Below are 54,695 nucleotides of genomic sequence, written 5' to 3'. Positions count from 1 at the left end.
ATACATTGTCAACATCCCGGGCCGAGGCTATAGTTTCGTAGCCCCCGTCCTGCCCGCCTTCGGCACGACCCGCTGGTCGGACGACGCGCAGGGTCATCCCACCCCGCGGGCTGCCATGGGCGCCCTCCTCAAGCCATCCGCGGGGCCGGCCATTGAATGGCTCCGTCACCATCCCGCCGGTCTCGACCCAATGGGCCCGGACATCGCTGAGCATCTCTTAGCAACTCTCAACACCCTCGCCCCTCCGGTCTACGGCACAGTTGCGACGCGTCGGGACCTCGAGGACGAGCCCGGTGAGAAGCGCGTCAACGGGACAGCCACCATCAACGGGTCGCCTTTCCCTTTTGACGCGCGCGGCACGACACAGGCGGAGGATCCGCAATTGGTTCGCAGGAAGCTCGCGATCGCTGCCGCCGTCACGCTACTGACCTGTGTCGCCGGGCTCGGCAGCGCGCCGGCGCGCGCCGAGACGGCGCCGCAGGCGACCGCGCAGGTGACCTATTACAGGACGGCGACCATCGACGGCGTGCAACTGTTCTACCGCGAAGCTGGCCCATCCGAAGGTCCGGTCGTGCTTCTGCTGCACGGCTTCCCGACCTCGTCGCACATGTTCCGCAACCTGATACCCGTCCTGTCGGGCCGCTACCGCGTCATCGCGCCGGACTATCCGGGCTTCGGTCAGAGCGCGGCGCCGGACCACAAGCAATTCACCTATACCTTTGCGCGCTATGCGTCCTTGATGGACGGCCTGCTCCGGCATCTCGGGGCCTCGCGCTACGCCATGTACGTCATGGATTACGGGGCGCCGGTTGGCTATCGGTTGGCGCTGCTGCACCCCGACCGGGTCACAGCCCTGATCATCCAGAACGGCAATGCCTATACGGAGGGGCTTGGGGCTTTCTGGGATCCGATCAAGGCGTATTGGGCCGACGGTTCGCATGCGCACCGGCGCGCGCTCGAATTTCTCGTGGCGCCGGAGACCACGAAGTTTCAGTACACCGACGGCGTCGCGGATGTCGCGCGTATCAGCCCCGACAATTGGGTGCACGATCAGGCGCTGCTCGACCGCGCCGGCAACCGCGACATTCAGCTCGACCTGTTCCGCGATTACGGCAGCAACCTGCCGCTCTATCCGCAATTCCAGGCGTTCTTCCGTCAATATCAGCCGCCCACGTTGATCGTCTGGGGCAAGAACGACAAGATCTTCCCGGCGACCGGTGCCAGCCCCTACTTGCGCGACCTGCCCAAGGCAGAGCTGCATCTGCTCGATACTGGGCATTTTGCGCTTGAGGACAAGCTCGACGTCATGGCGCCGATGATCCGCCAGTTCCTAGACCGCTCGATCGCGCCGCGTTGAGGCGTTCGCCGGTGATCTGGAAACCTGCCCTCGGTGCCGACCGCAACGCGAGTTCGGGCGCCACCACAAGGGCGCGTCGCTCGCGGCCACGGACACCGCATCGCTCGGGGTGAGCGCGCCATTGGACGCACCAAGGATTTCTCTCTGCACGAAGGACGGCGCAGGCATGAACACCATCACCACTGCCGACGGCACATCGATCTACTTCAAGGATTGGGGGTCCGGCCAGCCCATTGTCTTCAGTCACGGCTGGCCGCTCAGCGCCGACGCCTTCGAGGACCAGATGTTCTTCCTCGCGTCCAGGGGCTACCGTTGCATCGCCCATGACCGACGCGGACATGGCCGGTCGAGCCAGCCGTGGCAGGGCAACGATCTCGATACCTATGCCGATGACCTCGCCGCCCTGGTGCAGGCGCTCGACCTACGTGACGCGGTGCACGTCGGCCATTCGACCGGCGGCGGCGAGGTGGCCCGCTACATCGGTCGCCACGGCACGGGCCGCGTCGCCAAGGCCGTACTGATCGGCGCCATCCCGCCGCTGATGCTGAAGACCGCAGCAAACCCCATCGGCACGCCGATTGAGGTCTTCGACCAGCTGCGTGCCGCCGTTCAAGCGGATCGTTCGAAGTTCTGGAAGGAGCTCAGCCTTCCCTTCTATGGCTACAACCGCCCGGATGCTCAGATCTCGGAAGGCGTGCGGGAGGATTTCTGGCGCCAGAGCATGATGGCCGGCTTTCCGGCCTCCTACTTCTGCATCAAGGCATTCTCCGAGACCGACCTCACCGATGATCTCGGCCGGTTCGATGTTCCGACCCTTGTCCTGCATGGCAGTGACGATCAGATCGTCCCGATCGGTCCATCGGCGATGCTGTCGTCGAAGCTCATCAGGAGTGCCACGCTCAAGGTGTATGACGGCGCGCCGCACGGCATGTGCACGACATTGAAGGACCGCGTCAACGCCGAGCTGCTCGCCTTCCTGGCCTAGCTATCCGCTGCCATTCGCCGCCACGCGGGGCCGCCTCAAGACGTACTTGTTCGGGAGCAGAAGCGATGCCTGGCATGCTTGAAGGGAAGATCGCTGTCGTCACGGGCGGGTCGACCGGCATCGGTCTGGCCACCGTACGGTGCTTCGCCGCCGAAGGCGCCAGGGTCTTCGTCACCGGGCGCCGCGCGGCCGAACTCGCCAAAGCCGCTGCCGAGATCGGGCCGAAGGCCACCGGGATCCAGGCCAACTCATCCAACCTGACCGATCTCGATCACTTCTACGATCGGGTCAGGACTGAAGCCGGACACATCGACGTGCTGTTCGCCAATGCCGGTGGCGGTTCGATGCTTCCCCTCGGCGCGATCACCGAGGAACAGTACGAGGACACCTTCAATCGCAACGTGAAGGGCACGCTCTTCACGGTGCAGAAGGCGCTGCCGCTGCTCGCCGATGGCGCGTCGGTCATCCTCACCGGCTCGACCGCCGCATCTAGTGGCACGCCCGCCTTCAGCGTCTACGCCGCATCGAAGGCCGCGATACGCGCCTTCGCCCGCAACTGGATCCTCGACCTGCAAGGCCGCGGCATCCGCATCAACGTGCTCAGCCCCGGCCCCACGCGAACACCTGGCTTGGTCGGCCTGGCGGGACCCGAGGCCGCGCGGCAGCAGGGCCTGCTGGACCACATGGCCACACAGGTGCCGCTGGGCCGGGTCGGAGAGCCTGACGAAGTCGCCAAGGCCGCGCTGTTTCTTGCTTCCGACCAGGCCAGCTTCGTCACCGGCTCAGAGCTCTTCGTCGACGGCGGCGCGGCCCAGGTATGAGTGCGAAGTTGCAGCATGGGTCGGATAGCGACGCATGACGCGAAGACCCAAGAGATGCGTCGCGGCAGCGGCGCTCGCCTTTATCCTCACCGTCGCGCCATCCAGGTTGGGGCGCACGGAAGGACAGGGTTCGCCGCTATTCGGCGTCACCATTCCCACCGGCTACCGCCAATGGGAGCTGATCGCCCCGTCCCATGAAGCCGGATTCGACGAGCTGCGGGTCATCCTTGGAAACGACGTAGCGATGAGGGCCTATCGCGACGCGACCCTGCCCTTCCCGGATGGCACCATCCTGGTGAAGTTGGCGTGGAAGCACGTGCCGTTAGCCGAAATTGCCGGCGCCTTCGTTCCCGGGCGCGCCACCACGGTTCAGATCATGGTCAAGGACTCGAGGCGGTACGTCGCGACAGGTGGCTGGGGCTTCGGCCGGTTCATCAATGGCGAGCCGGCGGACGAGGCGCAGCATCAGACATGCTTCGCCTGCCATGAAGCCAATGCCCGCGCGCATGACTACGTCTTCACCCGATTCGCGCCCTGAAACCCACCGAGGCGGAGCGCGAATCCGATTGCGGTCGCAACCACGCCCGCCGTTCTGATCATTCCGTGCCTGCCTAAGTTGGTCCGACAGACCGAGACGACAGATCCCGATCCACCGGCAGGAGATGTCAATGAGCACCAAGCCTCGTCACCACCCCTCGCGCCGCGGCTTCTGCCTCTGCTGTCTTGCGGCACCTGCCTTGGCGGCGACCGGTGTCTGGCTTACACCCCGACAGGCCTATGCCGAAGCGCTGGGCATCGTCGAGCTGATCAGGTCGGAAGCGGCGAAGGCGCCGATCGCCACCCATCGGCTGCGCGGCGGCGTCACAGTGCTAGAAGGGTCGGGCGGCAACATCGCGGTCCTCACCAGCGCGGATGGGAAGCTGTTGGTGGATGCCGGGATCAGCGTCTCGCAGCGGCAGGTCAGTGCCGCGCTGGCCGAGCTTGGCCCACAACCCGTGACGCATGTCATCAATACCCATTGGCATTTCGACCACGCCAATGGCAACGAATGGCTGAGCTCTTTGTCACCTCAGATCATCGCGCATGAAAACACGCGCAAGCACCTGTCGACGATGCAGCGTGTGGAGGACTGGAACTACGACTTTTCGCCGCTATCTGCCGCAGCCCTGCCGACCGAGTTGTTTTCGAAGGAACGCACCGTGGCGATGAGGGGCAGCACGATCGCGCTGAGCTATTATGGCGCTGCCCACACCGATAGCGACATTGCGGCACGTTTCGTCGAGGCCGACATCCTGCACACCGGGGACACCTATTGGAACGGCGTCTATCCCTTCATCGACTATTCGACCGGTGGCAGTATTGACGGATCGATCCGCGCGGCCGAGGCGAACCTGGCGGTGACGACTGACAGGACGATTATCGTTCCGGGACACGGCCAGCCCGTCAGCAATCGCGCCGAGCTGCAGGCCTTCCGCGACATGCTGGTCGGCATCCGTGGCAATGTCGCCGCGCTGAAGCGGCAAGGCCTGTCGGTCGCGGAGATCGTCGCGGCCAGGCCGACCGCGGACTGGGACGCCAAGTGGGGCGGCTTCGTCATCGACCCTGCCTTCTTCACCCGACTGGTGGCGCAGGGCGTCTGACATGCCTCGATCACCATCCATACGAGGCGGGGCGTTGCTCGCAGCGGTCTGCGGCGCCGTGCTCGCCGCGGCATCGACGATGACAGCGCTGGCGAAGGAGGCTGGGATGACGGACATCAAGCGGCTGGAGAGCGCCTACCCCTTTGCGGAAACCGTCCAGACGCTGCGTGCGGCCCTGGAGGGCAAGGGTTTCTCCATCTTCGCGGCGATCGACCAGCGCGAGGCCGCCAGGTCGGTTGGCCTCGACATGCCGCCGACCACGCTCCTCGTCTACGGCAATCCGAAGGGAGGCACGCCGCTGATGCTCGCCGCGCCGGATTTCAGCATTGAGTTGCCGCTGAAGCTGCTGGTGCGGGAGGAGGCGGGCGGCAAGGTCTTCGTTGTCTATATGCCCGCGGCGGCGCTTGAGGGTCGGCACGGTCTGCCGGTCGGCCTTGCTGCGAGGCTCGGGGCTGCCGAGCCGCTCATCGCCGCTGCGGTCGGCGCGGCCTCGAACTGAACGGCGCGCCCGGTCCCTTCGGCGTTGAATCGAGGAACCAGCCTCATGACAGCAAGCTCGATGGATTTAGGGCACGCGCAGGACCGCCACGGTCTGCCGCGCCGCCGCATCCTGGGGGGGGTGGCGGGCGCCGCGGTCGCTGCGCCGGCGGCCGCGGATACCCTGGCCGACGTGCCGCCGCGCGGGCCCGGCGCGCCGCTTTCGGCGACCAGCGAGCGTTCCGCATACGTGCACCTCGCGCGGATCCCGGAATCCACGCCCGGCCGCCGGTCGGTCGACCCGAGCGAGGCGATCAACGCGAAGACGCCGCTCGACAAGCTCGTCGGCACCATCACCCCGGCCGACCTGCATTACGAACGCAGCCATGCCGGCGTGCCCGACATCGATCCCGCCCGGCATCGGCTGCTGGTCCATGGCATGGTGAAGCGCGGCCTTGTCCTCACCATGGACGACATCCTCGCCATGCCCTCGACCTCGCGCGTTGCCTTCCTGGAATGCACCGGCAATGGCTGGGAGAACTGGAAGACTGCGCCCCCGGACGTGACGGTGCAGAACACCCATGGGCTGGTCAGCACCAGCGAGTGGACCGGCGTGCCGCTCGCCTTCCTCATCGACCTTGTCGGCGTCGATCCGGCCTCGACCTGGATGCTTGCGGAAGGTGGCGACGGCTCGGCGGTCGCCCGCAGCATCCCGCTGACCGACGAGATCATCGCCGAGGGCATGCTGGCCCACGGCCAGAACGGCGAGCCGCTGCGGCCCGCGCATGGCTTTCCGCTGCGGCTCTTGCTGCCGGGCTTCGAGGGCAACCTGAACATCAAATGGCTGCGGCGGCTGAAGTTCGGCGACCGGCCCTTCATGACGCGATGGGAGACCGCCCGCTACACCCAGCTCCAGGCCGATGGCTCGGCGCGGCAATTCCAGCTGCGGCAGGAGGTGAACTCGGTGATCACCTCCCCCTCCGGCATGATGCAGATCCGTCCCGGCCATACCCGCATCACCGGCCTCGCCTGGAGCGGTTACGGCCGCATCACCCGGATCGAGATCAGCACCGATGGCGCCCGGAGCTGGCGCGATGCCGCGATCGCTGGGCCGGCCTTGCCCAAGGCGCAGACCCGCTTCCAGGCGGACTGGGTTTGGGATGGCCGCCCGACGAAGATCGTCAGTCGCGCCACCGACGAGCGTGGCAACCTGCAGCCCGACCGGGCGAGCTTCATCGCCAGGACCGGAACGAATGCCCTGTTCCACTACAATGCCCAGCAGACCTGGGCGATCGATGCCGAGGGAAAGCTGCGCAATGTCCTGGCCTAGCTCCGCCGCGCTCGGCCTCGCCGCCGCGCTTGCCTGCACGCTCGCCGCCACCGCGGCGGAGTTCGGCCGCCCTGCCAGCCCCGAGGAGATCAGGCTCTGGGACATCGATGTCCGGCCGGACGGCAGGGGCTTGCCGGAGGGCCGCGGCAGCGTGGCGCGTGGCAGTCAGGTCTTCGAGGAGAACTGCGCCGCCTGCCATGGCGAGAGCGGCCAGGGCGGCATCGCCGATCGTCTTGCCGGCGGCAATGGCAGCCTGGCCTCGGACCATCCTGTCAAGACGGTCGGAAGCTTCTGGCCCTATGCCACGACGCTGTTCGATTACGTGCGCCGCGCCATGCCCTATCCGGCGCCGCAAACGCTCAGCGACGACGACACCTATGCCGTGGTCGCCTATCTCCTGAACCTCAACGGCATCGTGCCGGCCGACGCAACCCTTGACCGCGCCAGCCTGCCCGCGATCCGCATGCCAAACCGCGACGGCTTCGTCCCGGACCGGGAGTTCATCACCATCCACAACTCTCGGCAGTCGTCCGCAAGCAAGCCGTGACGAATGGTCTTCCTACCCGATGCCGTACCGCAGGGCCATATCTCGTCCCGATCTGCTCACGCCGGAACCTGCCGAAACCGCAGCACGACCATTGATTTTCAGACAATGCAGCATCCACAGGTGAGATTAGGAATGCACATGGTCAGCATCAGCAGGCGCGCCGTCGTACAGGGAGCGATGGCCTCCGGCTTTGCCGCACCGGCATTGCCCGTGCCCAATCGGTGACGCTGCCTTTCGGCAACGGCAAACGGCCGCTGGTCGACTACCAGCAGAAGCGACCGCTGATCCGCCTGACCTCCCGTCCGCCGCAACTCGAAACACCCTTCGCGGTCTTCGGCGAAGGTCTGATCACGCCGAACGAGGCGTTCTTCGTGCGCTACCATCTCTCGGGCAATACCCCGCCGCAGGATCTCGACCCCGAGACTTATCGGCTGGCCGTGAAGGGCGCGGTTCGGACGCCATTATCACTGTCGCTGGCGGAGTTGAAGGCAATGCCGGCGACCGAGATCGTCGCGGTGAATCAGTGTTCCGGCAACAGCCGCGGCTTCTCCGAGCCGCGCGTCGCCGGCGGCCAGGCGGCGCATGGGTTGATGGGCAATGCCCGCTAGCAGGGCGTTGCCTTGAAGGCCGTGTGACAGCGGCGTGAGGACGATCGACATGCGCGCTCTCATGATGGCCACGATCCTGGTCGCCGGACTGGCCATGCCCGCCTCTGCGAAGCCAATTCAGTATGAGCTGCCAGAGGAAACGGCGGAATTCGCGCCAAGCCCGGGACTCGATGTCATTCGGGCCAACTGCGTGGCCTGTCATTCGGCAGACTACATCTCGACCCAGCCGCGCAATCTCTGTGATCCCGGCGCCTTCTGGACAACCGAAGTGAACAAGATGCGCCACAGTTATGGCGCGCCTGTGGAAGAGGAGGACGTGCAGGCGGTCGTCGCCTATCTCGTTGCCACCTACGGACGGTAAAGGTCCCTGCTGGATAGACGAAGGCACCGTAGCGCTACAGCAGCAACAGGACCACCGGGCATGGATGGACTGGCATTAATAGGGATGCTGCCACGATGACAGCTTCCACGCTTGAGGGCACCGCGACACCCAGCGACGCACAAATTGCCAAACGGTCGGCGCCGAACCTTTGGCTCGGGCTGCGTCGCGGCGCCTATCGGGCATGCCCGGCTTGCGGCGAAGGCAAGCTGTTCTGCGGCTATCTGACGATGATCCCGACCTGCTCGGTATGTGCCAACGATAACAAGCAATATCCCCCGACGATTTCGCACCGTACGTTACCATGTTCTTGGTATTGCATCTGATGGTGCCGATCTTGCTCGCTGCCGATCGAGTCTGGGATCTGGCATTGGGGCTCGAACCAGCGATTGCACTTCCCATTTTTGCGATCGCAACGCTTGTACTATTGCCCTTTGCCAAGGGTACCGTGATCGGCTTTGCATGGTCGCGCGGGGTCACCCGTAAGCCCGTGAGTTTCTCGTAGTCTGTTTGACCGGCCTTCGATTGGGCGGGCCTGCGCCAAGTCGCCCAGCGTGGACGGCGGCCTTGCGGACCAGCGGAGTTACCTGTGCAGACGCGGATCGCTGGTCGGACGCGCCGTGAGGCGACCGCGCTCGCCAAATTCCTGCTGAAGCGGCAGGTGTTTAGTCGACGCAGTGCTGTTCTGCGCGCTTCACTTTGGCCTGTGACAGAGCGAATAGTCTCAAACGCCGCGTGGTAGACGTCTGCGCGTTGCCCTGACGGGTTCCACGGCGGGACTCGGGCTCGTAGCACCCGGCTTCTCGGGTGCTGCACCAGGAGCCCCGACATAGCACTCTCAGACACCGCTCGCCGCGTCCTCGCCGAGGCCACCCGGCACTCACTGCGGTTGGCCGCGCCGCCCGACAAACTGCCGACCGCCGCTGCCGACGCAGCGCAGGAGCCCGGTAGCGCGTCGCTGGCGCCGCCTACGCCCCCGGACGCGCGGTAACACCCACCGGCCGTCGAGGCCGCCGAGCGGGTTCGCTAGGTCGGCCCCGGTAAGGTGGGCGCGAAAGGCCGCTACACCATCTACCGCCTGACCGAGGCGGGATGGTGCGGCCGGCGCTGCACCACAGCGCCGCTAAGCTGGCGGTGGGGCTCTACCGGGCCTCCACTACCGAGCAGGGGCATAGCGGCCTTGGGCTGGAGGCGCAGCAGGCCAGCGTCCGGGCCTTCGTCGCGGCGCAGGGTTGGGCGCTGGTGGCCGAGCACTCGGATATCGCCAGCGGCAAAGACGACCGCCGGCCTGGCTTCCTGGCAGCGCTGGCCCGCTGCCTGCAGCTCGGGGCGGTGCTGGCGGCGGCGCGGCTCGACCAGATCACCCGTCGTGCCCACACCCTCTTCGTGGTGCTGTAGGAGGGCTATGCGATCCGGGCGGTCGACATGCTCGGCGCCGACGATCTGATGATACGCATCTATGCCACGATAGCGCAGAAGGAGCGGGAGCTGATCAGCGAGCGGACCAGGGCCGCGCTGCGGGCCGCCAGGGCCCGTGGGGCGGTACAGGGCGGCGACAGGGGCTACGGTCCACCGGAGGGTCCCAGCGCCGCGGCAGCGGCTCAGGCGCGGCGTGTGGCGGCGGAACGGGCCGCCCATCGATTGGCCCTGGAAGTGGAGCGGCTGCGGGCCGAGGGTGTCACCGGCTAGGCGGCGATTGCCCGGGCGTTGACTGAGCGCGAGGTGCCGACGCCGAGAGACTCGGGTACCTGGACGCATACAACCGTCGCCCGGGCGCTGGCACGGGCCGCAGTCTGAAGGCTTGGAGTTGGGCCGCCGAGAGGGGCTGGAAGCGGACGGTCCCGATCCCACCCCTTTTCCGCACGCCCACAGTGCGGGTAGCCGGCCGAGGTCCATCGTGCGAAAGGACTGGCGCTTGGGTGCGCCTGTTCCCATCCATGAAACCCGACGCCCAGAGCCGACTGGTCATGATCGGCGCTTCCGCGATGTGCAGGCCCGGGGTCGTGGGAGCGACCTCGCGCGAGATCAGCCTTCGCGCCGGTAGTGCATGGCGACCGCGCCATTGCGTAGCGGCTTCACCGAAACCAGCTCGAGCCGTCGCGTACCGGGCAGCCCGCCCTGGTACAGGGTCGGGCCGTGGCTAGCGATTCTTGGATGCACCAGGACCTTGCACTCATCGATCAGATCCAGCCGGTCCAGCTCGACCGCGCGTTTGCCGCTACCAAGGAACACGCCCGCCGGTGTCGTTTCCTTGAGCCTCTGCACGTCCATGCGCAGGCCGCCAGCGATGTGATGGCTGTTTGTCCATGGGAAGTCCGTCCGTGTCGACGACACCACGTATTTCGGCTTTGCGTCCAGCTTGACCGCCCACTCGCGTATCGCCGGCGGCGCCGCCACGTCGCCACGAGCGACCGCTGGCCAGTAGCTCTCCATCATCTCGTAGGTGATGCGGCCCCAATAGCGTCGCTCCGCCCTCGTCCATGAAGCGAGTGAAGAACGCGTGCGTCTCGTCATCGGCGATTCCTTCCCGGTGGTCGACGCAGCCGTCCAGGGTGGCGTTGATGCTGAAGGTTATTAGTCCCATGCGGCGAGCCTGTGCCATTCGCTGGAAAAGACGCAGGGGCGTTGCTCGCGGTTGATGTTTAACTTCCGCTATGGGTCGAACTTTGCTGTCCAGAGCTCCCCTTGACCACAGACCTGATCAGGTCAGGTCGTGCAGTGCCTTCCCTGTCGGCGAGGTTAGCGCAAAGTCACTGAACAAGACCTTCAGGCCCGCTCGCTCCGGCGTGCAGCACGTCGGCCCCACGATATACCGTTCAGCGGCTGGGAAGGGGCAGAGCCGCACCAGCGGCCAGCGCAAGCCGTCACTGGAAGCCTGCAGGCGTAGCACACCGCGCTCGACGGTGACCCTGATCCAGACATCTGACGGATCACCGCGGAAGGGTCCCGTGGCCCAGTCGGAACGCCCAAGGGTCAGCACGCTACCCAGCAGCGCCTCGCCGTCCGACAACTCGATCCCGGCCTTGACCCAAGTCTCGGCGTCGACCCGCACCATGAGGCCGGCCTGGTCGTAGAGGCTTTCATAACGCGCCCGAACCCGAAGCGTCGCGGTGAACCCGCCCTCCACTTGGTGGCCGAAGAAATGTCCGGTGTCTCGAGTGAAGCCGTAATGCGTCTCTCGCCAGAAATCCGTCGCACGGTCCGTCACGACGGTAACGTGGTCCGCCCCCATCCTCCACTCGGCAGGCTCGTTCAGCCAGCGGCATTGCTCGAACATCATCGTTCCACCCCTGCTCCAGGTCACGTCAGAATGTTCCAAAGGTCAACCATGAAGAGGTTACTCGGCTCACCCCTGCGATCCCGAGCCGCCGCCAGGTGTCGACCTCAGGCTCATTCGGTCTTCGCCAGCACCACCCACCCAACGAAGGGCGGCTCGCTGCAATCGGCGCACCACAGCTCGCGGCACACCCCGATCAGGTGCAGTCGGGCATCGCGCCCAACCAGCGAAATCAGCGTCCGGCGTTGGAAGGTCCGGACCCTGCAGTGCAGGGCAGCCGCAGTGCCTGATCCCTGGCCAGGTGATCGACGGTGAAGGTAAAGGCCGGGTCCATGCCCGCCATGAGGGCCGCCATGCCGCTAAACCACCGCTAACGGCCTGCCGGGGCTGAGCGACGACGCATGAAGACGAGCCCATTCGCCGTCAGCTGCCGCACGAACTGGTCGGCAGCCAATTGGGAAGCATACTCGATACCGGTCCGCCGGGCCTTGTCGCGCTCGTCGAAGCGCATCGCATAGGCCAGCGCGTCTGCCACCTCAGTGGGGTCCACCGTCCCTTAGAACACATAACAAAATGCGCCTTTCTGCGTTGCTGCGGGATGGCGAAGCCCCTCGTCTCTGATGATCTCTGGGCGGCGATCGCGCCGTTGCTGCCGTCGGAGCGGCCCCAGCCGAAAGGCGGGCGGAAGCCGGTTCCGGACCGACTGGCGCTGACCGGGATCCTGTTCGTGCTGATGAGTGGGATCCCCTGGGAAATGCTGCCGGCGGAGATGGGCTGCGGGTCTGGCATGACCTGCTGGCGGCGGCTGCGGGACTGGCAGGCGGCGGGCGTCTGGTCCCGCCTGCATCTTGTACTGCTCGAGCACCTGCACGGCGCCGACAAGCTGGACTGGACGAGGGCCTCGCTGGACAGCGCGTCTGTCCCGGCAAAAAGGGGGGCGCAGCGACCGGCCCGAACCCGACGGACCGCGGCAAGCCTGGTACAAAGCGGCATATTGTGGTCGACGGCCACGGCACACCGCTCAGCCCGGCCAACCGCAACGACAGCAAGATGCTGGCCACCACCCTGGACGCCATCCCACCGGTCCGGCGTCACCGCAAACCGGGCGGCAGGCCGCGTCGACGCCCCAGCAAGCTGCACGCCGACAAGAGCTACGACCATCGCTTCTGCCGCGACGAGTGCCGGCGCCGCGGCATTGCCCCACGCATCGCCCGCCGCGGCGTCGAGGACAGCAGCAGACTTGGGCGGCACCGCTGGAAGGTCGAGCGGACGCTCGTCTGGTTGGCCCGCTTCCGGCGCCTCACCATCCGCTGCGAACGACGCGAGGACATCCACCTCGCCTTCAACACCCTCGCCGCCAGCATCATCTGCCTGAAGCAGATCAGACGGTTGTGTTGGACACTCTTAGGCGTGAAACCAACCGGCGTGGGCTGTTCCGCTGGCCCCTTCTCAATTTACCCCGCGTCGCGCAGCAGCGGCTCCAACGCCGGGCCGCCGCCGTCGAGCACCGCGGCGGGCACACTAAAATGCTGCAGGATGAACCAGGCGCGCGCCGCCTCGGTGATGCGGCCATCATCAAGCACCACCACGGGTGATGCCCCGTCCACGCCCATCGCACCGATCGCCGCCGCCCAATGGGCCTGGTTGGTCAAATGCCCTTCCGCGGTCTTCGCTGCCTGTTCCCAAGCCTCGATCGGCAGACGCGGGCGCCGGTGGCGTGCGACTCGACAAATGCGTCAAGCGGACGCGCGTCGAACAGTATCAACGCGGCACGGTTGGCGAGCAGGGTCTCGACGAAAAGGACGTGATCGCCAGGATCGGACAGCATCGGAAACCACATCTCAAAGCGTGTGAGGCAGCACGCCAGCCGACGCAGTGGTGGTAACTACTGCCCAAGCCGGCGCCTTCCACAGGACCAGCGCGGCAAAGGCAGCCAGCGCGATGGCAAAATCCACCGGTGCCTTCACGCTGGAGGTGAAGATGGGATCGAAAAGCGCCGCGAGCAGGATCCCGACCACTGCCGCATTCACGCCGCGCAGCATCGCCTGTGCCAGCGGCCGCTTCCGGAAGCCGTCCCAGAAGGGCAGCATGCCGTACATCAGAAGCAGCCCGGGCAAGAAGATCGCGACCAGCGCGATCATCGAGCCCAGCACACCATTTGGGAACGGCAAGGCAGCGGCGCCGAGGAAGGCCGCGAAGGTAAAGAGCGGCCCGGGCACGGCCTGCGCCACACCGTAACCGGCGAGGAAGGTATCGGCACTCATCCAGGCCGGGACAAAGCTCTCTTCCAGCAGCGGCAGCACGACGTGGCCGCCGCCGAACACCAATGCGCCGGCGCGGTAGGAGGCCTCGAACAGGGCAAGCGCGTGCGGCCCGCCGACGGCGACCAACGGCAAGCCGATCAACAGCAGCACCGCGACCACCAGGGCGGTCACGCCGGCCCAGGCCGGTACCGTGAAGCCGAGCGTCGAGTCATTGGCTGCGCCGCCGTTGCGTAGCAGCGCCAAACCGACCGCGGCACCCACCAGGATCACGCCGATCTGGGTCCAGGCGCTTGGCAGCAGCATCAGCGCGATCGTACCTGCCACCGCGAGCGTCGCGCGCGTGCGATCCGGGCAGAGGCTGCCCGCCATCCCCCAGACAGCCTGCGCGACGACCGCCACGGCCACCAGCTTCAGCCCGTGCACCACGCCAGCGCCGGTGCCACCCGCCGCGAGGTCCACCCCATAGGCCGCGAGCAGCATTACCAGCGCGGACGGCATGGTAAAGCCGAGCCATGCCGCGAGGCCGCCCGGCAGGCCACCCCGCATCACGCCGATGGCGAAGCCGGTCTGGCTGCTGGCCGGGCCAGGCATAAACTGCGCCAGCGCCACCAGGTCGGCATAGGATTGCTCCGTCATCCACTTGCGACGGGTGACGAATTCCTCTCGCAGGTACCCGATATGCGCGATCGGCCCACCGAAGGAGGTCAGGCCGAGCCGCAGGAAGATCAGCAGGATCGAAACAAGGCCATCGCGAGGCGGAGCCGCTAGGTCAGCGGACGGCGCGCCAGGGTGCGGCACAGGCATGTCGGTCACTGGCGGGTCTCCGGCTTGGTGCATGGGTCGATGGTCGCGCCACACAGGCCCGTAGTGGCGGCCCAAGCGACCTGATCTCGAATACTGTTGTGCGGAGCCTTGCGGGCGCCACGCAGGGCGCCGTCGGCAGAGCCTAATCCGTGCTTGTCTGCTGCGGCGCGACCTCGACACGCAGCTCGCGCAGGCGCTCCATGGCCACGGCAAGGCCTTCCCGGCCACGGTCCGTGATGCGGTAGAGGCGGCGAATGGTCCGGCCGTGTTGCTCCCGGCGCGAGACCAGGTAGCCACGCTGCTGCATCGCCTCGAGCATGGGGTAGAGAGTGCCTGCGCTCAGGCGGTAGCTGTGCCGTGCGAGTTCTTCGATCATCCAGAGGCCATAGACCTCGTGCTCGGCGGCATGATGCAACACGTGCAAGCGTACGAAGCCGGCCAGCAGGTCCCTGTGTTCCAGGGTCGATTCGTAGCACGTGGCTGCGGGCTTCCGATCCTGGGAGGAGCGAACTCCCTTAACAGAATCGGATACTGATATCGAAATCCGATTGCGTCTAGTGCCCGGGTTTCCGCGCGACATTGGTGCACCTCACCGCAGGAGAAAGGGCATACGATCCACTATAGGAGCCAGTGGTCCAGCTATAGTTGAGACGCCCTGCACGGCCGCCACGTCGAGCCAGGCGGTCCACCGCAAGACGGGTGGTCGTCGAGATACTGCCCGATAGCGCAAAGAACTCACACATGGCGATCCTACGACATCAAGTCTCGGTTGGGCCGTGGTAGGTCAGGAGCCGCAGTGCGTTCGCCACGACCAATAGGGTGGATCCTTCGTGGAACAGCAATACCGCGCCAAGCTGCAGACCGAACAACGTCGCTGGCATCAGCACCGCCACCATGCCCAGGCTGATCCACAGGTTCTGCCAGATGATCCGGTTCGTGCTGCGGCTCAGCCCGATCACGAAGGGCAGCCGTGTCAGGTCATTGCCCATCAGGGCAACGTCTGCGGTCTCCAGCGCCACGTCGGATCCTGTGGCGCCCATGGCGATGCCCACCGTCGCATGTGCAATGGCCGGCGCATCGTTCACGCCGTCCCCTACCATTGCCACTTCCTGTTCCACTCGGAAGCGCTGGATGGCGGCGACCTTGTCCTCAGGCATCAGGTCACCTCAGGCCTCGTCCAGCCCTACCTGCTGCGCCACCGCTTCGGCAACGCGGCAGTCGTCGTCCGACATCATCACCATGCGGGAAATGCCGACAGCATGTTGGTGACGGTGCGGGCGCGACGTTCATCCTGCAGGCCTTCCATTTTCCACAGGACATGGCCGAAGCGGTGTGTCAGCTCTGCGCCGGCGCTCTGGGGGATTTCCCGAGCGCGCGCCAGGCTCGCCACGCCGGGATCGTAGTGGATGTACAGCTGGGCGGGATGCTCGGCTGAGGCGGAAACGACATGGGCCTCGCCAGTCCCATCACGGTCGTTCAGGTCGTTGATCAGGCGCCAGACGCAGGCATCGGCTTCGCCGGGCGCGTCAGGCAGGAGGATGCCGAGGTCGAGCCTGAGACGCTTCGCTTGGCTGATGGTCATCGGCGAGCGGCCGTCGAGTGCCGCGCCGCCGCCCTTGCCACGCTGTGATCCAGCGCACGACATCCTCGGCCTTCGGCAGGCCGCCGGCGTGGCCACCTTGCCATCCACCACCAGCCCGAGTGTCGAGGCGATGCCGTAGCAGGCGATCTGGACGTAGTCGGTTACCTTCTCGACGGTGACCTCGACGCCAGCCTTCGTGGCAGCATCCTTCACCATCTGCACCGACGCATCGCAGCGCTTGCAGCCCGGGCCGAGTACCTTGACGTTTTTCATGGTCGTATTGCTTCAGGCGAAAAGCAGGTTAAACAGGAAGCCCACGGCAAGGATGCCGCTCGCCACCACGCCGACGAAAGCGGCGATCAGCTTTACCGAAAATACCTTGCGCAGGATGATCATTTCCGACAGCGACAGCGCGATCACCGACATCATGAAGGCCAGCACGGTACCGAGGGCTGCACCCCTGCCCAGCAGGCCCTCGACCATGGGGATGATGCCCGCGGCATTTGAATACATCGGCACGCCGACCAGCACGGCGGCCGGCACTGACCACCAGGCGTCCTTGCCCATGATTGAGGCCAGCATTTCCTCCGGCGCATAGCCATGGATGAGCGCGCCCACGGCAATGCCGGCGATGATTCAGTACAATAGGCGGCCTACAATCTCCTTCACCGAGTCCAGGCCAGCGCAGATGCGGTCGGGCCAGGTGACGGTGGCCTCCGGTAAATCCACGTCGCCCGCGTGGATCTTTAACACCCAGGGCTCCAGCCAGCCTTCCAGCTTGAGCTTGCTAATGACCCAGCTAGCGGTGATGGCGATGCTGAGGCCGAAGACGAGGTAGGTCAGCGCAACCTTCCAACCGAACAGCACGAAGAGCAGGCCAAGCGCCACTTCATTCACCATCGGCGCGGCGATCGGGAAGGAGAAGGCGACACCCAGCGGCACACCGGCGGACATGAAGCTGATGAACAGCGGCACCGCGGAGCAGGAGCAGAAGGGCGCGACGATGCCCAGCGAGGCCGCCATGGCATTGCCTAACTCCTCACGCCGCCCGGCCAGCAGGGCGCGCGTGCGCTCGAGCGAGAAAGAGGAGCGAACCACGTCTATGGCGAATATTAAGAGCGTCAGCAGCAGCAGCACCTTCGGCGTGTGATACGGAAAGAAGGTGATCGACTGGCCGAGATGGCTCGCCGGATCGACCGGCAGCAGTGACACCGCCCACTCGGAAAACGGGATCGACTGGCTGTCCTGCCGCTTGGGCGGCGGAGAACCGCGTCTGCGATCGCAGCGCCCAGGCATTCTGATCGGCGCTGGACATCTGCGGCCTGGCGACCAAGTCCTCGGTGTGCCAGCCGGAGTGCTCACCGGAAAAGGCATCGTTGAGCCCGTCCAGCAGCATGCTGTCCAGCACGTGCTCGTCACCCATGCGCATGCCCCAACGCCCGTTCGGCAGCAGGTAGGGCATACGGTCCATGTTCTCCATGCCGCCGGCGATTATCACATCGGCCTCGCCGAGGCGGATCTCCTGCGCGGCCGAGGCGATGGCGTGGGCGCCGGAGCCGCAGACGCGGTTGACCGTCAAAGCGGGCCCGGACACCGGCACACCGCCACCGATCGCGGCCTGGCGGGCCGGGTTCATCTTGTTGCCAGTCTGGATGACGTTGCCCATTACGACGCCATCTACCCGGGCGGGGTCACGCCCCACGCGCTCCACTGGTGCGCGGATCACGACCGCGCCAAGGCCCACGGCAAGCATGTCCATCAGCGTGCCGTTGAAGGTGCCCAGCGCGGTGCGCACCGGGGTGCAGAGAACGATTTGGTGGAGGTCAGTTCGCCGCTGTGGTTGCACGCCCCAGCGCACCGTTCAGCAGCACGGCGCGGGCGGTGGTCTTGGAAATCGTCCCTTCCTTGCGGACGTTCTGGTGCAGCGGCTCGAGCCGCCGGTCGGTCTCATCGGTGTCCACCAAGATCTTATAGTCGATGCGCGTCATGCGCGGTGGGCTGTCCTGGCGCTCGCCCGTGACCTGAATGGTCACGCTACGCAGCGAGAAGCCGAGCATCGGCGTGACGCGCTCGATGCCCTTCATCATGCAGGCCGCAACTGAAGCGAGCAGGAACTCGGCGGGATTGAACGCATCGATCCGACCAGCCGGATCGGTATTGGTCAGGAGCTCCGCGGACTTACAGGTCATGCGCGTGCCGTGGCCGTCCAGCCGCGTCGTGGACATCATGTAAGTCTGCATGGGCCACGCTCCCCGCTCGAGCAGCAGCGTACCAGCTGTCCGTCCCTGCTCGCCTTGAGGCGGATCAACTCCGGAGCGCTTGCCGCAGCCCTGTCCTGCATCGCTGCCCCATTTGTATCGTCACTCGACGATTGACGAAGAGATATCGGCATGAGCCGTCGCACTGCCCCTGGTCCAACCACGACGGATGAGGCGTTGGCCGCCCTTGCCAAGGCACTGGCACACCCTGCCCGGGTCCGGGTACTGCGTCTGCTCGCGCGGGACGATGGATGCATTGGGTGCGACATCGTGGCCGACCTGGAACTCGTTCAGTCGACCGTCTCCGAGCGTCTGCGCATTCTGAAAGCCGCGGGGTTGATTGAGGGCGAGGTGGACGGCCCCCGTGTCTGCTACCGCGTGAGCCGCGAGGGCCTAGTGCGGTTCAAGGCGCTCGCCGCCGCGCTCTGACCATAGGAACTCCCCACATGCCTGCTGAAGCCGCGTAACCAGCGCGTCGCCTATCCTTCCTCGACCGATGGCTGACGCTTTGGATTATCCTCGAAATGGGGCTGGGGGGGCGATTGGGAGCCTGGTGCCGGGAGCACTGGCAGCGCTGGACGCGCTCTCGGTCGGCGGCACGAATTTGCCGATTGCGATCGGCCTCATCTTGATGATGTATCCGTCGCTGGCGCGGGTGCGATACGTGGCGCTACCCCAGGTTTTTGCTGACCGGAAGGTGCTGCTGCTGTCGCTGGTGCAGAACTGGCTGATCGGCCCGGTGATGAAGTTCGACCTCGCGGTGCTGTTCCTGCCGGACCGGCTGGAATACATGACCAGGCTGATCCTGATAGGCCTTGCGCTGCATCGCCATGGTCATCGTGTGGAACCAACTGGCACGCGGCGACAACCAGTATGGGGCGGGGCTCGTCGCCTTCAATGCGTGTTCCAGCTGCTGTTCTTCGGGCTCTACGCTTGGTTCTTCCTGACTGTCCTACCACCGCTCATCGGCCTGGAGGGCCAGGCGGTGGCAGTCTCCCTCGGCACCATCGCCGGCGCCGTGCTGCTCTATCTCGGCGTGCCCTAAGAGTGTCCGACACAACCGTCTGATCTGCTTCAGGCAGATGATGCTGGCGGCGAGGGTGTTGAAGGCGAGGTGGATGTCCTCGCGTCGTTCGCAGCGGATGGTGAGGCGCCGGAAGCGGGCCAACCAGGCGAGCGTCCGCTCGACCTTCCAGCGGTGCCGCCCAAGTCTCCTGCTGCCCTCGACGCCCGTGCAGGACCGCAGGTCTTCGACACGCGGACCGCGGCAGAACATACGGGTGCCGATCTTCGCAAAACACGCGTAGCGGCAGACTGCCTGGCGTGGCCAATCTGCCGCACGCCGATCTGTCGGGCGCGGACAACCGGCTGCTGCCGGCCGAGACGCTGCGCAAGAAACTGGCGGCTGCGGGGATCCGCCCGGGCGAGCGTGTGGTGACGCATTGCGACGGCGGCGGGCGGGCCTCACTGGCGGCGCTCCGCGCGGGGTATGCGGACATCGGCGCTTATTATCTCAGCTTCTTGGACTGGGCATCGGACGAGAGTTGCCCCATCGAACGGTGAATCGGGAAATGTGATCGCGTATTGCGGCTGCAGCACTGCGGCGTGGGGTCGATCACGCCTATGGAACAAGCCGCTTCGCCACTCACACTGATAACAAGCTGATTATGGACTGACCTGTCGAGCCCAATTGAAATTGGTCGGGGACTTGATGCGGCCGGTCTCCTCGATGAGTTGGTTTCAGGCTTCGCAGCAGGCACCGACGATAGAGCGCGTGCCGCCGAACAGCCGGCTCAACAGGTAGCGGTCCTGCAGGTACTACCAAACCTTCTCGATGGCGTTCAGCTTGGGCGAGTAGGGTGGCAAGTGGACCAAGCTGATGTTCGTAAGCGGCCGTTCGGGGCCCTCCTTCCTTCAAGGGCCGTGAGTGTGCTGGTTCGGTCTGGAGCAGGGAGCTTCCGGACGACGTTATGGATAGCGTTAGCGACGACGCGAAGGGTGGCGGATATCGCCGGGTCGAGGTTCTGACGGGGCTTGGCCGGCGGCGGAGTTGGTCGGACGACGAGAAGGCGCGGATCGTCGCCGAGACGGCGGAGCCCGGCGCGAAGGTGACCGAGGTTGCCCGCCGCTGGCAGGTGAGCCCGCAGCAGGTCTTCGACTGGCGCCGGCAAGCACGCCGGGCCCTGGTGAGCCCCGCCACGACGGCGAAGCCGAGCTTCGTGCCGGTGGTGGCCGAACTGCCGGCTCCGGCGCCTAAAGCGATGGCCGCATCGGTGCGCCAGCCATCCTCGATCGAGGTGAAGCTGGCTGGCGTGGTGCTGCGCGTCGCGCCCGGTACCGACGAGGCCCTGCTGACGACGGTGCTGCGCGCGGTCCGGGCCTCGGCGGCGTGATCGCGCTGCCGTCCGGCGTGCGTATGCTGCTGGCGACCAAGCCGGTGGACTTTCGCCGCGGCGCGCACGCTCCGGCTGCGCTGGCGGCTGCCGAGCTGGGCACCGACCCATTCTCGGGCGTGGTGCTGGTGTTCCGCTCGAAGCGATCCGACCGGGTGAAGATCCTGACTTGGGATGACAGCGGCCTGGTGCTGGTCTGGAAGCAGTTGGAAGGCGGCGCGTTTCGCTGGCCACCGGTGACGGACGGCGTCATGCGTCTGAGCGCGGTCGAGTTCGCCGCGCTGTTCTCCGGGATCGATTGGTGACGCGTCCAGGCGACGCGAGAGATTCCCAAACCGAGCGCACCTGCGTAGAGTTACCGAGCGATGCGCGACGCCGATGCCGATACGCCGACACTGCCGGAGGAACCCGCAGCACTGCGAGCGCTGCTGCTCGAGGCGCTGGAAAAGGTCGACGCGCTGGCATCCCGATGCGACGGCGTGACCGCCGAGCGCGATGCACTGGTCGAGCAAAACGAGCGTCTCCGCCACCTGCTGCTGAAGCTGCAGCGCCGACAGTTCGGGCGGAAGTCGGAGCGGCTGACGGACGAGCAGCTGCAGCTGGCCTTCGAGGAGATCGAGGCGACGCTGGCCGGGAACGCTGCAGAGGTGGCCAAGCGGTCGCCGGCAATTCGCGAGCAGCAGAGGCAGCGCCGCCGTGCTGGCCGCGGCCGCCTGCTCGCGCATCTGCCGGAGATCGAGTAGGTGCTGGCGCCGGAGGCGACAGCCGCCCCTGCTGCCAGGGTCCGCTGGTTGAGATCGGCAGCGACACTGCCAGGCGGCTGGACGTGATCCCCGCCCAGTTCCGGGTTCTCGTGACCAGGCGGCCGAAGCTGGCCTGTCGGGCCTGCCCCGGTGTCGTGTTGCAGGCGCCCGCGCCCGCCCGCCTGGTCGAGGGCGGCATGCCGACCGACGCGACGGTCGCCCACATCGTGGTGTCGCGCTACGCGGATCACCTCCCGCTGTATCGCCAGGCGCAGATCTTGGCGCGCCAGGGGATCGGGATCAGCCGCGCGGTCCTCGCCGACTGGCTCGGCACGGCAACCCGCAAGATCGCGCCCGTGGTGCGGCGCCTGCACGAGATCATGCAGGCCTCGCCGAGGCTGTTCGCCGACGAGACCGCCATGCCGGTGCTCGACCCAGGCCGCGGCCAGACGAAGAAGGGCTACGCCTGGGCGATCGCCCGCGATAACCGGCCCTTGGGGCGGCACCGACCCGCCCGCGGTGGTGTTCCACTACGCGCCGGGCCGTGGCGCCGAGCACCCGAAGGCGTTGCTGGTGGACTACCAGGGCATCCTGCAATGCGACGGCTATGCCGCGTACAAGGCGCTGGCCGCGGCCGAAAACGGCATCACGCTGGCGTTCTGCTGGTCGCATGTGCGCAGGGAGTTCATCGAGCTGGCCAGGGGTAAGACCGCCCCGATCGCCACGGAGACCCTGCAGCGCATAGCCGCGCTCTACGCCATCGAGGCCGAGGTACGCGGCAAGCTGCCGAAGATCCGCCACGCCGCCCGCCAGGCGAAGAGCAAGCCGCTGGCCGAGGCGCTGTTCGCCTGGCTTGAGGAAAAGCTCACGCGCCTGCCGGGCGCCAGCCCGACCGCCAAGGCGCCTCACTATCCGCTGAACCACGGCGAGGGGGTCTGCCAGTTCCTCGACGATGGCAGGATCGAGCTCGACACGAACACGGTCGAGCGCGCCCTCCGGCCCGTGTGCCTGAGCAGAAAGAATGCCCTGTTTGCATCCGGCGATGATGGCGGGGCCCGCTGGTGCGCGGCAGCGTCGCTGGTCGAGACATGCAAGCTCAACGGCGTCGATCCGCAGCGCTACTTCACCGACCTGCTCACCCGTCTGGTCAATGGCTGGCCCAATGATCGCATCGACGAGTTGATGCCCTGGTGCTGGGCCGGCCCGGAGACGCCGCTAACTTCAGCCGAAGGCACCAAGGGCCTGTAGACGTCGCTTACTGATGTTCGGCGGCACACGCAATTCGTCGGCGATGTGCCAGCCGGCGTTGTCGATCAGCATCACCGCATGGGTGGCAGCTGCGCGGCGACCTTCTCGAGCAGCAGGGTCATTGCCTTGGTCGAGACATGGTCAGCACGATCGCCGCGCCGGTGTCACGCGCCGGGCAGACCGCGCCGAGGATGTAGGCCGAGCGGTAGCGTTAGTCCTTCACCATTCCCGGTCGCATGCCACGCTGGAACCAGCGGCGGACCATCCGCCCCTTCTGGCTTACGCGGTTGGACGTATACGTCCAACCATCTTGGAACCAAACCTCGATCCGCTTGGCCTCGGGGTGGTCGGCCGCGACCTGCGCGAGGGCTTGCGCGAAGCCCCCTTTTTGAACCGCTCTTGGGCGGCATGGTCGGATTTGGCCTGGCGCGGCCGCGGCGTTTGCCAGGACAGGTCGAGGCTGCGCATCGGCTTGCTCATCCCAGCCTCGCTGCAGGCCACGCCGAAGCGCTCCCGCACGATCTGGCAGAGGTCGATCAGCCGCTAGGTCGACACGCCGTCCCACCTCGGGATCCGGCCCTTGCAGCACGATCGCCTTCAGCGTCGCCTGCTGGCCCTCTGTCAGTCGGCAGGGACGGCCGTCGTCCCAATGGTCCGACAAACCGGAAGGCCCGCCCCGATTGTAGCGGATCACCCAGTCCCGCAGCATCTGCCGGTCCATCTCGGCCACGCGCGCCGCGGCCTCACGGCTCAGGCCCTCAAGGGCCGCCGCGATCGCCAGCAGGCGCCGTGCCATCCGCCGATCGCGCTCCGCCTTCGCCAGCCGCCGCAACTCGCCAGGCGACAGGTCTTCCCGGACCAGCAATGCCGGCATGGTCCATCCCCAGATGCCATGCCAGCCGATGAATCACGCCCGACCGCGTCGGCTCAAGCCCCAGGAGGCTAACCTTCAGCCGCTTGGTATAATACGTCAATACGAACTGCATTGAATAATCGAGCCGTGCGCTCAATTCGGAGCCCCGATTGCGAATAGAGGCAGAATATACGATGTACAGCACTCAAACGGACAGCCTTTTTTAGTGACAAAGGAAACGTCTTCTATCACGGAACTGTGCATCCTGCAAACCTACTTTCTCGACACTTTGCTCGACAAAGCGCTCTGCTTGCCCATAAATCCGTGCGACGCTCAAGCCTCCGCCCGCCTCCGCTACTCGGACACGCTTGTCGGCCATGGCGAAAGCCGGACACAGGTCCTGAGCCCGGTCCGCAACGTTGGCCATATCGGCGGCGGCGCCAAGTCAGGTCCCGGAGCCGCCGTGGCTGGCCCCGGCAGCGTGAGGGGCACGACGACGAAACACGGTGGGCCAGTCAACCGCGCCGGCTGCGTCGGGTAGCATGCGCACGCATCCCGCTACGCCGCAGGCGTGCGGCGGCTTCGCGGCCCAGGCCATCGCATCCAGGTCCAATGGCCGCCGGGTGGGGTCAACCGCCGCCTGGTCCGCTGGCTGTGCGCACTGCTCCTGGTGCTCGGCACCCTCCTGTCCGGCGTGTCGTCCGGCGCAACCGGCCTGCTTCCCGAACTTGACGCCTCCAACCCGGCGGCCACGCTCCGCTCCTTCGCCACCGACACGCAGCGGATTGAGGCCTTCTACGAAACTTATCGGGCGGTGCCGACCACCACGACGCAGTTCGCCATGGCGGTAGCGTTCGTACGCATCGGCGACACCTGTTCGACCTCCGCGAGATCCCGCCGGTAACCAGGGTAAAGACGGGTGCCGCGATGGTCGGGTACCTTGCCGATATTCTGAGTAGGCTGCCAGAGATTTCCGTAGGATCGGTTCCGGGCAGCGCGGGCGGGCCCAGCACCGACCTGCCGGCACGCTGGACGATCCCCGGCACCGAGATCCGCATGGTCCGGCTGGCAGACGGGCCGCGCGCGGGCGATTACGTCTTCTCCGCCGAGACGGTCGCGCGGCTGCCGCTGTTCCATGCTCAGGCTGAGGGGATGCCCAGGCTACGGCAGAGCCCGCTCGGCGAATGGACCACGGCGCAGCAACGCTTCGTTGGACCCTGGCTGGCGCGGCTGCGCTTAGAGACGCTCCCGGCGGCGGCCTGGGTGCCGCTGCTCGGCACGTCCGCGTGGAAGCTCCTTGCCATGGTCATCCTGGGCCTGATGATCCTTGCCTCCGTCCTGCGCTGGTCCCAGTTCGTGCGCCGCCGGGCGGCCACGACTTCCTCTTGGCGCAGGCATGCCGTGCTGCTGACCGTGCCAGGACTGCTCGCCGCGCTCGTCATGCTCGGCCATGGCTTCATCGTCTGGCAGCTGGTCCCGGCCCAACTGGTCGCGAGCGCCGAGACCATCGTCGCCACGATTGTGCTGTATCTTGCAGCGGCCTGGGCGGCGATGCGCGCCTGCTGGCTGGCGGCGGAAGCAATCATCGCCTCGCCGATGTTCCCTGATGGGACCTACGACGCCCATCCGGTGCGAATCGTGGCGCGGGTCGGGTCGCTGCTCTCGGCGGGCGCCATCCTCATCTACTGCGCGAACGACATCGGCGTGCCGGCGCTCGGGTTGCTTGCCGCTGTCAGCGTCGGCGGCATCGCATTGGCGCTTGCCGCGCAGTCCACGGTGGAGAACCTGCTTGGCGGCATCTCCATCCTCGCCGATCGTCCCTTCCGGGTTGGGGACCAGGTCCGCTACGGCGCGAACAGCGGCACGGTGGAGACGGTCGGACCGCGCTCGACCCGCATCCGCGGCGCGGACGGTACCTTGACGACGGTGCCGAACGCCGATCTCGCGAAGACGCAGGTCGTCAACGTCTCGGCGTGGCCAAGCAGCCTTTTCCAGCACCGCATAAGCCTGCCCGACCACAGTCCTCCTGCTCAGGTCGGGACGCTGCTGAGGGAGCTACACCGGCGCATCGCGGCCCATCTGCTCGTGGAAGTCGGCCCGGGATTGCCGCGGGTGCGAGTGGTCGGCCTCAGCGCCAGCAGCCTGGCCGTCGATGTCGAGGTGCATGCCCGCATCATGACCACGGCGACCGCGGCGTTCCTCGAGGTGCAGGAGGCGCTCATTCTGGAGATCCTCCGATGCGCTGAGGCCTCGGGCATCGATCTGACGGGGACCGCAGCGGCGGACCGCATGCAGGCGTGAGACCTGCCGCGGGACCTGCCAAGCCTAATGCGCCGCCGTCGTCCCGGGCAGCCCAGCCAATGGGCATGCACAGGCCAGTAACAGGCACGGGCTGTCGCGCGAAGCTGCGGCTGCTTGCGCCAGGGGATGGCGCGGAGCGGCTCCACACGCCACGCCATCCGTTTCCTCGGGATCCCCCCTCCATCCTACACGGCGTCAGAGGCCGCGCTACCCGGACGACCCGCAACGCAGCCTTCCCAAGACTGCTCATGTCGCTTCCGCGATCTCTGGTCCGCCTCCCCGGCCCGGAGCGGTCGGGGCCGGTGGATAGGCTCGCCCGCTGCGCTGCGCAGCCCTATTTAAGGATGATCTCGACGCGGCGGTTCTGCGGCTCGCGCACGCCGTCGGCCGTCGGCACCAGTGGCCGGCTCTCACCGTAGGCGCTGATGGCAATCTCGCTCCGGCTGATGCCGCGGGCGACCAACTCTGCCGCCACTGCATCGGCGCGGCGCTGCGACAGGCGCTGGTTGTAGGCGGGCGAACCAGAGCGGTCGGCATGGCCGGCCACCTCGACGCGTGTGGTCTGCACGCGACCGGCATTGGTCGCAGCCTCAGCGATGATCTCCCGCGCGCGAGCGGTCAGGTCGGCCCGGTCCCAGTCGAAGAAGACGAGATAGGTCCTTGCCGGGGCGGGGGCGACGGCCGGCGCGACCACGACCGGCGGCGGCGGCGGCACGCGGCCGAAATTGTAGCGCAGGCCGATGGTGAGCGCGTAGTTGAAATTGTCGGCCTTCACGTCCCCCGCGGCAATCTGCCGCGCCGGCGTGATCTGGCTGACGCTGGTGCTGAACTTGTTCACCGGCGTGCCGAAGAAGCGGAAATCCGTGGTCACCGCGAGCCCGGGCACGCCATCGATCGGGAAGGCCGCGCCGACCATCGCCTGGTAGGCAAAGTTGGCCTGCGTGTCGCCATCGGTGTTAATCGACAGGTTAGCCGGGATCGATCGGCTCTGAGTGGAACTCCACTTCGTCCAGGCCACGCCGATGCCAGCGCCTATATAGGGCACGACCCAGGGAGCCCCAGGAATCTCGAAGTCGTACAGCAGGTTGAACATCAGCCCGATGGATTGCTGTTCGCCGCCGAGGTTGGCGGTGCCGCCTTGCGCGCCAAGCTGGCCGAAGCCGGTGATCTTGTTGATGTCGTTCCAGCGGTAGTTGAATTCGCCTTCGGCGCGCAACCCGTTGCCAAAGCCCCAGCCGAGACTGCCAAAGGTGGCGATGCCGGTATCGAACAAGGCCTTGCCGCCGGGTGCTGCGAAGCCCCGCTGGCGCAGCGCTGCGGTGACCGAGCCGGACTGCTTGAGGTCGGTTTCCTGGACCCAGTTCGGGCCGACGCCGGCGCCGATGTAGAGGCCGGTGACAGGCATGGCGTTCCAGCCTGTTTGCGCCTCGGCCGGCGCTGCCACCAGGGTGCTGGTCGACAGCGCGGTCGCCGCGAGAAGCGCGCGGTGCAGGCCCTTCGAGCTGGGATGAATCTGGGACATGGCTTGGTTGTCTCCTGCTACGAGGTTGGCTGGGGGAGGGCCGCCATTTGCCGGCTGTCTCCTCCCGCGGATGACACACCCTGGCGAGCCGTCAGATCGAGCCGGCGCGAAGTTGGAGGCGCGGGAAGGCGCTGCGCATCTTGGTTAGAACCTGAAGGTCGCGGCGATGAAGGGACCGTTGAACCCAAGGTCGAAGCGAACATCGTTGCGCTTCTTGTCGAAGGTCAGATAGCGCCAGCCGGCGCGCAGGACGGTCGTCGGCGTCAGGCTGTAGTCGACCGAGCCCATCGCCTGCCAAGTGAGGACGGAGCCGGCATTGAAGCCGCCGATATCGCCATAGACCGACAAGCCAAAGCGGTCGGTGAGGTCGAGATGATACCGCGCCGCCAGCAACGGGTCCGACCAGGTCACGCTGTCCTTCTGGATCACCCCGGGCAGCCTGCACGGATTGAGCGAGAGCTTGGTGTCGGCATTCCAGATCCGCACGCCGGCGCCGACATCGAGGCTCTGGTCTAGCAAATCAAGCACGCGGAACAGGCCGAGCAGCGAGCCGATGGTGGTGTTCACCCGGGCGTGCCCGCCCTGGAAGGCGACGTCGCGGGTGTTCAGTCCCTGTTCGAGCCCGAGATAGAGGACGTCGCCGACTACGCCGAAGCGGCCATAGCGCGCCTCCGCCATCCCCATGATCGGAATGGTCGAAAGATCGCCAACGATGCTGTCGAAATCCGCGTTGAAGCTGCGGCCGGGGAAGCGGTCGAGCGGCGTCTGCACCTTGCCGCTGAGCCCGGCGAACCAGCCATAGGGCGTTACAGAGAAGGCCCAGGCCGGCGGCGGCCCGGATTGCGCCGCCGCGCCGCGTGCTGCAACCCCCAGCAGGACGATCAAGGTACACAGCCGAAGCATCCGCATGGCACAACATCCTCGCTGATCGATGGGACAAGAGCGCCGCCGTCAGCGGGACTGAAGATACACAGCCGAAAGCATCTGGGTTGCGCAGACGCTATCCAAAATTCGCAAGCTGCTACTTGCCACCGACATGTCGGTCCGGTGCGTCCGGCAGGCTTCAGGCAATATCCGCGGGCAGCGTGCCTATGCACGTGGCATGAGGTGACGCGGTAATCTGGCCGCGCGCCGCGGGGCGGCGAAGAATGCATCGCGACCGCGAGCCTGCGCGGTTATCGACCGCAGGACATAACCCTGCAGCAGTTGATGAAATCGGCCGCCGGCATGACAGCGCTATCGGCTTCAGCGCGCAGCGCACCCCGCGGCGGCCATCCCTTCCGCTGTTGCGGCTGCGCTATCGCAGGGAGATGACGACGGCATCGCCGCCCAGGCTGAGCATCAAGCCGTCCCGCTTGGCTTTCAGCCGCATGATCACACCAGCCTCGTTCTGCAACCAGAGATCGCCGGCGCTGGTCGTGCCGAGGGCGATTCCGTAGCGGGCCTGCGCATAGGCGCCAGGGAATTCGGTCAGGTTGCGAAGGTTGTAGACTTCGCCATAGGCATCGATGGTCGAGGCGCCGATCCCGCCAAACCCGGCACCGCCCACGTTGAAGGGGTGGCGCCGGCCGCGGTAGGTCAGCACACCTTCGCCGCCGCTGCCGCTGACGAGGTAGGCCGCCTGCACCTCGCGCATCTCGATCGTGCCATCGGGCGTCTTGCCGGCGACCGCATCCGGCCCGAGCCGCACATTCCTCTGGCAGCCCCCGGCCAACACCTGCATGCCAAGCGGTAAGGCAATGGCCAGCAACCGACGTCGGCGCGGCGGCTCGTTCATGGCTTCAACTCTCCTGATATCATGCCACGGATCGAGGTCTGCGCCGAGGCAGGAGCCGCATCAACGCAGGCCGTGGCGCGTCAGAACCAGCTCGATTTCGCCTTCTCGATTGACACGGCGAAGGCGTCGCTGACCACCGCCGTGATGGTATCGCCAACCTTCACCTGCGACAGCAGGGCGATGCGCGACGGGTCGGTCACGTGAATGGTGTAGACGCCACCACCGCCCGGGGTCACCAAATCGACCGAATTCGACGCCATGTGCAGGCCGACGACGGTACCGCTGACACGGGTAAGCGCGACGCCGACGCCGCCGGGTGCGGAGGCGTTCTGCTCGACCGCGACGGCCGCGGCATTCGGCGCTACGCTCATCGTCTTCGAAAGCTCGAACGCCACCGAGCGGAAAAACTGCACGTCGACCGTATCGCCAGTCTGCAGCATCTCGAGCCGCACCAGCGGTCCCGCAGTCACGGTGACCGAACGTCCGGATGCGCCGCGCAGCGTGACCTTGCGAGTCTGCGTGTTGATGGCGGTGATCTTGGCTTGCAGCGTTTCGGCCATCGGTTCCGGGATGCTCGCCAAGGCCGGATTGGCCTGTGCCGCCGCCGGCATGGACACCACTGACGGGAGGGTCGCACCCGCCGTCACCAAGGCCGCAGCCATGGCGAAGCTCTTCAAGACATGCATCCGTGTCATGCGTCGTCTCCTGGTTCCCGCCTTGGAATCCGCACGGCGTTGGCTGAGTGACATGCGGTCAAGCGATCGGGGTGCCTGACCGTGTGACCAATGGCCCAAGGTTTACGTGGCGGCGCTGCACGGCGCATCCCGCATCACTGTCCGAATTCGGCAAATCTGCGCCGGGCGCTTAATTACGTCCCGCCAACCACCCGTCCATTGTCGAGATTCCAGACCTAGACTTAAGAAACTTGGATTGCATCGCATGTCGCAAAGGCACCGCCGCGGCGCAATCCTGCGTTGGTTCCGGTCGCATGGTCACGCGTAGGCTGGCTCGAAATGTATATCCGCAAGCTGGAATAACTTTCACGCGATGCCGCGCCGAAATTCGCGCTGAAGGCTGGCGCCTTGATACCTAATAGTACGAAACGATGCGTCGCTGCCTATCCAGCAAACCATATTTGCTACGCCGTCAATGAAATGGCGATTGGAGGGGCCCTTATGCAATCAATGGAGGAAGAAAAGCAGGGGTTGATCCTGTCTCGACACTTCACGAATGCCGAGGAATTCGCACGCACGATCCGCGATAGCAACGTGGAGTACGTGCCGCTCGAGGCCGGTCGCTATGAGTCGCGCATCATGATCCTGCAGCACGGCTCGATCCTGCTGCAGCGCGCGGCGGACCAAGCGCATGTCACCCGCGGCACCATCGACCGGCACCGCGCGGCACTTCTTCTGCCGGTCCTGCAGCGTGCCCCCCCTGTCGTCAACGGCCGGCCGACCGAACCGCAGGATGTGATCATCTTCAGGCCCGGCAGCGAGTTGCACGCTCTCGCGCCGGCAGCGGTCGAATGGGGATCCCTGTCGATGCCGCTGCAGGAGGCAGATTGGCTGCTGGAACTTGGAGGGAAGCCTTGTATGGGAAGCCATGCCGATCCGATGCGACTGCTGCCGCCGGAAATCGCGGCATCGATCCGTCAGACCTTCTCGACTGCCACCGATCCTGCATGGAACGCGAGCGGCGGGTCCGAATTTCCGGCAGCCGACACTGGTCTCCGGCGTGGGCTGCATGAGCTTGTCATCGAAGCCTTCTCGAAGGCCGAGCAACTCTCGCTGCCCGGCCGTGCCACCCGGGACGCCATCCGTCTCGTCGGCACCGTGGAGGAGTACCTGCACGCCGCCGTGGCACGACCAATCTATACCGATGCCCTATGCTTGGCGCTCGCGGTGTCGCCCCGCAAGCTCCATCACGCCTTCGTCGCGGTCTGCGGCCTCAGCCCGCATGTCTACCTCAAGCGCCGACGCCTGTTGATGGTCCGCCAGGCGCTCCTCGCCTCCTGCCCGAAGGCATCGCTTGTGAAGTCGGTCGCCCTTGCGCATGGCTTTTGGCACCTCGGCAACTTCGCCCACGATTACCGCGAGCAGTTCGGCGAATCGCCTTCAGAGACCCTGGCGTTTGCCGGCGCCGCAACGGTGCTCTCCACCGGTCAGTCGCCGCCTGACGGACCCGGGCGCGCTGCGTTGCGCGACCGGTTCCGGCATTCGGCCGGCGTCTCCCCAAACAGGGCCCGATAGGCGCGCTCGAGCCGCCGCAAACTCCAGAAGCCGTGAGTCGCTGCCGTCCGCTCGACCGTCTCTCCATCGCTATCGGCCGCGCGCAGCGCCGCGCGTACCAGGAGCAGCCGGCGGACCATGAGATAGCGTGTTGCGCTGATCCCCAGGATGGTCAGGAACGCCGCTCGTAGCTGCGTCTCCGCAACGCCGAGCCCCATCGAAACCTGCACGGGATCGAGCCCCTGAGTGGAATGGGCGACCAAGTAATCGTCGACGGCGCGCACTATCCGTCGCAGTGACGGCATGGCGGCCCCCGGCGGCCGGTACCGCGCCTCCTTGAGCCGGTCACCGAGAAGATCGCGGCCGGCATCGAGCACCGACGCGCGGAGCGAGCGTCGCGCCTCCTCAACCTCAAACACGTCGGGATCCTGTGCCATGACCTCGGCCGCATCCTGCATCAACGCGGCGGCACGCATCCAGGCGCCCGGCTTGGCCCGCCACCAAGCTGCGGCGCCGGCATGGCGCATCGGCCAGAAGCGTGGCGGCGAGAAAGCCGGCCCGATCTCAGCCGCCGGTAGCGCGATCAGCCCCCAGCTCGCATCACTGCGGTTCGCCAGCTCGAACTCGGCGCCGTCGCCGAAGGCCGCGATGCCACAAGGTGCCGCGCCCCGGCCGCGCAGGAGCAAGGACTCCGCCCCGTCGAGCGGCAGCAGAAGCCAGGCCGTGGCGGGCGGCACCGCCCCTATGACCCCCAGTGGCGTGCTGCGGCCCAGCTGCAGCGTCAGCCCGGACAGGTCCAGGTCGCGGGTCTGCAGCAGGAAGGGGTAGCGCCGCAACGGCGTGGCCCGCCAGGGCCGCCATGCGGCGGCCTCGGGATATCGTCCACATCGGTGACGGCGGTAATGCGTACGCTCATGCGGGCACAGAGGTCGTCGCCAGGAAGCGCCCAGGTGTCTTCATTCACCTCGGTCTGCCTGTTGTGCCTGGACTCGGCCGGCTAGGGAAACCAGCAGCGCGGTCGACCAGCCGAACAGCAGCATGCCGATCCCCGCCTCAAGCGCGCCCAGCACCCGATGGCTCCGGGAGAGTTCGAGGTCCGCCGCGCCGACGGTAGTGAAGCTCGCCAACGAGAAGTAGGCCGCATCCTGGATGTGTTGGAACTCGCCGAGCGCAAGATACAGCAGAGTCCACAGCGCGACCTGCACCAGATGCCCGCTGATGAGCACGAAGACCGTCGCCAGGCTTAGGATCCGGAGCGAGCGGAGGGTGCGCCGGCCTGCCAATCCTCCGTCGGCCACGGCCGGGGCGCGCGCCGCCAGGATCCGCAGCAGCACGGCCTGCACGTTCACCTGCACCAGCACCGTGCCGACGATGACAGTGAGCGCGCCCACCCAGTTCTCGAGGACCGGGTTCATCGGGGCGTTTCACGGCATCGGAGCGGCGGCCCGGCGATCTCGGGTCGCAGCATGGCATCGGTCATGGGCATCTCGCATGGCGACGGCGCATGTCGCAGGCGGTGCTCACTTCCGCCGCATTGGCGCTTGCTCGCCACCGGCATGCTGGACTGGCCTCGGCGCCCAGGCACGCCGATTGCATGTCCATTTCCTGCCGATCATCATGATGGACGACGCCCGCTCAGCCCGCCGCGCGACGCAACGCGAATTTTGGATAATGCATTCGCGTGTGCGCGGCCCCGTCTGGGTCATAGTCTTGCCTTAACGCAGTGGTCCGCCTTGCAGACCGGATAGGGTGGGACAGCTTTGGACATGACGCATTGGGCATGACGCAGGATCGATCCGCGCGCAGGCCAGGAGAGACTGGCAGGCTGCGGCGCCAGATAACGGCATGCGGCGTCATGGCATTGGCGCTGCTCCACGCCGGCCATGCCGCCTTCGGCCAAGCCGCCCCGGGGCCCAGCTAGGTCGTGGAAGCGCAACCGCCGGCCCGCGGGCTCGAGGACCGTCATCCGGCACAATATTTTATTCGCTTCACGGCGCCCGTGGACCACTACCGGTCCCGACTCGTAATCGCGCAGGGCGGTAAGGTGGTGCATGTACTGCAGCCCCGGCTGGACGCCGCGCCAACGCTGCTGTTCGGCTTCGCTCCCGGCCTCGAGCCCGGCGCCTACGAGCTGCGTTGGATCGTGACGTCGCTGCCGGATGGCGCGGTCACGGAAGGCTCTTTTCCGTTCACCGTGCGGCCCTGATCCGGTTTGGGGGCTGCCATGGAGCCGATCACTATCGCCCTGCTCATCTGCCTTGGAAGCCTGGCGGCGGCCCTGCTGGGCGCGGCGCTGCAACTGCCGCGTGAGCATCTCGACGAGGCGTCGCAGAACGTCGTGAAAAGCGTGATGGGCCTGGTCGCCACGCTGACGGCCCTGGTGCTTGGGCTGCTGGTCGCCTCGGCGCAGAGCACCTATCAAGGGATGGTCAACCAGATGAACGACCTAGCGGCCAATTTGGCCGAGCTGGACCGCTCGCTGGAACTCTACGGGCCGGAGACTGCGCCGGCCCGCACGCTGTTCCAGCACGCCGTACGTGCCGAGATCGACCGCGTATGGCCGAATGGTGAAGCGCGCCGGGAGGATTTGGAGCGCGGCGCCGATCGCGGGCAGTCCATCGCGTTCGTTTCGATAATCTACCAGATTCCTGTGCGGAACGAAGGCCAACGGTTCCAGCAGCAGCGGATCCTGCAACTTGTGGCCAGCTTCGCGCGGCTCCGCACGCTGATCATCGATGGCACCGAGAGCGACTTGCCCGCCCCCTTCATGGTTGTCCTGGTGTTCTGGCTCGCGGTGCTGTTCTTCGGGTTCGGTCTGTTCGCCCGGATCAACGGCACAGTAGTCGTCGCGCTCACCGTCGGGGCGCTGTCGGTCGCCGGCGCGATATACTTGGTGCTCGAGATGAACCGGCCCTTCGACGGCCTGATGCGGGTATCCGAGGCGCCGCTGCGGGAGGCGCTGGGCCAGATGGGGAAATGATGCCGCGCTGCCGAGACGCGATCGGCAAAAAATGGATCGCGAAGCGACCGGACATCCGGCGACGCGCCGCATAGCTTCCAATCAGGGATGACCTGCGCCCGGTGCCAGACCGCGCTGTGCCTCGGGACCGCGAGTCGCACTGGGATGGAGGATGCCGGCATGCGGCACAGACTGAGATTGCTCGGTAGCGTGGCGGTTGCTTGGTCGGCCTGCATGTTTGCAACGGGGGCTCCGCAGGCGCAACAACTCCGCGGCACGCCCGGCTCGCGGGCGCGGTAGAATTCGCGGACGGCCGGCACTTGCCCCTGCCGACGCCGTCCTTCACCAGGCAGGTCGCGCCCAACGCGACCGACAGCCAGCCTGGCCGCCGCAGACCATGCCGCCCGAGGGCGCGCCGAACGTGCTGCTGATCCTGACCGACGATGTCGGCTTCGCCGCGCCCTCGACCTTCGGCGGCGTCATCCCGACGCCGGCGCTGGACCGCATTGCCGAGGCCGGGCTGCGCTTCACAAGCTTCCACACCACCGCGTTCTGCTCGCCAACGCGCGCGGCGTTGTTGACCGGCCGCAACCACCACGAGGTCGGCTTTGGCAATGTGGCCGAATTGTCCACCGGCTTCCCCGGCTACAATTCGATTATCACGCCCGAGGTGGCGACGGTCGCCGCAGTGCAGCAGCAGAACGGCTACGGCGCCGCTTGGTTCGGCAAGAACCACAACGCGCCGCCCTGGGAAGCCAGCGCCGCCGGCCCCTTCAACAACTGGCCTACCGGGCTCGGCTTCGACTATTTCTACGGCTTCGTCGGTGGCGACACCAGCCAATGGCAACCCGGCAACCTGTTCCGCAACACCACGCCGATCCATCCCTATGAAGGCCGGCCTGGCTGGAGTCTGACCACCGCGATGGCAGACGACGCCATCGGCCACATCCGCACCGAGATCGTGCCGACGCGGCCCTGGTTCGTCCATTACGCGCCGGGCGGGACCCACGCGCCGCACCACCCGACGCGCGACTGGGTAGATCGCATCGAGGGCATGAAGCTGTTCGACGACGGCTGGGAGGCTCTGCGGGGCCGCATCTTCGAGAACCAGAAGCGGCTTGGCGTCATCCCAGCGAGTTTGCAGCTCACCCCCTGGCCCGGCGTGCTGCAGCGCTGGGACAGCCTCCCGACCGAGGAGAAGCGGCTCTATATCCGCCAGGCCAATGTCTATGCCGCGTATCTGGCTCAGACCAACCACGAAATCGGCCGCGTCATCGCCGAGGTCGAACGGCTCGGCCAGTTCGACAACACGCTGATGATCTATATCAGCGGCGACAACGGCAGCAGCGCCGAGGGCTCGCCCAGCGGCACGCCGAACGAAGTGATGTACTTCAACGGCGTCGCCCTGACGGCCGCCGAGCAGATGCGCTGGTATGACGCCTCGGGCTCCGACCAGACCTACAACCACATGGCGGTGGGCTGGACCTGGGCCTTCAGCACGCCGTTCCAGTGGACCAAGCAGGTTGCCTCCCACTCTGGTGGCACCCGCAACGGCATGGCGATGGCCTGGCTGAAGCGCATCACCGACCGGGGCGGCATCCGCACGCAGTTCCACCATGTCGTCGACATCGTGCCGACCATTCTGGACGTCGCCGGCATCCCGGCGCCACAGGCGGTCAATGGCGTCGTCCAGCGGCCGATGGCCGGCACCAGCATGGCCTATACCTTCCCGTGGGAGGACGTGAACGCGCCCTCTACCCGGCGCACCCAGTATTTCGAGATCCTCGGTAACCGCGCCCTCTATCATGACGGTTGGATCGCCAGCACCACGCCGCCCGCGCCGCCCTGGGAAGGCATGGCGCCGCGGCCGGCCGACGCGATGAACGGCTATGCATGGGAGCTCTACAATCTCGCCGAGGACCCCACGTAATTCTGCAACGTAGCGGCGCAGAACCCGGATCGCCTGCGCATGCTGCGGAAGCTTTTCACTATAGAGGCCACCCGCAACCAGGTCTTCCCGCTGAAAAACTCGATCACCGCGATGATCGCCCCGCGGCCCGGTCCTGCGGCGGGCCGCGCCCAGTTCGTCTGTACCGGTCCGTCCTGCCGCACCCAAGCCAATGCGGCGCCGGGCATCCTCAACCGGTCATACCGAATCTTGGCGGAGATCGTGGTGCCGCAGAGCGGCGCGAACGGCATGCTGGTGACCCAGGGCGGCCGCTTTGCCGGCTGGGGCCTTTACCTAAAGGAAGGCAAGCTGGTTTTCCGAATGAACCTGCTAAACCTGGAGCGGGTGCGGTGGGAGGCGCCCGACGCACTGCCGCCGCGCAAGCACAAGGTGGTCGTCGACTTCACCATTGACCGCGCGGGCACGATTCCATTCGGCCATGGCGGCACTGGTATGCTCCTCGTCGACGACCGCGAGGTGGCCCGCAACAGCATGAAGCGTAGCACGCCCTTCAGCTTCGCCTGGGACAAGACCTTCGACGTTGGCCACGACACCGGCACGCCGGTAGACGACAAGGACTATCAAGTGCCCTTCGCCTTCACCGGCACGCTGGGGAAGCTGACTGTAGATCTCGGCGAGGGCACGGTGACGCCGGAGGCGGTGAATGCCTTTCTCGCAGGCGCCGCCAAGCGGGACTAGGTGCTTTCCGTTGTCGCACGCGGATGGTGTGCGACACGACCTTGCCTGCGAATTGTTTCGTATCCACAGGAGAGTGACATGCGGAAGCTCATCGTGGCCATGCTGGCCGGCATGATGCTGACTGCACCCCTGGCCCAAGCCAAGCGGCCGGTGCGCGTGGCCGAACACCTGACCATGACCGACCACCTGAAGGAATGGACCGCGGCCGCCGGCCAGGACAACTTCGTCCAGAATCCGCCCAACGCAACGCTCTCGGTGTATGAGCCGGGGAAAAAAGAAAACAGCCTCGTCGTGGTCAAGATCAGCGATCCGGTGGTCGAGGGGTGCGACATCGTCTACCGCTACCGAGTGATCGCGGGAGGCATGCCGAAGGCTGACGGTGCCGCCACGCTCTTCATCGACTGGATCGGCCCTGGCGGCGGCGTGGGTGCGGGCTTCCACGGCGTCGGTGGCCGGTGCGTCGGGTGGCGCTAGGGATGGCAATCGATCGGCGGGGCAGGCGCGGCGTGGGTGAGGACGGCAGGCGGTAGTCCCGGCGCCCGTGCCGGCCTTACTGCCATGGTAGCCGCCGTTCTGCTTGCCTGCAGCAGCCTGGTGCTCGCCGCCGTGCTCGACCGCTCCCCGGTACCGCCCGCACTGGAAATGCAGCGCGACGGCCATGTCGGCGCCGCGGCCTGCGCCGGCTGCCATCAGGCGCAGCACCTCGCATGGCTGGGCTCGCACCATCGGCACGGCATGGCGGTGGCCGACAACGCCAGCGTGCAGGCGCCCTTCGCCAGTGAGACGGCGACCCATTCCGGTCGGGAGAGCCAGTTTTTCGCCGCGACGGCCGTTTCCTGGTGCTGGCGGAGGGCCCGGATGGCAGGCCGGCGGAATTCGTGGTGAAGCACACCATCGGCGTCGCGCCACTGCAGCAGTACCTCGTGCCCTTTCCCAGCGGCCGTCTGCAGCCGCCGCCCTGGGCCTGGGACACGCGCCCCACCGAGGTAGGCGGGCAGCGCTGGTTCCACTTCTACCCAGACGAGGACATTGCCCACACCGACCCGCTGCACTGGACCGGCCGCATGCAGACCTGGAACCTGCAATGCGAGGCCTGCCACGGAGCTGGCGCGCGCCATGTCACCTGGGCACGCGGCGAGGACGCCGGCATGCACGCCGCGTCGAAGGGCCTCGCCGTGCAGCTGCCGCCAAATGGCGGCCCTGGCCGCTGGGCGACAGACTTGGCGCGCGGCATCGCCCGGTGGGAAGGACCGCCGCGGGCCGCCACGGCGACCGAGGCCTGCGCCGGCTGCCATGCCCACCGCCGCGAGATCGTCGCCGATCCGGCGCCGGGCGCGCCCTTCCTCGGTGCCTATACGCCGGCGCTGCTGGAGCCCGAACTCTATCAACCCGACGGCGCGATCCTCGGCGAGGTCTTCGAATGGGGCAGCTTCCAGCAGAGCGCGATGCATCGCGCCGGCGTGACCCGAACCGATTGCCACGAGCCGCACTCCGCCAGGCTCCGCGCCGCAGGCAATGCGCTGTGCCTGCAATGCCACGCAGCGGAGCGCTTCGAGGCGGCCGCTCACCACCGTCATGCGGCAGGGAGCGCGGGTGCGCAATGCACCGCCTGCCACTTGGCGACGCGCACCTATATGGGCGTGCATCGGCAGCACGATCATGCCTTCCGCGTGCCGCGGCCGGATGTCTCGGCCGTCCTCGGTACATCGGACGCCTGCACCGACTGCCATGCCGACCACGACGCGCCATGGGCCGCTGCCGGCATCGCAGAATGGCATGGCGAGGCGCGGCGGCGCGAGCCGCATTGGGGCAGCGCGCTGGCGGCCGGGCGTGCGGGCGCGCCCGGAGCCGCCGCGCAGCTGTTGGCGCTGGCCGGTGACTGCAACGCTCCCTGTCTCGCCCGCGCCACGGCGCTTTCGCTGCTGGGCGGCCTGCCGCCGGCGCGCGGGTCGCCGGCAACGCGCGGGGCAGCGGCACTTGGGGTGGCGTCGCGCGATCCCGACCCGCTGGTGCACCTGGGCGCGGCGACCGCCGCCGCCACGCTGCCGCCTGCGGACCGCGCGGCGATCCTCGCGTCGCTGGTCGCCGACCCGCTGCGCGCCGTGCGGCTGGAAGCGGCGCGGGCGCTTGCCCCGGTGCTGGACGCGGCGTTGCCGCCGGAGCACCGCGCGGCATGGGCGCTGGCGATGGCCGAGTATCAGGTCGCGGCGCGGCATAACGCCGACCAGCCCGAAGCACTGGGGAGCCTCGGCGACGTGCTCGCCGAGCAGGGCCGCGCCGGCGAGGCGGAGGCCAGGTACCGCGCTGCGCTGCGCCTCGACGCCGGCTTCGTCCCGGCGCGCACCGGCCTGTCCGAACTGCTGCGCCGGACCGGACGCGAGCGCGAGGCGGAAGCCGTCCTGCGTGAGGGCATCGCCCAGGATGTGGTACCGGGAGCGGCGGCGCTGCACCATTCGCTCGGGCTGTCGCTGGTGCGCCAGCGGCGGGGCGCCGAGGCGTTGGAGGCTCTGGCGGAGGCGGCGCGGCTGGGTCCGAGCGATGCACGCTTCGCCTTCGTGCACGCGGTCGCGCTGGACGGCGCGGGCCGGCCGCGCGAGGCCTCCGAGGCCGTGCGCGCTGCGCTCCTGCGGCACCCGGGAAACCGGGATATCCTGCTGATGCTGGCGTCGATTGCCCGCGATGGCCGGTGCACCGGCCATCGCCCGTGCCTATGCGCAGCAGGCCCTGGTCGCCCATCCGGACGACCGGGACGCGTTGGAGCTCCTCCGGTCGCTATCGGGCGGGCGATAGGGAGGCTGGTCACACCTCGGCCGAGTATGGTCGCGAAGAGCCGTACCTGCAGAAAACAGATAGCGTTTCGAGACCACCCGAAACCTCGGCAGACCTATGATCCCCCGCGCCAGGCCGGTACTCCCGTCCCTGATGCCGTCCTGCCGAGGTCCCACCGATGCCGGCCGCTGCTTTTCGGGCTTATGACCTCGCTCCCGCCGGACTGAGTCGACGGGCCGGGTCTGCCGCGCTCAGTGGCCTGGCTTGAGCGACGCGGCGATGGATGCGGGCATCTTGCAGGCTGCGGCAGAGACGACACCGTGGCGGCTTTGGGAGTGTCCCGATTGCGCGCAGCGCCAGGTCGTGCCGGCATTGCGCGCGGGGACCGTTGCGCGCTGCCTGCGCTGCAACCGGCTGTTGCGCCGTGCCCGGCACGACCCACTCGGCCGCGCGCTGGCGCTGAACGTCGCGGCGCTGGTCCTGCTCGGCGTCGCCTGCTTGATGCCGCTGATGAAGGTGAGCGCCGGCGGCATGGACCTGAGCGCCGACCTGTTCAGCGGTCCGCGGAGCCTGCAGTCCGGCGGGCTCTGGGAACTGGCCACCGTGGTGCTTTTCACCAGCATCGCCGCCCCCTTGGTCAAGGTCGTTGCAATGACTTGGCTGCTCATCGGCCTGCGGCGGCGCCGGCCGGGGCTGCATCTCCGCCAGGTCTTCGCCTGGATCGAGTGGCTGCGGCCATGGTCCATGGTCGAGGTCTACCTGTTCGGCGTCTTCGTCGCCTATGTGAAGCTGATCGACCTGGTGCATATCGAGATCGGGCCGGCGCTCTATGCGCTCGGCGCCCTCATGCTCACCATGGTGGCGGCCGATGCGGTGCTCGACCGCCAGGCGGTCTGGGAAGCACTGGACCGACAGGACCCCGCCGCCCCGCACGGCGCGCCGGCCATGGCCGACGCGGTCAACTGCGAGGTCTGCCACGTTCTCAACCCGCCGGCGCATGGCGGTCACGCGGCCTGCCTCCGCTGCGGCGCCCACCTGCATGCGCGCAAGCCCAACAGCATCGCCCGGGCCTGGGCCTTGATGATCGCGGCGGTCATCCTCTACGCACCGGCGAACATCTATCCGGTCCTGACGGTGATCCAGCTCGGCTCCGGCGAGCCCAGCACCATCATGGGCGGCGTCGTGGAACTTCTGTCGAGCGGCATGTATCCGCTGGCGGCCCTGGTCTTCTGCGCCAGCGTCGTCGTGCCGGTGCTGAAGCTGATCGCGCTCGGTGCCATACTGGTTGCGACCGTGCTGGGCTCGGGCCGGTGGCTGCGCGACCGGACCCGGGCCTACCGCATCGTCGCGGCGGTCGGGCGCTGGTCGATGATCGACGTCTTCATGGCCTCCATCCTGGTCGCGCTGGTGCACTTTGGCGGGTTGGTAACCATCAACTCGGGCTTCGGCGCGGTCGCCTTCGCCGGCGTGGTGATCCTGACCATGCTCGCGGCGGAGGCCTTCGATCCGCGGCTGATGTGGGACGCCGCTGGCACCGAGCAGGATGCGGCGACATGAGTGGCACCCTTCACCCCGAAGCCAGCCTGCGTGCGAAGGTCGATCTGCGACCGCGCCTCTCGCCGATCTGGCTGGTGCCGGTCGTCGCGGTGCTGATCGGGGCCTGGCTGGTCTGGGATGCCATGGCCAAGCGTGGGCCGCTGGTCAGCGTGACCTTCCAGTCGGCGGAGGGGCTGCTGCCGGGCCAGTCGCATCTCCGGCATCTGGATGTCGATCTCGGCCTGATCGAGCGGGTGACGCTGAACCCCGACATGGCCGGCGTCACCGTGACCATCCGCACGACGCGGGAAGCCAAGCCACTGCTGACCGAGCATGCACAATTCTGGGTGGTCCGGCCCCGGCTCTTCGCCGGCAGCATCTCGGGGCTCGGCACCCTGGTGTCGGGCTCCTATATCGAGGTTATCCGCCCGGTCGAAGGCGGCCGGCGGCAGCTCAGCTTCACCGGCCTCGAAGATCCGCCGCTGCTGCAGTCGCGCGTGCCCGGCCGCACCCTGACGCTGCAGGCCAGCCGGATCGGCTCGATCACCGTCGGCGCGCCAGTCTTCTTCCGCGACATGAATGTCGGCCAGGTGCTGGGCTGGGACCTGGGCAAGATGGCCGAGAGCGTGACCATCCATGCCTTCGTCCGTGCCCCCTTCGACCAATATGTGCAGCCTAATTCCCGCTTCTGGAACGCGTCGGGCCTCTCTGTCCAGCTCGCGGCGGAGGGCGTGCAGGTGCAGCTCGAATCGCTGAAGGCGCTGCTGCTGGGCGGCATCGCCTTCGACGCGCCCGAGGCGGACGGGGCGGCGGGCGCCGCCCTGCCGGCGACCTTCCCGCTCTTCGCCAGCGAGCAGATGGCGAAGGATCAGTCCTACCATCGGCGGGTCAAGGCCATGGCCTATTTCCAGGGCTCGGTCAGCGGCCTTGCCGTGGGCGCGCCGGTGACCTTCCAAGGTCTCAAGGTGGGGCAGGTGACGCGCATCGGCCTGGAATACGACCCGGCCAGCGACATGATCCGCGCCCCCGTGCAGTTCGAGATGCAGCCCGACCGCATCGGCGACGCGAAGGCGGTGGAAAAGCGCGGGCCGCTGGAGAATGCGCGGATCCTGGTAGGGCGCGGGATGCGGGCCCAGTTGCAGAGCGGCAACCTGCTGACCGGGCAGATGCAGGTCGCGCTGGAGATGATCCCGGACGCGGCGCCGGCCGAGCTGCGGGTCGAAGGCGATGTCCTGGTGATCCCCGCGGTGCCGGGCCAGATCGCCGGCATCATGGCCTCTGCCACCCAGATCGTCGCTAAGCTGGAGAAGCTGCCGCTCGACCGCATGGGCGAAAGCGTCGATTCGACCCTGCAGGGCGTCAGCCAGATCGTCAACGGGCCGGAACTCAAACAGTCGCTCGCCGCGCTACAGGCGACGCTCGCAGGGTCGCATGACCTGATGAAGCGGCTGGACGAGGGCATGGCGCCGGCCCTGCGGCAGTTGCCGGCCATCGCCGGCAACCTGCAGGGCAGCCTGACACAGGCGAACCGCCTGCTTGCCTCGCTCGACCGCGGCTATGGCGACAACTCGCGGTTCAACCGCGACCTGGAGCGGCTGATGCTGCAACTGAACGACACCACGCGGTCGCTGCGCAGCCTGGCAGATCTCCTCAGCCGCAATCCGGAAGCGCTGATCCGCGGCCGCGGCGGTCAGGGGTCGAACTAGGATGGGCCTGTCCCGCCGTTCGCTCGGCCTCCCGCTCGGGCTGCTGCCGCTGCTAGCCGGATGCCGGTCGCCCGATCCCAGGCTCTACAGCCTCGTGGTGCCGCCTGGCCCCGCCCTGCCGGGCGGGCCGAAGGTCGTCGCGCTGCGCGATGTCAGCCTGGCCGGCTACCTCGATCGCCTTCAGATCGTCCGCTCCTCCGAAGATTTCCGGCTGACGGTGTCGGACAGCGAATGGTGGGGCGAGCCGCTGGGCGGCATGCTGACCCGCGTGCTGGCGGTGGCCCTGGCGCAGCGCCTGCCGCGCAGCAGCGTGGTCGGGGCGGACACCGCGATCTCGGTATCGCCGGACGTCACCGTCGAGATCAGCATCCAGCGCCTGGATTCGGACGGCGAGGGCGCGGTGGCGCTTGTGGCACAGATCGCCATCGGCCAGCGCGCCGGGCGGCGGGCGCCCATCGTGCGGTCCTTCAACACGGCCGTGCCGCAGGTTGGGACGGATGCGCGCAGTTTCGTCGCAGCAGCGAGCGTCGCGGTGGGACGGCTTGCGGATGCCTCCGCCGGACTGCTTCAAAGCTTCTAGTGTTCTGATTCTCAAAATAGCTAGTGTCCCGACCGGGAAGTTCCTAGGCAGCAGTTCTGGGCTGTGATTCGCTGGCGGCCGACGATGAGCAAGAGGCCTCGGCATGACCGCACGAAAGGCTGTCCGGATCGAGCTGACGAAGGATGAGCATGCTGAGCTGCAGGCTCGGCTGCGTCGGCGCAAGGTCTCCCGCGGCAACGCAGTCCGTGCCGAGATGGCGCTACTGGTGGCGGACGGTTTAAGACTCCGTTTGCGAAGGGGTGACAGGTCTGACGTGAGGGACTGATCCTGGTCCTTCAGGCCGCGTTGCACGCGGTTTCCTGCTTTGAGGTCGCGATTGGACCGCAGCTGATCGCGCACTGGTTGGAAATTTCGGCTCTGGCCACAGTCCTGACGGATGACCGGTTCCGGCTACTCGAGCCCCTGATCCCGCCCGCCAAGCCGAAAGGGCAGCCGCGCAGCACGAACATGCGGACAATGCTGGACGGCCTGTTCTACCTCGTGCGTACGGGCTGCCATTGGCGGCACCTGCCGCGGCATCCGACCTTCCCGCCCTGGCCGACGATCTATGGCTACAAGCGCGCCTGCCTGCGGGACGGGGGGTGGGAGAGCATCCGCTACCACCCTGTGGTCATGCTGCCCGAGGGCGCTGGGCGGGAGGCCGGTCCCTCGGCGGCGATTGTCGACACCCAGAGCGTGAAGACCACGAAGAGCGGTGACCCGCGCGGCTGGTATTCCGCCAAGCGGCAGATCGGGCGCAAGCGCGCACGTCATTATAGACACGGACGGATTGCTGCTCGGCGTCCTCTTTCATGCGGCCGACATCCAGGATGCCGACGGCCTTGGCGGCCCGCTGAAGCGCGTGAAGTCGCTCCACAACTGGCCCCGGGCCGTTTTCGCTGACAACATCTACAATCGGCTTGCGGCCTTGCTCGCCTGCTTCGTGTTCAGTCTGGCGCTGATCATCGTCCGCCGCCCCGCAGGCAGCACCGGCTTCGTCGTGCAGCCGCGCCGCCGGGTGGTTGAAAGGGTTCGGGGCATGCCCCGAACTGGCTGGCTTGGCCGATGGCGCCGACTGTCCAAGGACCACGAGACGCTGCCCGAGGTCTCCGAAGCAATGGTCACTCTGGCCGCGATCCGCCTGGTGCTCCACCGCCTTGCTCATCCCTGTCGAAGGCGGCTGCTCGCCACATGTCTTCGCAAACAGGGCCTAAGACTGTGGGGTCACCTCCCGCCGCATGGTGCGTTCATGTGTTCGGCTTGTCCTGACCATCATGATCTGTCGTAAAGGCGACGTAGCAACCGAGGTTGCGGACGACGGTCTGACCGCAGCCTGAACCCAACAGTCTTGCCAAGCAGCGCCGCTCTAGGTGATCGCTCCTCGCTTCGCTGTGCATATCTTTGGTTGATGTGCCGGCGGCATTCTTCCGCAGCCGGGCGGTTCAAGAACAGCCAGGCGGTGCCTCTCCTTCTCCTGGCAGCAATTGGCATGCTGCCGCCCCCGCCGTCTTTTTTCTCGAAGTAGAGCCGGACATCACAAATGTTCAAACATCTTGTGGCTGCAAGAGAAATGAAAAACACGCAGCCGCTCTATTTCGCCGGCTACAAAGATGATGGCTTGCTATGTGAGACTATTTGGACAAACGACTATTGGCAGGCCAAGTGGTTCGATGCAGGCGACGCCGAAACTGAGGCTATGCTACTCGCCATTTTCTGCCCGAGTTACCAAGTTGAGGCGTGGCAGATATGCGATGCCAGTACATGGAAAAAATAGTAAATTTTATTTAATTATTGTGGGCTGACTATTGCACTGCGCGACGCTATGATTTGTGAAGCCGTTAGTCATTTAGGACCCTCGCGTGAAGCCGGGATAACTTCAAGAGGTTGCTCATGGTCCGGCGCAATCTATGATCTCTGTTCATTTTAACAACAGCATACTACGTCGCTCTCCAGCTTCAGGCGTCGTTGCGCTTGCCGCCCCGCCTGGAGCCGCAAGTCCGAACCCGATCGCGTTTTTTCCCGCTTGATCACCCCCGGGGGCGCTCTCCTCCCCCGGGATAAAGCAATTCCTGCACGTCACCTCGCGGCAGCGTGGCGCCGTCGGGGGCAAGAGCCGCGTGGTCGAGGTCGTCCACCGCCGGTCAGGCCTTTGACCCGTCAGGTGGAGGTAGTACGTGCTGCACCTCTGGTCGGCGAAGTCCCGAGGCCGCTCTGCCCCGACCCTACCGCTGGCCAAAGACTTGGCTAAGAGCTGTTGCTGCCGCCACTCCAGCCAGTCTAACAGGCGGTCATGGTAACGACAGGCCATTGCCCCCAGCAGCGGGTCGTCAACGGTCCGCCATCGCGCGCGCGGCAAGGGCATCGGCATCGGCTTCGGCAAAGGCACTGCCGATCCAGGCGGAGAGGATGCAGCACTGGGTCTTCCCGACATGGGCGATGGCGTTGCGCATGACCCGCAGCCGGCAGCGTCGCCAAGTGGCCCGCAGGACGCGGCTGACGACCGCTTTCAGGCCTTCGTGGGCGTCTGAGACTACCAGGTTCACCCCGCGCGGGGTCGACGCACTGCGTCGGCGGTCCAGAGGGTCTCCGCCTCGCAGGCGCCAACCACCATCCAACGCTGTTGACGCCGACCGCGACGGTAACGGCCACGGCGACCACGTGCCCGGCCTTCCGCAGTTTAACGCAGGTGGCGTCGAGGCAAAGCTAAGGCGAATCGCCCTCCACCAGTCGGGAGAGGAAATCCTGCATCCGGCCGTCGATCTCGGCGCACAAGCGGGACACCGGGCTTTTGCCGATCCCCTCCGTGCCCATGGCGCAGACCAGGTCGTCGACCCGGAGTGGTCCTTGCCCCGTTTGTGCCACCTAGTCGAATTTGTGGCCGGCAGGGCTTCGACGACGCCGCGCCTACCCCCCGCCGACCCGGTATCCCACACCCGGTTCGGTCCGGATAATGCCGGCAGCCGGTCCAAGCTTCTGCCGCAAATGGCCAATATAGACCCGCAAATACTGCGCGTCCTCGACATGCGCCGGCCCCCAGACCGCGGCTAGGAGCTGGCGCTGCGTCACCACCCGGCCCTCGCCGCCGCGGACGAGCGCGGCGAGCAGGTCCCATTCGCGCGGCGTCAGCTTTAGCGACTCGCCGCCCTCCACCCGCGCCGTCCGGCGGCCGAGATCCACCTCGAGCGGGCCGACCTGGACGACCGGGTCCGCGGGCTGCCGGGCCGCGGCGCCGGCGCGCCGCAGCGCGGCGCGGATGCGGGCCAGCAGCTCGCCCAGCGCGAAGGGCTTTTCGACATAGTCATCGGCCCCGGCATCAAGGGTCGCCACCTTCTCGGCCTCCTGGTCGCGGGCGGAGAGCACGACGACCGGCGCCGCGCAGAAGGCGCGAAGCCGCGGGATCGCCAGCTTGCCGTCGCCGTCCGGAAGGCCGAGGTCGAGCAGCACCAGCGCCGGCGCCCGCTCCGCCGCCAGACGCAGGCCTTCCGCCATCGTCGCGGCCCGCAGCGGCAGATAGCCGGCCGCCTCCAGCGCGGGACCGAGGAAGCGATGGATCTGCGGCTCGTCGTCGATGACTAAGATGCGGGGCGGACCGATCCCGCTCATGTGCCGGGGAACCGGACGATGATCCGTGTGCCGCGCCCGTCCGGCGTCGCCGGGCTCTCGGCCGCGATGCGCCCGCCCATGGCGTGGACGAGGCCGCGGCAGATAGCGAGGCCGAGGCCGCTGCCGGCGGAGACCCGGTCGGTCCGCGTCGCGCGGAAGAAGGGGTCGAAGACCCGGCGCAGATCCTCGCGCGGGATGCCCGGCCCGTCGTCCTCGACGGCGACGGCCACCTCAGGCCCCTCGCGGCCCAACCGCACTACGACGCGGCCATCCGGGTCGGAGAACTTCAGCGCGTTGTCGAGCAGGTTCGCCAGCACCTGGTCCAGCAGCGCCGGGTCCAGCCGCGGCGCGGCCGGGCGTGCCCCGAGGTCCAGCGCGATCTCCCGCCGCTCCGCCCGCGTGGCGCGCGCGGCCGCGGTCTCCACCGCCTCGGCCAGGTCCACCGTCTCGCGCCGCGGCGCGATCTGCCGGTGCTCGATCCGGACGATGTCGAGGATGTTGGCGATCCAGCGGGAAAGCCGCTCGGTCTCCTCCTCGGCCGTCGCCAGCAGATCGGCGCGGGTGGCCGCCGACAGGGCCGGGCCGGCGGTGCGCAGCGTGGCGATGGCGCCGCGGATGGAGGTCAGCGGCGTCCTGAGGTCGTGGCCGAGCGAGGTGAGCAGTGCGCTGCGCAGCGCCTCGGTCTCGGCCCGCGCCTCGCCGCGGGCGCGCTCCTCCATCAGCTCGGCCCGCTCGAGCGCGACGGCGGCCTGGTCGAGCAGCGCGTCCAGCGCGCGGTCGGCCTCGCCGTCCAGGCGGCCGTCCGCCCCGGGCGGGCGCAGGCCGAGCAAGCCGGCGAGGCCGCGGCCGGTCTGCATCGGGCGGAACTGCCAGGCGGCGGCGGGCAGGGTGTCGGTGCCGTGCCCGGCCATGCGCCGGTTGGCGGCCGCCCAGCGCGCCGCAGCCATGCTGGCCTCGTCCGGCTCGGCATCGATCGGCAGGCTGGCCCGCAGGACCGGCTCGGGCACCGTTTCGCCCGGCAGCGGCGGCAGGAACAGCAGCACGCAGGCAGGGCCGCCGGCGATGCGCGACGCCTCCTCCGCGATCGCCTGGACCAGGTCGCCCGTGTCGCCCGGCGCGCCGAGCTTGCGGCTGAACTCGACTAGGCGGCGCAGGCCGAGCATGCGGGCCCGCGCCGCGCGCACCGACCGCCCGAGCCCGCCGGTCGTACCCGCCAGCAGCAAGGCGACGAGGGCGAAGACCACGACGCCCACCACGTCCTGCGGCCCGCCGATGGCCAGGGTGTAGCGCGGCGGCAGGAACAGGAAGTTCCAGGCGAGGAAAGAGAGCACCGCGGTGACGCCGCCCTGGACCGGCCCGAAGCCCACCGCGGCGGCGACGATCGGCACGAGATAGACCATGCCGAGCGCGCCTTCGGGAACCGCGCCGTCGAAGGCCAGGCCCACTACGGTCGCCGCCGCGACCAGCGTCGGTGGCGCCGCCCAGCCCGCCCAGGCCGGCAGGCTCTGGGCTTCGGCGGGCACTGGCCGCGGCGTGCCGGCCGGCTCCGGCACCAGGTGCAGGGTGAAGTCGATCGCCTGCCGCAGCAGCGCGCCGGACAGGCTTCGCCCGGCGAGGCGCCGCCACCAGCCGGGCCGGCCGCGGCCCATCACCAGGTGCGTGACGTTGCGCGCCCGTGCCTCGCGCAGGATCGCGCCGGCCAGGCCGGCGCCGGCCACGGTTTCCGTCACGGCGCCCAACCGCTCGGCCAAGCGGAGCGCCGGGCCCGGATCGGCGCCGGGCGCCGCGCCGGACTGCTCGACATGCAGCGCGACGAGCGGCGCCTTCAGCGCATCGGCCACCCGCCGCGCCTCGCGCACCACCGTCTCCGCCGCGGGACCGGCGCCGACCAGCGCCATCACCCGGCCGCCGGCCGGCCAGGGGCCAGCGATGGCCTTCGCTCGCATGTAGCCGGTGACGTCGGCATCGACCCGCTCGGCAGTCCGCCGCAGGGCCATCTCGCGCAGCGCGGCGAGGTTGCCTTCCCGGAAGAAGCCGCGCAGTGCGCGGCTCGCCTGGTCGGGGCGGTAGACCTTGCCCTGGCGCAGCCGCTCGATCAGCTCAGAGGACGGGATGTCGATGAGCTCGACGGCATCGGCCTCGGCCAGCACGCGGTCGGGCACCGTCTCCGCCACCCGCACGCCGGTGATGCGGGCGACCGCCTCGGACAGGCTCTCCAGGTGCTGGACGTTCATCGTGGTCCAGACCTCGATGCCGGCGTCGCGCAGCTCCTCCACGTCCTGCCAGCGCTTCGGGTGCCGGCTGCCGGGGGCGTTGCTGTGGGCCAGCTCGTCGAGCAGCAGGATCGCCGGGCGGCGGGCCAGGGCGCCGTCGAGGTCGAACTCCTCCAGCGCCTGGCCGCGATAGGCGATGCGGATCCGCGGCAGGACGGGCAGGTCGCCGACCGCGGCGGCGGTCTCGGCCCGGCCATGCGTCTCGACGATGCCGACCAGCACCTCGGCGCCGCCCGCCTGGCGGCGGCGCGCCCCGGCCAGCATCTCCATCGTCTTGCCGACGCCGGGGGCGGCGCCGAGGAAGACCTTCAGCCGCCCGCGCCCTTCCCGCCGCGCGAGCGCGAGCAGGGCATCCGGGTCGGGGCGGGCATGCGCTTCGGCCATGCCGCCCGGGATAGCAGGCCGGAGGCGCGCCCGCCCGCGTCTTTACGCCGGCTTTATGCGACCCGCCCCGATCCCGCATGGAGCCTTTACGCGCCGCGCCGCTACGCCCTGCCTGGTTCTTCCCAAGGGGGCTTCGCGTGCTCGACTTTCTCCTGCTCGCGCTCGGCGCCGGCGCCTTCGGCCTGCTGGCGGCCTATGTCGCCGGCTGCGGGCGGGTGTGACCGCCGTGACCGAACTCATCCTCGGCGGCGGCGTGACCGCCGGCCTCCTCCTCTATCTGCTGTGGGCGCTGCTGCGCCCCGAGGAATTGTGATCGCATGACCCTCATCGGCTGGGCGCAGATCGCGCTCGTCCTGGCCTGCATCGTCGCGGCGGCCATCCCGCTCGGCCGCACCATCGCCGCCGTCGCGGCGGGCCAGGTCCGTTTCCTCGCGCCGCTCGAACGGGCGGTCTACGCCGCGGGCGGCATCGACCCTGCGCGCGGCATGGGCTGGCAGGGCTATGTGCTGGCCATGCTGGCGACGAACCTCGTGGGGTTCGTGGTGCTCTACGCGCTGCTGCGATTACAGGGCCTGCTGCCCTTAAACCCGCAGGGCTTCGCCGGCGTGCCGCCCTGGCTCGCCTTCAACACCGCGGTCTCCTTCGTCACCAACACGATTTGGCAGGCCTATGGCGGCGAGGCGACGATGAGCTCCCTGAGCCAGATGGCCGGGCTTACCGTGCAGAACTTCCTCTCGGCGGCCACCGGCATGGCGCTCGCCCTGGCGTTCTGCCGCGCCTTCGCCGGCGGCGGGCTGCGGGACCTCGGCAATTTCTGGGCCGATCTCGTCCGCATGAACCTCTATGTCCTGCTGCCGCTGGCGCTGGTCGTCGGCCTCGCCTTCGTGGCGATGGGCGTGCCGCAGACGCTCGCGGCCTATGTCGAGGCGACGACGCTGGAAGGCGGGCGGCAGACCATCCCGCTCGGCCCGGCCGCCTTCCAGGTCGCCATCAAGCATCTCGGCACCAATGGCGGCGGCTTCTTCGGGGCGAACTCGGCGCATCCCTTCGAAGGGCCCTCGGCGCTGGCGACGGCGCTGCAGATCTGGTCGCAGCAGGTGATCCCCTTCGCCCTGGCGCTGACCTTCGGCCACATCGTGCGCGACATCCGCCAGGGCTGGGCGCTGCTGGTGGTGATGCTGGCCTTCGTGCTCGCCGGCACCTGGGCGGTCTATGCCGCCGAGGCCGGCGGCAACCCGCTGCACCTCGCCGCCGGCCTGGACCCCGCCATGGGCAACATGGAGGGCAAGGAGGTCCGCTTCGGCCAGGCGCTCGTGGCGCTGTTCACGGCGACGACGACGGGCGCCAGCTGCGGCGCGGTGAACGCGATGTTCGACAGCTTCACCCCGCTCGGCGGGCTGGTGCCGCTGTTCCTCATCCAACTCGGCGAGGTGCTGCCGGGCGGCGTCGGCTCCGGCCTCTACGGCATGCTCGTCTTCGTGCTTTTCGCGGTCTTCGTCGCCGGGCTGATGGTGGGCCGCACGCCGGAATACCTCGGCAAGAAGGTGCAGGCGCGGGAGGTGAAGCTGGCGATGCTGGCGGTGCTGGTGCTGCCCGCGACGATCCTCGGCTTCACCGCGGTCGCCGTGGCGCTGCCCGCGGCGGTGGCCTCGATCCCGGCGACCGGGCCGCATGGGCTGACCGAGATGCTCTATGCCTACAGTTCGGCCGCCGGGAACAACGGCTCGGCCTTCGGCGGCCTGGCGGCGGATACGCCCTGGCTGAACGCGACGCTCGGCATCGCCATGCTGCTCGGCCGCTTCGCCTATGTCGTCCCCGTCATGGCGATCGCCGGCAGCCTGGCGGCGAAGCCGAAGCTCGCCGCCTCTGCCGGCACCTTCCCGACGCACGGCCCGCTGTTCGTCGGGTTGCTGGCCGGCGTGATCCTGATCCTCGGCGGGCTGCAATTCATGCCCGCGCTCGCCCTCGGTCCAGTGGCGGAGCACTTCGTGCTCGCCGCCGGCAAGACCTTCTGAGGCCCTCCCCCAATGGATGCCAACATGAGTGTCTCCCCCGGCGAGACCCGCCGCGCCCTGCGCGGCGCGGCGCTGCTCACGGGGCCCATCCTGCGGCGCGGCGCGCGCGACGCTCTCGTGAAGCTCGACCCACGGCGCTTGGTGCGGAACCCGGTGATCTTCGTCACCGAGGTCGTCGCCATCCTGGTCACGGTCCTGGCGGTCCGCGCCGCGCTGCTCGGCGAGCCCTGGACCTTCCAGGCCGGCATCGCGCTCTGGCTCTGGCTGACGGTGCTGTTCGCCACCTTCGCCGAAGCCGTGGCGGAAGGCCGCGGCCGTGCCCAAGCGGAGAGCCTGCGGCGGACACGCAGCGATGCCTGCGCCAAGCTGCTGCTGCGCGGCGACGACCGGACGCTGTGGCAGCCGCGCGCCGCGACCGACCTGCGCGTCGGCGATCTGGTGCTGGCCGAGGCCGGCGACCTCATCGCCTCGGACGGCGAGGTAGTGGAGGGCATCGCCAGCGTGAACGAAGCAGCCGTGACCGGCGAGAGCGCGCCGGTGATCCGCGAGAGCGGCGGCGACCGCAGCGCGGTGACCGGCGGTACGCTGGTCGTCTCCGACTGGCTGGTGGTGCGCATCACCGCCGCGCCTGGCGCCACCTTCCTCGACCGCATGATCGCGTTGGTGGAAGGCGCCAGCCGGCAGAAGACGCCGAACGAGATCGCGCTCGACATCCTGCTGGCGGGCATGACGATCATCTTCCTGATCGCCGTCGCCACGCTGGTGGGGCTGGCGTCCTGGGGCGGCCGGCCGCCTTCCGTGGCGGTGCTGGCGGCGCTGCTGGTCACGCTGATCCCGACGACGATCGGCGGCCTGCTCTCGGCCATCGGCATCGCCGGGATGGACCGGCTGGTGCGCTTCAACGTGCTGGCGACCAGCGGCCGCGCAGTGGAGGCGGCGGGCGACGTCGACGTGCTGCTGCTCGACAAGACCGGCACCATCACGCTGGGCAACCGCCAAGCGGCAGGCTTCGTCCCGGTGCCCGGCGTGACCGAGCGCGAGCTCGCCGAGGCGGCCGTGCTGTCCAGCCTGGCCGACACGACGCCGGAGGGCCGCTCCATCCTGGCCTTCGCGCGGGCGCACCACGGGATTGTCGCGTCCGTGCTGCCGGCCGGGGCAGAGGTGGTACCCTTTACCGCGCAGACCCGGATCTCCGGCCTCGATCTGCCGGAAGGGGCCTACCGCAAGGGCGCGGTGGACAGCCTGTCCCGCATGCTGGACACCGAGCCGCCGCCGCCGCTGCGCGAGGCGGTGGACCGCATCGCCCGCGCCGGCGGCACGCCGCTGGCGGTAGCCCGGGACGGGCACCTGCTTGGCGCGATCGAGCTGAAGGACATCGTCAAGGGCGGCATGCACGCCCGCTTCGATGCGCTGCGCCGGATGGGCATCCGCACGGTGATGGTCACCGGCGACAACCGGCTGACCGCCGCCGCCATCGCCGCCGAGGCCGGGGTCGACGACTTCATCGCGGAGGCGACGCCGGAGGACAAGCTCGCCTATATCCGCCGCGCCCAGGCCGAGGGGCGCCTGGTGGCGATGGCCGGCGACGGCACCAACGACGCGCCGGCGCTCGCCCAGGCGGATGTCGGGCTGGCCATGCAGACCGGTACCCAGGCGGCGCGCGAGGCCGGCAACATGGTCGACCTCGACAGCGACCCCACCAAGTTGATCGAGGTGGTGGAGATCGGCAAGCAGCTGCTGATCACCCGCGGCGCGCTGACCACCTTCTCCATCGCCAACGACGTGGCGAAGTATTTTGCCATCCTGCCGGCGATCTTCGTGGCGCGCTACCCGGAGCTGGGCGCGCTGAACGTCATGCGGCTCGCCTCGCCGGAAAGCGCCATCCTCGCGGCGGTGATCTTCAACGCGCTGATCATCGTGGCACTCGTCCCACTCGCGCTGCGCGGCGTGGCCTATGTGCCGGTCGGCGCGGCCGCGCTGCTGCGGCGCAACCTTGCCGTCTATGGGCTGGGCGGCATCGCCGCGCCCTTCCTCGGCATCAAGGTCATCGACCTCCTCCTTGTCCTGCTGGGGTTTGCCTGACCATGAACGCCATTCTCCGCCCGGCCATAAGCGTGGTGGTGCTGCTCACCTTCCTGCTCGGCATCGCCGTGCCGCTTGCCTTCACGGGAGTGGCCGGCGTGGTCTTCCCGGCGCAGGCCGGCGGCAGCCTGGTCGAGCACGACGGCCGCGTAATGGGCTCCGCTCTGCTTGGTCAGAATTTTCACGGCGGCACGTTACTTCCATCCGCGGCCTTCGGCGACCACGGAACCTAACCCGGAAAACGCAGGCAGCATGCGGGCCGCGCCCTACAACGGCGCCGCATCGGCTGCATCGCAACTCGGCCCGACCTCCACGGCTCTGCTCGGCGCTGTACAGGGACGCGTCAGGGCGCTGGGCGGCGGCCCTGTGCCGGCCGATGCCATCACCGCCTCCGGCTCGGGTCTCGACCCGCATATCAGCCCGGAGAACGCAGCGTGGCAGATCCGCCGGGTTGCGGGCGCGCGCGCTTTGCCGGAGGCACGCATTGCGGCGTTGGTGGCGCGACACACGGGTGACCGACAGCTTGGCTTGCTTGGTGAGCGGCGCGTGAACGTGCTCCTCCTCAATCTCCTACTCGATAGGTTGACGGAAGATGCAAGGTGAGGAGCAGGAAATCCTGAGAACCGCCCCGGGTATGTCGGAGGCCCCAGCGGTTGAGAGGATGGGGCAATGACCAAGAAGAGGTCGAACCGATATTCGCCTGAAGTCTGGCGGCGTGCGGTGCGGATGGTGCTGGACCATGGGGGG

At 67.8% G+C, this 54,695-nt stretch carries 55 protein-coding genes and 10 pseudogenes (1 of these 65 running past the window's edge); 41 read left to right on the top strand and 24 right to left on the bottom strand.

Going from position 1 to position 54,695, the window contains the following annotated elements:
• The 13 genes and pseudogenes from ACFQS7_RS25720 to ACFQS7_RS25660 form a co-directional block, all read left to right on the top strand.
• On the top strand, nt 1-1,357 hold the 3' portion of the coding sequence (locus ACFQS7_RS25720) for an alpha/beta fold hydrolase (protein WP_380069999.1). Its footprint begins 305 nt before the window's first position; only the last 1,357 of its 1,662 coding nucleotides appear in the window; its start codon lies off the left edge, out of view; the stop codon is at nt 1,355-1,357.
• A 166-nt stretch (nt 1,358-1,523) separates the two neighbouring features.
• Entirely contained in the window at nt 1,524-2,342 is an 819-nt protein-coding gene (locus ACFQS7_RS25715) for an alpha/beta fold hydrolase (protein ID WP_380069998.1), read from the top strand.
• A gap of 65 nt (nt 2,343-2,407) precedes the next feature.
• Nucleotides 2,408-3,163, top strand: coding sequence for an SDR family oxidoreductase (locus ACFQS7_RS25710; protein ID WP_380069997.1), 756 nt, complete (start codon nt 2,408-2,410; stop codon nt 3,161-3,163).
• Nucleotides 3,164-3,197: 34 nt separating this feature from the next.
• A complete protein-coding gene (locus ACFQS7_RS25705) occupies nt 3,198-3,701 on the top strand; it encodes a cytochrome P460 family protein (RefSeq protein WP_380069996.1) in 504 nt (167 codons plus the stop codon).
• Between the two features lie 130 nt (nt 3,702-3,831).
• Nucleotides 3,832-4,803, top strand: a complete 972-nt coding sequence (locus ACFQS7_RS25700) for an MBL fold metallo-hydrolase (protein WP_380069995.1) — start codon at nt 3,832-3,834, stop codon at nt 4,801-4,803.
• Nucleotides 4,804-4,909: 106 nt separating this feature from the next.
• Nucleotides 4,910-5,302, top strand: coding sequence for a DUF302 domain-containing protein (locus ACFQS7_RS25695; protein ID WP_380069994.1), 393 nt, complete (start codon nt 4,910-4,912; stop codon nt 5,300-5,302).
• A gap of 45 nt (nt 5,303-5,347) precedes the next feature.
• Nucleotides 5,348-6,610: a sulfite dehydrogenase gene (soxC, locus tag ACFQS7_RS25690; protein ID WP_380069993.1), complete on the top strand. Its 1,263-nt coding sequence runs from the start codon at nt 5,348-5,350 to the stop codon at nt 6,608-6,610.
• Nucleotides 6,597-7,157 carry a c-type cytochrome gene (locus tag ACFQS7_RS25685; protein WP_380069992.1) on the top strand — a complete coding sequence of 187 codons (561 nt, stop codon included), beginning with the start codon at nt 6,597-6,599 and terminating at the stop codon, nt 7,155-7,157. The genes soxC and ACFQS7_RS25685 overlap by 14 nt, the downstream gene beginning before the upstream one ends.
• Nucleotides 7,158-7,378: 221 nt before the next feature.
• Entirely contained in the window at nt 7,379-7,765 is a 387-nt protein-coding gene (locus ACFQS7_RS25680; protein WP_380069991.1) for a molybdopterin-dependent oxidoreductase, read from the top strand.
• A gap of 34 nt (nt 7,766-7,799) precedes the next feature.
• On the top strand, nt 7,800-8,126 hold the full coding sequence (locus tag ACFQS7_RS25675; protein WP_380069990.1) for a hypothetical protein: 327 nt from the start codon (nt 7,800-7,802) through the stop codon (nt 8,124-8,126).
• 95 nt (nt 8,127-8,221) lie between these two features.
• Nucleotides 8,222-8,470: a hypothetical protein gene (locus ACFQS7_RS25670; RefSeq protein WP_380070046.1), complete on the top strand. Its 249-nt coding sequence runs from the start codon at nt 8,222-8,224 to the stop codon at nt 8,468-8,470.
• The gene (locus tag ACFQS7_RS25665) at nt 8,449-8,649 is read left to right on the top strand and encodes a DUF983 domain-containing protein (protein ID WP_380069989.1); all 201 of its coding nucleotides are present in this window, start codon (nt 8,449-8,451) and stop codon (nt 8,647-8,649) included. The genes ACFQS7_RS25670 and ACFQS7_RS25665 overlap by 22 nt, the downstream gene beginning before the upstream one ends.
• Before the next feature lie 587 nt (nt 8,650-9,236).
• Nucleotides 9,237-9,833, top strand: a pseudogene (locus ACFQS7_RS25660) (recombinase family protein).
• A 336-nt stretch (nt 9,834-10,169) separates the two neighbouring features.
• On the opposite strand, the gene ACFQS7_RS25655 reads toward ACFQS7_RS25660, so the two are convergent.
• The 3 genes from ACFQS7_RS25655 to ACFQS7_RS25645 form a co-directional block, all read right to left on the bottom strand.
• The gene (locus ACFQS7_RS25655) at nt 10,170-10,580 is read right to left on the bottom strand and encodes a dihydrofolate reductase family protein (protein ID WP_380069988.1); all 411 of its coding nucleotides are present in this window, start codon (nt 10,578-10,580) and stop codon (nt 10,170-10,172) included.
• Between the two features lie 265 nt (nt 10,581-10,845).
• Complete coding sequence (locus ACFQS7_RS25650; protein ID WP_380069987.1) at nt 10,846-11,424, bottom strand: DUF1349 domain-containing protein; 579 nt, start codon at nt 11,422-11,424, stop codon at nt 10,846-10,848.
• Between the two features lie 367 nt (nt 11,425-11,791).
• The gene (locus ACFQS7_RS25645) at nt 11,792-11,956 is read right to left on the bottom strand and encodes a hypothetical protein (protein ID WP_380069986.1); all 165 of its coding nucleotides are present in this window, start codon (nt 11,954-11,956) and stop codon (nt 11,792-11,794) included.
• A gap of 63 nt (nt 11,957-12,019) precedes the next feature.
• Between ACFQS7_RS25645 and ACFQS7_RS25640 the strand changes: the two are divergent.
• Nucleotides 12,020-12,816 (top strand): annotated as a pseudogene (locus ACFQS7_RS25640) (IS5 family transposase); the annotation flags it as partial.
• 59 nt (nt 12,817-12,875) lie between these two features.
• Here the strand turns inward: ACFQS7_RS25640 and ACFQS7_RS25635 are convergent.
• The 8 genes and pseudogenes from ACFQS7_RS25635 to ACFQS7_RS25600 form a co-directional block, all read right to left on the bottom strand.
• On the bottom strand, nt 12,876-13,073 hold the full coding sequence (locus ACFQS7_RS25635; RefSeq protein ID WP_380070045.1) for a hypothetical protein: 198 nt from the start codon (nt 13,071-13,073) through the stop codon (nt 12,876-12,878).
• Nucleotides 13,074-13,262: 189 nt separating this feature from the next.
• Nucleotides 13,263-14,489 carry a chromate efflux transporter gene (chrA, locus tag ACFQS7_RS25630; RefSeq protein WP_380070043.1) on the bottom strand — a complete coding sequence of 409 codons (1,227 nt, stop codon included), beginning with the start codon at nt 14,487-14,489 and terminating at the stop codon, nt 13,263-13,265.
• A gap of 142 nt (nt 14,490-14,631) precedes the next feature.
• Nucleotides 14,632-14,907, bottom strand: coding sequence for a PadR family transcriptional regulator (locus ACFQS7_RS25625; protein WP_380070042.1), 276 nt, complete (start codon nt 14,905-14,907; stop codon nt 14,632-14,634).
• Between the two features lie 340 nt (nt 14,908-15,247).
• Nucleotides 15,248-15,646, bottom strand: coding sequence for an HAD-IC family P-type ATPase (locus ACFQS7_RS25620; RefSeq protein ID WP_380069985.1), 399 nt, complete (start codon nt 15,644-15,646; stop codon nt 15,248-15,250).
• A 77-nt stretch (nt 15,647-15,723) separates the two neighbouring features.
• Complete coding sequence (locus ACFQS7_RS25615; protein ID WP_380069984.1) at nt 15,724-16,344, bottom strand: thioredoxin family protein; 621 nt, start codon at nt 16,342-16,344, stop codon at nt 15,724-15,726.
• A gap of 12 nt (nt 16,345-16,356) precedes the next feature.
• Nucleotides 16,357-17,208: pseudogene (locus ACFQS7_RS25610) on the bottom strand (permease).
• Nucleotides 17,111-17,917, bottom strand: a complete 807-nt coding sequence (locus tag ACFQS7_RS25605) for a beta-ketoacyl synthase N-terminal-like domain-containing protein (protein WP_380070041.1) — start codon at nt 17,915-17,917, stop codon at nt 17,111-17,113. Before ACFQS7_RS25605 ends, ACFQS7_RS25610 begins: the two are co-directional and overlap by 98 nt.
• Nucleotides 17,895-18,311: an OsmC family protein gene (locus ACFQS7_RS25600; protein WP_380069983.1), complete on the bottom strand. Its 417-nt coding sequence runs from the start codon at nt 18,309-18,311 to the stop codon at nt 17,895-17,897. The genes ACFQS7_RS25605 and ACFQS7_RS25600 overlap by 23 nt, the downstream gene beginning before the upstream one ends.
• Before the next feature lie 150 nt (nt 18,312-18,461).
• Between ACFQS7_RS25600 and ACFQS7_RS25595 the strand changes: the two genes are divergently transcribed.
• Both ACFQS7_RS25595 and ACFQS7_RS25590 read left to right on the top strand, forming a co-directional pair.
• Entirely contained in the window at nt 18,462-18,758 is a 297-nt protein-coding gene (locus tag ACFQS7_RS25595; protein ID WP_380069982.1) for an ArsR/SmtB family transcription factor, read from the top strand.
• Nucleotides 18,759-18,853: 95 nt separating this feature from the next.
• Nucleotides 18,854-19,371, top strand: a pseudogene (locus ACFQS7_RS25590) (arsenical-resistance protein); the annotation flags it as partial.
• An 18-nt stretch (nt 19,372-19,389) separates the two neighbouring features.
• Here the strand turns inward: ACFQS7_RS25590 and ACFQS7_RS25585 are convergent.
• A pseudogene (locus ACFQS7_RS25585) lies at nt 19,390-19,587 on the bottom strand (transposase); the annotation flags it as partial.
• Between the two features lie 35 nt (nt 19,588-19,622).
• On the opposite strand from ACFQS7_RS25585, the pseudogene ACFQS7_RS25580 reads away from it, so the two are divergent.
• From ACFQS7_RS25580 to tnpC, 4 genes and pseudogenes are all read left to right on the top strand, one after another.
• Nucleotides 19,623-19,892 (top strand): annotated as a pseudogene (locus tag ACFQS7_RS25580) (sulfurtransferase); the annotation flags it as partial.
• A 407-nt stretch (nt 19,893-20,299) separates the two neighbouring features.
• Nucleotides 20,300-20,722, top strand: coding sequence for an IS66-like element accessory protein TnpA (tnpA, locus tag ACFQS7_RS25575; protein ID WP_380069981.1), 423 nt, complete (start codon nt 20,300-20,302; stop codon nt 20,720-20,722).
• Entirely contained in the window at nt 20,719-21,027 is a 309-nt protein-coding gene (gene tnpB, locus ACFQS7_RS25570) for an IS66 family insertion sequence element accessory protein TnpB (RefSeq protein ID WP_380069980.1), read from the top strand. Before tnpA ends, tnpB begins: the two co-directional genes overlap by 4 nt.
• 60 nt (nt 21,028-21,087) lie before the next feature.
• A pseudogene (gene tnpC / locus ACFQS7_RS25565) lies at nt 21,088-22,713 on the top strand (IS66 family transposase).
• 279 nt (nt 22,714-22,992) lie between these two features.
• Here tnpC and ACFQS7_RS25560 read toward each other — a convergent pair.
• Together ACFQS7_RS25560 and ACFQS7_RS25555 are read right to left on the bottom strand one after the other, a co-directional pair.
• Nucleotides 22,993-23,193 (bottom strand): winged helix-turn-helix domain-containing protein, encoded by a 201-nt coding sequence (locus ACFQS7_RS25560; protein ID WP_380070040.1) that lies wholly within the window; start codon nt 23,191-23,193, stop codon nt 22,993-22,995.
• Nucleotides 23,194-23,329: 136 nt separating this feature from the next.
• Nucleotides 23,330-23,509: pseudogene (locus ACFQS7_RS25555) on the bottom strand (helix-turn-helix domain-containing protein); the annotation flags it as partial.
• A 727-nt stretch (nt 23,510-24,236) separates the two neighbouring features.
• Between ACFQS7_RS25555 and ACFQS7_RS25550 the strand changes: the two are divergent.
• Both ACFQS7_RS25550 and ACFQS7_RS25545 read left to right on the top strand, forming a co-directional pair.
• On the top strand, nt 24,237-24,470 hold the full coding sequence (locus ACFQS7_RS25550) for a hypothetical protein (protein WP_380069979.1): 234 nt from the start codon (nt 24,237-24,239) through the stop codon (nt 24,468-24,470).
• 23 nt (nt 24,471-24,493) lie between these two features.
• Nucleotides 24,494-25,867, top strand: a complete 1,374-nt coding sequence (locus ACFQS7_RS25545) for a mechanosensitive ion channel family protein (RefSeq protein ID WP_380069978.1) — start codon at nt 24,494-24,496, stop codon at nt 25,865-25,867.
• A gap of 334 nt (nt 25,868-26,201) precedes the next feature.
• Here the strand turns inward: ACFQS7_RS25545 and ACFQS7_RS25540 are convergent, their stop codons facing one another.
• The 4 genes from ACFQS7_RS25540 to ACFQS7_RS25525 form a co-directional block, all read right to left on the bottom strand.
• Nucleotides 26,202-27,389 carry an OmpA family protein gene (locus ACFQS7_RS25540; protein WP_380069977.1) on the bottom strand — a complete coding sequence of 396 codons (1,188 nt, stop codon included), beginning with the start codon at nt 27,387-27,389 and terminating at the stop codon, nt 26,202-26,204.
• A gap of 144 nt (nt 27,390-27,533) precedes the next feature.
• Nucleotides 27,534-28,298: a hypothetical protein gene (locus ACFQS7_RS25535; protein WP_380069976.1), complete on the bottom strand. Its 765-nt coding sequence runs from the start codon at nt 28,296-28,298 to the stop codon at nt 27,534-27,536.
• A gap of 388 nt (nt 28,299-28,686) precedes the next feature.
• Nucleotides 28,687-29,166, bottom strand: a complete 480-nt coding sequence (locus ACFQS7_RS25530; RefSeq protein ID WP_380069975.1) for a hypothetical protein — start codon at nt 29,164-29,166, stop codon at nt 28,687-28,689.
• A gap of 80 nt (nt 29,167-29,246) precedes the next feature.
• Nucleotides 29,247-29,861: a hypothetical protein gene (locus ACFQS7_RS25525; RefSeq protein WP_380069974.1), complete on the bottom strand. Its 615-nt coding sequence runs from the start codon at nt 29,859-29,861 to the stop codon at nt 29,247-29,249.
• Nucleotides 29,862-30,350: 489 nt separating this feature from the next.
• On the opposite strand from ACFQS7_RS25525, the gene ACFQS7_RS25520 reads away from it, so the two are divergent.
• Nucleotides 30,351-31,415 (top strand): helix-turn-helix domain-containing protein, encoded by a 1,065-nt coding sequence (locus tag ACFQS7_RS25520; protein WP_380069973.1) that lies wholly within the window; start codon nt 30,351-30,353, stop codon nt 31,413-31,415.
• On the opposite strand, the gene ACFQS7_RS25515 is transcribed toward ACFQS7_RS25520, so the two are convergent.
• Both ACFQS7_RS25515 and ACFQS7_RS25510 read right to left on the bottom strand, forming a co-directional pair.
• Complete coding sequence (locus ACFQS7_RS25515; protein WP_380069972.1) at nt 31,328-32,230, bottom strand: helix-turn-helix domain-containing protein; 903 nt, start codon at nt 32,228-32,230, stop codon at nt 31,328-31,330. The two genes, ACFQS7_RS25520 and ACFQS7_RS25515, sit on opposite strands and share 88 nt — an antisense overlap.
• A gap of 120 nt (nt 32,231-32,350) precedes the next feature.
• Nucleotides 32,351-32,809, bottom strand: coding sequence for an ion channel (locus tag ACFQS7_RS25510; protein WP_380069971.1), 459 nt, complete (start codon nt 32,807-32,809; stop codon nt 32,351-32,353).
• Between the two features lie 509 nt (nt 32,810-33,318).
• On the opposite strand from ACFQS7_RS25510, the gene ACFQS7_RS25505 reads away from it, so the two are divergent.
• From ACFQS7_RS25505 to ACFQS7_RS25445, 13 genes and pseudogenes are all read left to right on the top strand, one after another.
• Nucleotides 33,319-33,600 (top strand): copper resistance protein CopC, encoded by a 282-nt coding sequence (locus ACFQS7_RS25505; protein WP_380069970.1) that lies wholly within the window; start codon nt 33,319-33,321, stop codon nt 33,598-33,600.
• A gap of 18 nt (nt 33,601-33,618) precedes the next feature.
• Nucleotides 33,619-34,374 carry a hypothetical protein gene (locus ACFQS7_RS25500; RefSeq protein ID WP_380069969.1) on the top strand — a complete coding sequence of 252 codons (756 nt, stop codon included), beginning with the start codon at nt 33,619-33,621 and terminating at the stop codon, nt 34,372-34,374.
• Between the two features lie 376 nt (nt 34,375-34,750).
• Nucleotides 34,751-36,283, top strand: a complete 1,533-nt coding sequence (locus ACFQS7_RS25495; protein WP_380069968.1) for an arylsulfatase — start codon at nt 34,751-34,753, stop codon at nt 36,281-36,283.
• Between the two features lie 39 nt (nt 36,284-36,322).
• On the top strand, nt 36,323-37,000 hold the full coding sequence (locus ACFQS7_RS25490) for a hypothetical protein (RefSeq protein ID WP_380069967.1): 678 nt from the start codon (nt 36,323-36,325) through the stop codon (nt 36,998-37,000).
• Between the two features lie 78 nt (nt 37,001-37,078).
• Nucleotides 37,079-37,474 carry a hypothetical protein gene (locus ACFQS7_RS25485; RefSeq protein WP_380069966.1) on the top strand — a complete coding sequence of 132 codons (396 nt, stop codon included), beginning with the start codon at nt 37,079-37,081 and terminating at the stop codon, nt 37,472-37,474.
• Nucleotides 37,475-37,558: 84 nt separating this feature from the next.
• Nucleotides 37,559-37,885: a hypothetical protein gene (locus ACFQS7_RS25480; RefSeq protein WP_380069965.1), complete on the top strand. Its 327-nt coding sequence runs from the start codon at nt 37,559-37,561 to the stop codon at nt 37,883-37,885.
• Between the two features lie 335 nt (nt 37,886-38,220).
• Complete coding sequence (locus ACFQS7_RS25475; RefSeq protein ID WP_380069964.1) at nt 38,221-39,996, top strand: tetratricopeptide repeat protein; 1,776 nt, start codon at nt 38,221-38,223, stop codon at nt 39,994-39,996.
• A gap of 52 nt (nt 39,997-40,048) precedes the next feature.
• Nucleotides 40,049-41,326 carry a paraquat-inducible protein A gene (locus tag ACFQS7_RS25470; RefSeq protein ID WP_380070039.1) on the top strand — a complete coding sequence of 426 codons (1,278 nt, stop codon included), beginning with the start codon at nt 40,049-40,051 and terminating at the stop codon, nt 41,324-41,326.
• Nucleotides 41,323-43,011 carry an intermembrane transport protein PqiB gene (locus ACFQS7_RS25465; protein ID WP_380069963.1) on the top strand — a complete coding sequence of 563 codons (1,689 nt, stop codon included), beginning with the start codon at nt 41,323-41,325 and terminating at the stop codon, nt 43,009-43,011. Before ACFQS7_RS25470 ends, ACFQS7_RS25465 begins: the two co-directional genes overlap by 4 nt.
• A 1-nt stretch (nt 43,012) precedes the next feature.
• Complete coding sequence (locus ACFQS7_RS25460) at nt 43,013-43,591, top strand: membrane integrity-associated transporter subunit PqiC (protein ID WP_380069962.1); 579 nt, start codon at nt 43,013-43,015, stop codon at nt 43,589-43,591.
• A gap of 306 nt (nt 43,592-43,897) precedes the next feature.
• Nucleotides 43,898-44,194, top strand: a pseudogene (locus ACFQS7_RS25455) (transposase); the annotation flags it as partial.
• 112 nt (nt 44,195-44,306) lie between these two features.
• Nucleotides 44,307-44,879 (top strand): transposase, encoded by a 573-nt coding sequence (locus ACFQS7_RS25450; RefSeq protein WP_380069961.1) that lies wholly within the window; start codon nt 44,307-44,309, stop codon nt 44,877-44,879.
• A gap of 252 nt (nt 44,880-45,131) precedes the next feature.
• A complete protein-coding gene (locus tag ACFQS7_RS25445; protein ID WP_380069960.1) occupies nt 45,132-45,365 on the top strand; it encodes a hypothetical protein in 234 nt (77 codons plus the stop codon).
• A gap of 553 nt (nt 45,366-45,918) precedes the next feature.
• Here ACFQS7_RS25445 and ACFQS7_RS25440 read toward each other — a convergent pair.
• From ACFQS7_RS25440 to ACFQS7_RS25425, 4 genes are all read right to left on the bottom strand, one after another.
• The gene (locus tag ACFQS7_RS25440; RefSeq protein WP_380069959.1) at nt 45,919-46,134 is read right to left on the bottom strand and encodes a transposase; all 216 of its coding nucleotides are present in this window, start codon (nt 46,132-46,134) and stop codon (nt 45,919-45,921) included.
• Between the two features lie 160 nt (nt 46,135-46,294).
• Entirely contained in the window at nt 46,295-46,453 is a 159-nt protein-coding gene (locus ACFQS7_RS25435) for a hypothetical protein (protein ID WP_380069958.1), read from the bottom strand.
• A gap of 42 nt (nt 46,454-46,495) precedes the next feature.
• Nucleotides 46,496-47,194, bottom strand: coding sequence for a response regulator (locus tag ACFQS7_RS25430; protein ID WP_380069957.1), 699 nt, complete (start codon nt 47,192-47,194; stop codon nt 46,496-46,498).
• Entirely contained in the window at nt 47,191-49,851 is a 2,661-nt protein-coding gene (locus tag ACFQS7_RS25425; protein ID WP_380069956.1) for an ATP-binding protein, read from the bottom strand. The genes ACFQS7_RS25430 and ACFQS7_RS25425 overlap by 4 nt, the downstream gene beginning before the upstream one ends.
• A 77-nt stretch (nt 49,852-49,928) precedes the next feature.
• Between ACFQS7_RS25425 and ACFQS7_RS25420 the strand changes: the two genes are divergently transcribed.
• The 5 genes and pseudogenes from ACFQS7_RS25420 to kdpC all read left to right on the top strand — a co-directional run bounded on the left by ACFQS7_RS25420 (nt 49,929) and on the right by kdpC (nt 54,551).
• A complete protein-coding gene (locus ACFQS7_RS25420) occupies nt 49,929-50,072 on the top strand; it encodes a hypothetical protein (protein ID WP_380069954.1) in 144 nt (47 codons plus the stop codon).
• Entirely contained in the window at nt 50,069-50,164 is a 96-nt protein-coding gene (locus tag ACFQS7_RS25415) for a potassium-transporting ATPase subunit F (protein WP_380069953.1), read from the top strand. Before ACFQS7_RS25420 ends, ACFQS7_RS25415 begins: the two co-directional genes overlap by 4 nt.
• A gap of 4 nt (nt 50,165-50,168) precedes the next feature.
• Nucleotides 50,169-51,866, top strand: a complete 1,698-nt coding sequence (gene kdpA, locus ACFQS7_RS25410; protein WP_380069952.1) for a potassium-transporting ATPase subunit KdpA — start codon at nt 50,169-50,171, stop codon at nt 51,864-51,866.
• 24 nt (nt 51,867-51,890) lie between these two features.
• Nucleotides 51,891-53,948, top strand: coding sequence for a potassium-transporting ATPase subunit KdpB (kdpB, locus tag ACFQS7_RS25405; RefSeq protein WP_380069951.1), 2,058 nt, complete (start codon nt 51,891-51,893; stop codon nt 53,946-53,948).
• A gap of 2 nt (nt 53,949-53,950) precedes the next feature.
• Nucleotides 53,951-54,551, top strand: a pseudogene (gene kdpC / locus ACFQS7_RS25400) (potassium-transporting ATPase subunit KdpC).
• The last annotated feature ends 144 nt before the right edge of the window (nt 54,552-54,695 follow it).

The sequence above is a fragment of the Dankookia sp. GCM10030260 genome (genome assembly GCF_042666655.1).
In the GTDB taxonomy this organism is placed as follows: Bacteria; Pseudomonadota; Alphaproteobacteria; order Acetobacterales; family Acetobacteraceae; genus Paracraurococcus.
This window is presented reverse-complemented; position numbering and strand designations above follow the sequence as displayed.

Excerpts from the sequence above, each read along its gene's own strand:
- ACFQS7_RS25620 (WP_380069985.1), bottom strand. The coding sequence starts at position 15,646 with ATGCCTGAGGACAAGGTCGCCGCCATCCAGCGCTTCCGAGTGGAACAG.
- ACFQS7_RS25470 (WP_380070039.1), top strand. The coding sequence starts at position 40,049 with ATGGATGCGGGCATCTTGCAGGCTGCGGCAGAGACGACACCGTGGCGG.
- ACFQS7_RS25500 (WP_380069969.1), top strand. The coding sequence starts at position 33,619 with ATGGAGCCGATCACTATCGCCCTGCTCATCTGCCTTGGAAGCCTGGCG.
- ACFQS7_RS25615 (WP_380069984.1), bottom strand. The coding sequence starts at position 16,344 with ATGAAAAACGTCAAGGTACTCGGCCCGGGCTGCAAGCGCTGCGATGCG.
- ACFQS7_RS25520 (WP_380069973.1), top strand. The coding sequence starts at position 30,351 with ATGGAGGAAGAAAAGCAGGGGTTGATCCTGTCTCGACACTTCACGAAT.
- soxC (WP_380069993.1), top strand. The coding sequence starts at position 5,348 with ATGACAGCAAGCTCGATGGATTTAGGGCACGCGCAGGACCGCCACGGT.
- kdpB (WP_380069951.1), top strand. The coding sequence starts at position 51,891 with ATGAGTGTCTCCCCCGGCGAGACCCGCCGCGCCCTGCGCGGCGCGGCG.
- ACFQS7_RS25530 (WP_380069975.1), bottom strand. The coding sequence starts at position 29,166 with ATGAACGAGCCGCCGCGCCGACGTCGGTTGCTGGCCATTGCCTTACCG.
- ACFQS7_RS25425 (WP_380069956.1), bottom strand. The coding sequence starts at position 49,851 with ATGGCCGAAGCGCATGCCCGCCCCGACCCGGATGCCCTGCTCGCGCTC.
- ACFQS7_RS25495 (WP_380069968.1), top strand. The coding sequence starts at position 34,751 with ATGCCGCCCGAGGGCGCGCCGAACGTGCTGCTGATCCTGACCGACGAT.
- ACFQS7_RS25460 (WP_380069962.1), top strand. The coding sequence starts at position 43,013 with ATGGGCCTGTCCCGCCGTTCGCTCGGCCTCCCGCTCGGGCTGCTGCCG.
- ACFQS7_RS25490 (WP_380069967.1), top strand. The coding sequence starts at position 36,323 with ATGCTGCGGAAGCTTTTCACTATAGAGGCCACCCGCAACCAGGTCTTC.
- ACFQS7_RS25535 (WP_380069976.1), bottom strand. The coding sequence starts at position 28,298 with ATGCGGATGCTTCGGCTGTGTACCTTGATCGTCCTGCTGGGGGTTGCA.
- ACFQS7_RS25480 (WP_380069965.1), top strand. The coding sequence starts at position 37,559 with ATGGTAGCCGCCGTTCTGCTTGCCTGCAGCAGCCTGGTGCTCGCCGCC.
- ACFQS7_RS25510 (WP_380069971.1), bottom strand. The coding sequence starts at position 32,809 with ATGAACCCGGTCCTCGAGAACTGGGTGGGCGCGCTCACTGTCATCGTC.
- ACFQS7_RS25595 (WP_380069982.1), top strand. The coding sequence starts at position 18,462 with ATGAGCCGTCGCACTGCCCCTGGTCCAACCACGACGGATGAGGCGTTG.
- ACFQS7_RS25650 (WP_380069987.1), bottom strand. The coding sequence starts at position 11,424 with ATGATGTTCGAGCAATGCCGCTGGCTGAACGAGCCTGCCGAGTGGAGG.
- ACFQS7_RS25445 (WP_380069960.1), top strand. The coding sequence starts at position 45,132 with ATGTTCAAACATCTTGTGGCTGCAAGAGAAATGAAAAACACGCAGCCG.
- ACFQS7_RS25420 (WP_380069954.1), top strand. The coding sequence starts at position 49,929 with ATGGAGCCTTTACGCGCCGCGCCGCTACGCCCTGCCTGGTTCTTCCCA.
- ACFQS7_RS25560 (WP_380070040.1), bottom strand. The coding sequence starts at position 23,193 with ATGAGCAAGCCGATGCGCAGCCTCGACCTGTCCTGGCAAACGCCGCGG.
- ACFQS7_RS25665 (WP_380069989.1), top strand. The coding sequence starts at position 8,449 with ATGTTCTTGGTATTGCATCTGATGGTGCCGATCTTGCTCGCTGCCGAT.
- ACFQS7_RS25700 (WP_380069995.1), top strand. The coding sequence starts at position 3,832 with ATGAGCACCAAGCCTCGTCACCACCCCTCGCGCCGCGGCTTCTGCCTC.
- chrA (WP_380070043.1), bottom strand. The coding sequence starts at position 14,489 with ATGCCTGTGCCGCACCCTGGCGCGCCGTCCGCTGACCTAGCGGCTCCG.
- ACFQS7_RS25545 (WP_380069978.1), top strand. The coding sequence starts at position 24,494 with ATGGTCGGGTACCTTGCCGATATTCTGAGTAGGCTGCCAGAGATTTCC.
- tnpA (WP_380069981.1), top strand. The coding sequence starts at position 20,300 with ATGGATAGCGTTAGCGACGACGCGAAGGGTGGCGGATATCGCCGGGTC.
- ACFQS7_RS25695 (WP_380069994.1), top strand. The coding sequence starts at position 4,910 with ATGACGGACATCAAGCGGCTGGAGAGCGCCTACCCCTTTGCGGAAACC.
- ACFQS7_RS25525 (WP_380069974.1), bottom strand. The coding sequence starts at position 29,861 with ATGACACGGATGCATGTCTTGAAGAGCTTCGCCATGGCTGCGGCCTTG.
- ACFQS7_RS25485 (WP_380069966.1), top strand. The coding sequence starts at position 37,079 with ATGCGGAAGCTCATCGTGGCCATGCTGGCCGGCATGATGCTGACTGCA.
- ACFQS7_RS25710 (WP_380069997.1), top strand. The coding sequence starts at position 2,408 with ATGCCTGGCATGCTTGAAGGGAAGATCGCTGTCGTCACGGGCGGGTCG.
- ACFQS7_RS25430 (WP_380069957.1), bottom strand. The coding sequence starts at position 47,194 with ATGAGCGGGATCGGTCCGCCCCGCATCTTAGTCATCGACGACGAGCCG.
- kdpA (WP_380069952.1), top strand. The coding sequence starts at position 50,169 with ATGACCCTCATCGGCTGGGCGCAGATCGCGCTCGTCCTGGCCTGCATC.
- ACFQS7_RS25685 (WP_380069992.1), top strand. The coding sequence starts at position 6,597 with ATGTCCTGGCCTAGCTCCGCCGCGCTCGGCCTCGCCGCCGCGCTTGCC.
- ACFQS7_RS25705 (WP_380069996.1), top strand. The coding sequence starts at position 3,198 with ATGACGCGAAGACCCAAGAGATGCGTCGCGGCAGCGGCGCTCGCCTTT.
- ACFQS7_RS25670 (WP_380070046.1), top strand. The coding sequence starts at position 8,222 with ATGACAGCTTCCACGCTTGAGGGCACCGCGACACCCAGCGACGCACAA.
- ACFQS7_RS25655 (WP_380069988.1), bottom strand. The coding sequence starts at position 10,580 with ATGATGGAGAGCTACTGGCCAGCGGTCGCTCGTGGCGACGTGGCGGCG.
- ACFQS7_RS25465 (WP_380069963.1), top strand. The coding sequence starts at position 41,323 with ATGAGTGGCACCCTTCACCCCGAAGCCAGCCTGCGTGCGAAGGTCGAT.
- ACFQS7_RS25540 (WP_380069977.1), bottom strand. The coding sequence starts at position 27,389 with ATGTCCCAGATTCATCCCAGCTCGAAGGGCCTGCACCGCGCGCTTCTC.
- ACFQS7_RS25715 (WP_380069998.1), top strand. The coding sequence starts at position 1,524 with ATGAACACCATCACCACTGCCGACGGCACATCGATCTACTTCAAGGAT.
- ACFQS7_RS25600 (WP_380069983.1), bottom strand. The coding sequence starts at position 18,311 with ATGCAGACTTACATGATGTCCACGACGCGGCTGGACGGCCACGGCACG.